The sequence below is a fragment of the Maribacter luteocoastalis genome, assembly GCF_048890225.1.
GTDB classification, from domain to species: Bacteria; Bacteroidota; Bacteroidia; order Flavobacteriales; family Flavobacteriaceae; genus Maribacter; species Maribacter luteocoastalis.
This window is the reverse complement of the sequence record NZ_JBMFZG010000007.1, coordinates 56,917-114,587: the sequence shown is the minus strand read 5'-3', so window position 1 is coordinate 114,587 and position 57,671 is coordinate 56,917. Positions and strand designations below refer to the sequence as shown.

General features: G+C 35.9%; 51 protein-coding genes (2 of these 51 only partly in view). 20 read left to right on the top strand and 31 right to left on the bottom strand.

The window, feature by feature from the left end; all coding sequences use genetic code 11:
* From pxpA to ACOCEA_RS14205, 11 genes are all read left to right on the top strand, one after another.
* A protein-coding gene (gene pxpA, locus ACOCEA_RS14255; RefSeq protein ID WP_420756935.1) for a 5-oxoprolinase subunit PxpA crosses the window boundary here: on the top strand, positions 1-22 show its end. The gene continues 722 nt to the left of window position 1, outside the view; the window shows 22 of its 744 coding nt (coding positions 723-744); the start codon falls outside the window, past its left edge; its stop codon occupies positions 20-22.
* Positions 19-756: a 5-oxoprolinase subunit PxpB gene (pxpB, locus tag ACOCEA_RS14250; protein ID WP_420756934.1), complete on the top strand. Its 738-nt coding sequence runs from the start codon at positions 19-21 to the stop codon at positions 754-756. The genes pxpA and pxpB overlap by 4 nt, the downstream gene beginning before the upstream one ends.
* Complete coding sequence (locus tag ACOCEA_RS14245) at positions 749-1,588, top strand: 5-oxoprolinase subunit C family protein (protein WP_420756933.1); 840 nt, start codon at positions 749-751, stop codon at positions 1,586-1,588. Before pxpB ends, ACOCEA_RS14245 begins: the two co-directional genes overlap by 8 nt.
* 372 nt (positions 1,589-1,960) lie before the next feature.
* The gene (gene ilvD, locus ACOCEA_RS14240; RefSeq protein ID WP_420756932.1) at positions 1,961-3,643 is read left to right on the top strand and encodes a dihydroxy-acid dehydratase; all 1,683 of its coding nucleotides are present in this window, start codon (positions 1,961-1,963) and stop codon (positions 3,641-3,643) included.
* Between the two features lie 45 nt (positions 3,644-3,688).
* Positions 3,689-5,422 (top strand): biosynthetic-type acetolactate synthase large subunit, encoded by a 1,734-nt coding sequence (gene ilvB / locus ACOCEA_RS14235; RefSeq protein ID WP_420756931.1) that lies wholly within the window; start codon positions 3,689-3,691, stop codon positions 5,420-5,422.
* 3 nt (positions 5,423-5,425) lie between these two features.
* Positions 5,426-6,007, top strand: coding sequence for an O-methyltransferase (locus ACOCEA_RS14230; protein WP_420756930.1), 582 nt, complete (start codon positions 5,426-5,428; stop codon positions 6,005-6,007).
* Positions 6,008-6,091: 84 nt separating this feature from the next.
* Positions 6,092-6,619 (top strand): acetolactate synthase small subunit, encoded by a 528-nt coding sequence (ilvN, locus tag ACOCEA_RS14225; protein WP_420756929.1) that lies wholly within the window; start codon positions 6,092-6,094, stop codon positions 6,617-6,619.
* Positions 6,620-6,678: 59 nt separating this feature from the next.
* Positions 6,679-8,154, top strand: coding sequence for a ketol-acid reductoisomerase (gene ilvC, locus ACOCEA_RS14220; protein WP_420756928.1), 1,476 nt, complete (start codon positions 6,679-6,681; stop codon positions 8,152-8,154).
* 42 nt (positions 8,155-8,196) lie between these two features.
* Positions 8,197-9,447, top strand: coding sequence for a threonine ammonia-lyase IlvA (gene ilvA / locus ACOCEA_RS14215; RefSeq protein WP_420756927.1), 1,251 nt, complete (start codon positions 8,197-8,199; stop codon positions 9,445-9,447).
* Positions 9,448-9,457: 10 nt separating this feature from the next.
* The gene (locus ACOCEA_RS14210; RefSeq protein WP_420756926.1) at positions 9,458-11,047 is read left to right on the top strand and encodes an NADP-dependent glyceraldehyde-3-phosphate dehydrogenase; all 1,590 of its coding nucleotides are present in this window, start codon (positions 9,458-9,460) and stop codon (positions 11,045-11,047) included.
* 228 nt (positions 11,048-11,275) lie between these two features.
* The gene (locus tag ACOCEA_RS14205) at positions 11,276-12,475 is read left to right on the top strand and encodes an MFS transporter (protein WP_420756925.1); all 1,200 of its coding nucleotides are present in this window, start codon (positions 11,276-11,278) and stop codon (positions 12,473-12,475) included.
* 59 nt (positions 12,476-12,534) lie between these two features.
* Here ACOCEA_RS14205 and leuB read toward each other — a convergent pair whose 3' ends face one another.
* The 5 genes from leuB to recG all read right to left on the bottom strand — a co-directional run bounded on the left by leuB (position 12,535) and on the right by recG (position 19,478).
* Positions 12,535-13,590, bottom strand: a complete 1,056-nt coding sequence (leuB, locus tag ACOCEA_RS14200) for a 3-isopropylmalate dehydrogenase (protein ID WP_420756924.1) — start codon at positions 13,588-13,590, stop codon at positions 12,535-12,537.
* A 25-nt stretch (positions 13,591-13,615) separates the two neighbouring features.
* Positions 13,616-15,130 carry an alpha-isopropylmalate synthase regulatory domain-containing protein gene (locus ACOCEA_RS14195; protein WP_420756923.1) on the bottom strand — a complete coding sequence of 505 codons (1,515 nt, stop codon included), beginning with the start codon at positions 15,128-15,130 and terminating at the stop codon, positions 13,616-13,618.
* 25 nt (positions 15,131-15,155) lie between these two features.
* Positions 15,156-15,752 (bottom strand): 3-isopropylmalate dehydratase small subunit, encoded by a 597-nt coding sequence (gene leuD, locus ACOCEA_RS14190; protein ID WP_420756922.1) that lies wholly within the window; start codon positions 15,750-15,752, stop codon positions 15,156-15,158.
* Between the two features lie 99 nt (positions 15,753-15,851).
* Positions 15,852-17,264 carry a 3-isopropylmalate dehydratase large subunit gene (gene leuC / locus ACOCEA_RS14185; protein WP_420756921.1) on the bottom strand — a complete coding sequence of 471 codons (1,413 nt, stop codon included), beginning with the start codon at positions 17,262-17,264 and terminating at the stop codon, positions 15,852-15,854.
* 108 nt (positions 17,265-17,372) lie between these two features.
* A complete protein-coding gene (gene recG / locus ACOCEA_RS14180) occupies positions 17,373-19,478 on the bottom strand; it encodes an ATP-dependent DNA helicase RecG (RefSeq protein ID WP_420756920.1) in 2,106 nt (701 codons plus the stop codon).
* 78 nt (positions 19,479-19,556) lie between these two features.
* Between recG and ACOCEA_RS14175 the strand changes: the two genes are divergently transcribed.
* Complete coding sequence (locus tag ACOCEA_RS14175; RefSeq protein WP_420756919.1) at positions 19,557-21,641, top strand: M1 family metallopeptidase; 2,085 nt, start codon at positions 19,557-19,559, stop codon at positions 21,639-21,641.
* The gene (locus ACOCEA_RS14170) at positions 21,638-22,552 is read left to right on the top strand and encodes a patatin-like phospholipase family protein (RefSeq protein WP_420756918.1); all 915 of its coding nucleotides are present in this window, start codon (positions 21,638-21,640) and stop codon (positions 22,550-22,552) included. Before ACOCEA_RS14175 ends, ACOCEA_RS14170 begins: the two co-directional genes overlap by 4 nt.
* A 60-nt stretch (positions 22,553-22,612) precedes the next feature.
* On the opposite strand, the gene ACOCEA_RS14165 is transcribed toward ACOCEA_RS14170, so the two are convergent.
* From ACOCEA_RS14165 to ACOCEA_RS14145, 5 genes are all read right to left on the bottom strand, one after another.
* Positions 22,613-23,131, bottom strand: coding sequence for a DUF7935 family protein (locus tag ACOCEA_RS14165; protein ID WP_420756917.1), 519 nt, complete (start codon positions 23,129-23,131; stop codon positions 22,613-22,615).
* Between the two features lie 96 nt (positions 23,132-23,227).
* Complete coding sequence (locus ACOCEA_RS14160) at positions 23,228-23,998, bottom strand: OmpA family protein (protein WP_420756916.1); 771 nt, start codon at positions 23,996-23,998, stop codon at positions 23,228-23,230.
* Between the two features lie 20 nt (positions 23,999-24,018).
* Positions 24,019-25,581, bottom strand: a complete 1,563-nt coding sequence (locus tag ACOCEA_RS14155) for an FMN-binding glutamate synthase family protein (RefSeq protein ID WP_420756915.1) — start codon at positions 25,579-25,581, stop codon at positions 24,019-24,021.
* 2 nt (positions 25,582-25,583) lie between these two features.
* Positions 25,584-26,894 (bottom strand): amidohydrolase, encoded by a 1,311-nt coding sequence (locus ACOCEA_RS14150; RefSeq protein ID WP_420756914.1) that lies wholly within the window; start codon positions 26,892-26,894, stop codon positions 25,584-25,586.
* Between the two features lie 9 nt (positions 26,895-26,903).
* On the bottom strand, positions 26,904-27,455 hold the full coding sequence (locus tag ACOCEA_RS14145) for a DsrE family protein (RefSeq protein ID WP_420756913.1): 552 nt from the start codon (positions 27,453-27,455) through the stop codon (positions 26,904-26,906).
* Positions 27,456-27,585: 130 nt separating this feature from the next.
* Between ACOCEA_RS14145 and ACOCEA_RS14140 the strand changes: the two genes are divergently transcribed.
* The 3 genes from ACOCEA_RS14140 to ACOCEA_RS14130 all read left to right on the top strand — a co-directional run bounded on the left by ACOCEA_RS14140 (position 27,586) and on the right by ACOCEA_RS14130 (position 31,521).
* Entirely contained in the window at positions 27,586-29,913 is a 2,328-nt protein-coding gene (locus tag ACOCEA_RS14140; RefSeq protein ID WP_420756912.1) for an ATP-dependent helicase, read from the top strand.
* A gap of 95 nt (positions 29,914-30,008) precedes the next feature.
* A complete protein-coding gene (locus tag ACOCEA_RS14135; protein ID WP_420756911.1) occupies positions 30,009-30,890 on the top strand; it encodes a glycoside hydrolase family 16 protein in 882 nt (293 codons plus the stop codon).
* Positions 30,891-30,900: 10 nt separating this feature from the next.
* A complete protein-coding gene (locus ACOCEA_RS14130; RefSeq protein WP_420756910.1) occupies positions 30,901-31,521 on the top strand; it encodes an L-threonylcarbamoyladenylate synthase in 621 nt (206 codons plus the stop codon).
* A 69-nt stretch (positions 31,522-31,590) separates the two neighbouring features.
* Here the strand turns inward: ACOCEA_RS14130 and ACOCEA_RS14125 are convergent, their stop codons facing one another.
* The 3 genes from ACOCEA_RS14125 to ACOCEA_RS14115 form a co-directional block, all read right to left on the bottom strand.
* A complete protein-coding gene (locus tag ACOCEA_RS14125; RefSeq protein WP_420756909.1) occupies positions 31,591-32,448 on the bottom strand; it encodes an OmpA/MotB family protein in 858 nt (285 codons plus the stop codon).
* 96 nt (positions 32,449-32,544) lie between these two features.
* A complete protein-coding gene (locus ACOCEA_RS14120) occupies positions 32,545-33,546 on the bottom strand; it encodes a glycosyltransferase family 2 protein (protein WP_420756908.1) in 1,002 nt (333 codons plus the stop codon).
* Between the two features lie 12 nt (positions 33,547-33,558).
* Positions 33,559-34,005 (bottom strand): type I restriction enzyme HsdR N-terminal domain-containing protein, encoded by a 447-nt coding sequence (locus tag ACOCEA_RS14115; protein WP_420756907.1) that lies wholly within the window; start codon positions 34,003-34,005, stop codon positions 33,559-33,561.
* Between the two features lie 26 nt (positions 34,006-34,031).
* Between ACOCEA_RS14115 and holA the strand changes: the two genes are divergently transcribed.
* Positions 34,032-35,033 carry a DNA polymerase III subunit delta gene (gene holA / locus ACOCEA_RS14110; RefSeq protein WP_420756906.1) on the top strand — a complete coding sequence of 334 codons (1,002 nt, stop codon included), beginning with the start codon at positions 34,032-34,034 and terminating at the stop codon, positions 35,031-35,033.
* A 2-nt stretch (positions 35,034-35,035) separates the two neighbouring features.
* Here the strand turns inward: holA and ACOCEA_RS14105 are convergent, their stop codons facing one another.
* The 5 genes from ACOCEA_RS14105 to uvrA all read right to left on the bottom strand — a co-directional run bounded on the left by ACOCEA_RS14105 (position 35,036) and on the right by uvrA (position 44,465).
* The gene (locus ACOCEA_RS14105; protein WP_420756905.1) at positions 35,036-35,413 is read right to left on the bottom strand and encodes a DoxX family protein; all 378 of its coding nucleotides are present in this window, start codon (positions 35,411-35,413) and stop codon (positions 35,036-35,038) included.
* A gap of 79 nt (positions 35,414-35,492) precedes the next feature.
* Positions 35,493-37,904 (bottom strand): alpha-ketoacid dehydrogenase subunit alpha/beta, encoded by a 2,412-nt coding sequence (locus tag ACOCEA_RS14100; protein WP_420756904.1) that lies wholly within the window; start codon positions 37,902-37,904, stop codon positions 35,493-35,495.
* 157 nt (positions 37,905-38,061) lie between these two features.
* Positions 38,062-40,911, bottom strand: coding sequence for a gluzincin family metallopeptidase (locus tag ACOCEA_RS14095; protein ID WP_420756903.1), 2,850 nt, complete (start codon positions 40,909-40,911; stop codon positions 38,062-38,064).
* Positions 40,912-40,919: 8 nt separating this feature from the next.
* Entirely contained in the window at positions 40,920-41,606 is a 687-nt protein-coding gene (locus ACOCEA_RS14090) for an LOG family protein (protein ID WP_420756902.1), read from the bottom strand.
* A gap of 24 nt (positions 41,607-41,630) precedes the next feature.
* Positions 41,631-44,465, bottom strand: coding sequence for an excinuclease ABC subunit UvrA (gene uvrA / locus ACOCEA_RS14085; RefSeq protein WP_420756901.1), 2,835 nt, complete (start codon positions 44,463-44,465; stop codon positions 41,631-41,633).
* A gap of 198 nt (positions 44,466-44,663) precedes the next feature.
* Between uvrA and ACOCEA_RS14080 the strand changes: the two genes are divergently transcribed.
* Positions 44,664-45,386, top strand: coding sequence for an energy transducer TonB (locus tag ACOCEA_RS14080; protein WP_420756900.1), 723 nt, complete (start codon positions 44,664-44,666; stop codon positions 45,384-45,386).
* A 49-nt stretch (positions 45,387-45,435) separates the two neighbouring features.
* A complete protein-coding gene (gene cls / locus ACOCEA_RS14075) occupies positions 45,436-46,839 on the top strand; it encodes a cardiolipin synthase (RefSeq protein ID WP_420756899.1) in 1,404 nt (467 codons plus the stop codon).
* Here the strand turns inward: cls and ACOCEA_RS14070 are convergent.
* From ACOCEA_RS14070 to ACOCEA_RS14015, 12 genes are all read right to left on the bottom strand, one after another.
* Positions 46,834-47,841, bottom strand: coding sequence for a 2-hydroxyacid dehydrogenase (locus ACOCEA_RS14070; protein ID WP_420756898.1), 1,008 nt, complete (start codon positions 47,839-47,841; stop codon positions 46,834-46,836). The two genes, cls and ACOCEA_RS14070, sit on opposite strands and share 6 nt — an antisense overlap.
* Complete coding sequence (locus tag ACOCEA_RS14065) at positions 47,822-48,481, bottom strand: hypothetical protein (protein ID WP_420756897.1); 660 nt, start codon at positions 48,479-48,481, stop codon at positions 47,822-47,824. Before ACOCEA_RS14065 ends, ACOCEA_RS14070 begins: the two co-directional genes overlap by 20 nt.
* Before the next feature lie 13 nt (positions 48,482-48,494).
* Positions 48,495-48,938, bottom strand: a complete 444-nt coding sequence (locus tag ACOCEA_RS14060; protein ID WP_420756896.1) for a hypothetical protein — start codon at positions 48,936-48,938, stop codon at positions 48,495-48,497.
* Between the two features lie 96 nt (positions 48,939-49,034).
* Positions 49,035-49,454 (bottom strand): hypothetical protein, encoded by a 420-nt coding sequence (locus ACOCEA_RS14055; RefSeq protein WP_420756895.1) that lies wholly within the window; start codon positions 49,452-49,454, stop codon positions 49,035-49,037.
* Positions 49,455-49,530: 76 nt separating this feature from the next.
* A complete protein-coding gene (locus ACOCEA_RS14050; RefSeq protein ID WP_420756894.1) occupies positions 49,531-50,901 on the bottom strand; it encodes an MBL fold metallo-hydrolase RNA specificity domain-containing protein in 1,371 nt (456 codons plus the stop codon).
* Positions 50,902-50,903: 2 nt separating this feature from the next.
* The gene (locus ACOCEA_RS14045) at positions 50,904-51,737 is read right to left on the bottom strand and encodes an ATP cone domain-containing protein (protein ID WP_420756893.1); all 834 of its coding nucleotides are present in this window, start codon (positions 51,735-51,737) and stop codon (positions 50,904-50,906) included.
* 13 nt (positions 51,738-51,750) lie between these two features.
* Complete coding sequence (locus ACOCEA_RS14040; protein ID WP_420756892.1) at positions 51,751-52,650, bottom strand: mechanosensitive ion channel family protein; 900 nt, start codon at positions 52,648-52,650, stop codon at positions 51,751-51,753.
* A gap of 71 nt (positions 52,651-52,721) precedes the next feature.
* Positions 52,722-53,126 carry a hypothetical protein gene (locus ACOCEA_RS14035; protein ID WP_420756891.1) on the bottom strand — a complete coding sequence of 135 codons (405 nt, stop codon included), beginning with the start codon at positions 53,124-53,126 and terminating at the stop codon, positions 52,722-52,724.
* A gap of 25 nt (positions 53,127-53,151) precedes the next feature.
* Positions 53,152-53,991, bottom strand: a complete 840-nt coding sequence (locus ACOCEA_RS14030) for a universal stress protein (RefSeq protein WP_420756890.1) — start codon at positions 53,989-53,991, stop codon at positions 53,152-53,154.
* 63 nt (positions 53,992-54,054) lie between these two features.
* Entirely contained in the window at positions 54,055-54,903 is an 849-nt protein-coding gene (locus tag ACOCEA_RS14025; protein ID WP_420756889.1) for a universal stress protein, read from the bottom strand.
* 11 nt (positions 54,904-54,914) lie between these two features.
* Complete coding sequence (locus ACOCEA_RS14020; RefSeq protein WP_420756888.1) at positions 54,915-55,751, bottom strand: universal stress protein; 837 nt, start codon at positions 55,749-55,751, stop codon at positions 54,915-54,917.
* Between the two features lie 158 nt (positions 55,752-55,909).
* Complete coding sequence (locus tag ACOCEA_RS14015) at positions 55,910-56,752, bottom strand: universal stress protein (RefSeq protein ID WP_420756887.1); 843 nt, start codon at positions 56,750-56,752, stop codon at positions 55,910-55,912.
* 110 nt (positions 56,753-56,862) lie between these two features.
* Between ACOCEA_RS14015 and ACOCEA_RS14010 the strand changes: the two genes are divergently transcribed.
* Complete coding sequence (locus ACOCEA_RS14010; RefSeq protein WP_420756886.1) at positions 56,863-57,339, top strand: hypothetical protein; 477 nt, start codon at positions 56,863-56,865, stop codon at positions 57,337-57,339.
* A 3-nt stretch (positions 57,340-57,342) separates the two neighbouring features.
* Here the strand turns inward: ACOCEA_RS14010 and ACOCEA_RS14005 are convergent, their stop codons facing one another.
* A protein-coding gene (locus ACOCEA_RS14005) for an ROK family protein (RefSeq protein ID WP_420756885.1) crosses the window boundary here: on the bottom strand, positions 57,343-57,671 show its 3' portion. It continues 634 nt past the right edge of the window; the window shows 329 of its 963 coding nt (coding positions 635-963); its start codon lies off the right edge, out of view — the gene reads right to left on this strand; it ends in the stop codon at positions 57,343-57,345.

The window sequence follows — 57,671 nt, the reverse complement described above, 5'->3', positions numbered from 1 at the left end:
TAATATTTTTCTCAATAAATGAACCCGCCATTGGTAAATATTAAATCTTTCGGTATTCATGCAGTATTAATAGAATGGCCTAATGAAGTGAATGAAGCGATACTGGATGATATTCTTCGTTTTGAAAATTTTCTAATAACAACTTGCCTCGAAGATGGTAATTGGGAAACTGTAATTGCCTATAATTCCCTTTTATTGGTAAACCCCAAAGAAATTATAGATTTTAATGAGTTTAGTCTTCTAATAAAAACTTGGTATGGACAGGTTAAATCAAGTATACCAAAACAGCGCTATTTGTGGAGGCTTCCCGTATCATACGACTTAGAGTTTGGAATAGATTTATTAGAGATTTCAGAACATTTGGGTAAGTCAAAAGAAGAAATAATCGCATTACATACAAGTACAACGTATACCGTATATGGTATTGGGTTTTTACCTGGATTTATGTATTTAGGGGGATTACCCAAGGCATTGGAAATACCCAGAAAAGCCACCCCACGTTTAAACGTACAAAAAGGTGCAGTAGGTTTGGCTGGTAAACAAACGGGCATTTATCCTCAGGAATCACCCGGGGGATGGAATATCATTGGGAACTGTTCCGTGCCCATTTTTGATATTAATAAAAAAGAGCCTTGTTTTGTTAGTGTTGGTGATAAAATCCAGTTTTATGCTGTAAGTAGGGCAGAGCATGATCTACACAAGATTGAAGCGGAGGTAGGTATTTATAAACCAGAAAAAACTAAAATTAATGCTTAAGGTTTTAAAATCTGGGTTTTATACTACTATTCAAGATTTGGGGCGCTTCCATTATAGAAATAAAGGCGTTCCAGTTTCCGGTGTTATGGACCATATATCGGTTCATAAAGCAAACTCTTTATTGGAGAATCAAGAATCTGCTTCTGTATTGGAAATTACAATGACAGGACCTACATTGATATTTGAAGAGGATACCTTTATCGTTCTTGCAGGCGCAAATATGTCGGCCACCTTAAACAATAAGCCTATACATAATTATAAGGTGTATTCAGTTGATATCGGTGATATACTCTCCTATGGTAAATTGGAAAATGGTTTCAGGAGTTACTTAGCTATAAAAGATGGTTTTCAAATTAAATCTGTTTTGGGAAGTATGTCTTTTTATAAGCCAATAACTAATGAGAATAGGATAAAGGATGGTGACATTATCCCGTATGGACCCAAGAAATTCTTTCAACCTAAAATTTCTGAGTACAAAACAGATTCCTTATTGGAAGAAACCATTCTAGAGGTGTTCCGTGCACCAGAATTTGATTTGCTTAATGACAAACAACTAGAGGCTTTGTTTGCCAATGATTTTACTATATCAAAAGAGAATAATCGGATGGCTTATCAAATAAATGAATCAATTGTTGGTCATGAAATAAGCATGTTAACATCCGGTACATTGCCAGGTACGGTGCAGCTTACGCCATCGGGAAAAATAATAATTTTAATGATGGACGGACAGACTACGGGTGGTTATCCAAGAATAACACAGTTATCAGATAAGGCTATATCTATCTTGGCACAAAAAAAAGAGGGAGATACAATATCCTTCAAGCTAATTTAACCTCAATTTATTTTTTAATATTTTGTTTGGGGCTAACTTTTATGTAGTATTGTATAATGAATTTAACAAAAGTCAACATAGAAAACGTCATTATTCTTTTGATTAAGAAATGATATAGATTTTTTGTTGATTTAAAAAACCTGTATCAGATACATCCGATACAGGTTTTTTTATAGTATAAAACTAATAATAGCTACTTATTGAATATGATATATAAATACTATTTATGTATTTGATTTTCAGTAATTTAAATTAAAATTATAGCTATTGAATTTGAAGAGGAATTAATTGTTAAAAAAACAAGGATTTATAAACTTTTATCTTTGATACAATAGCTTAAAGTAATCAAGATAAGCATTCGAGAAATATATTATGGAATTGAATAAATATAGTAAAACTGTTACCCAAGATCCTAGCTTACCAGCGGCTCAGGCAATGTTGCATGCAATTGGTTTAACGGATGAAGATTTAAAAAAACCACTTATAGGAATTGCAAGTACCGGCTATGAGGGAAACCCTTGTAATATGCATCTCAACGATTTAGCTACTTATGTTAAAAAAGGAACTGAAAATGCTGGTTTGGTTGGTTTGATTTTTAATACGATTGGGGTTAGTGATGGCATATCTAACGGTACGCCGGGTATGCGATTTTCATTACCATCAAGAGATATTATCGCAGATTCGATGGAAACTGTGGTACAAGCAATGAGTTATGATGGTTTAGTAACTGTAGTGGGTTGTGATAAGAATATGCCTGGCGCATTAATGGCAATGTTAAGATTGAACAGGCCTTCCATCTTAGTTTACGGGGGTACTATAGCTTCAGGTTGTCATAATGGTAAAAAATTAGATATTATTTCTGCCTTTGAAGCTTATGGCCAAAAAGTTGCAGGAACAATAGATGATACAGAATTTAAAGAAGTAGTTCACAAAGCTTGTCCAGGTGCTGGTGCTTGTGGAGGTATGTACACAGCAAATACAATGGCTTCGGCAATTGAGGCTTTGGGAATGTCATTGCCATTTAATTCTTCAAACCCGGCGGTTAGCACCGGTAATATAAAGGAAGAAGAATCTGTTAAGGCAGGAGAAGCCTTACGTTTATTATTGGAAAAAGATATCAAACCATCTGATATTGTTACCAGAGAGTCATTAGAAAATGCGTTTAGATTAGTAACCGTACTAGGAGGGTCTACTAATGCAGTTTTACACTTTTTGGCAATTGCAAAGGCTGCTCAGGTAGAATTTACCCTAGACGATTTTAAGAGTATAAGTGATAATACTCCATTATTGGCAAATTTAAAGCCAAGTGGTAAGTATTCCATGGAGGACCTTCATGGTGTTGGTGGTATTCCTGGTGTTTTAAAGTATATGCTTGACAATGGTATGCTTCATGGTAATTGTTTAACCGTAACCGGTAAGACTTTGGCTGAAAATTTAGAAAGCGTTCCAAATTTATTGGAAGATCAGGATATTATTAGAACCCTTTCTAACCCTATTAAGACTTCTGGCCATATTAGAATTTTATTCGGTAACCTGGCAACGGAGGGTGCGGTAGCAAAAATCACAGGTAAAGAAGGTTTGTCGTTTCGTGGAACCGCAAATGTGTTTAATAGCGAAACTGAAGTAAATGATGGTATTAAAAATGGTTTGATTAAGAAAGGAGATGTTGTAATCATCCGTTATGAAGGTCCGAAAGGAGCGCCTGGTATGCCAGAAATGCTTAAACCTACATCCTCCATAATGGGTGCCGGACTTGGAAAAGATGTTGCCTTGATAACAGATGGAAGATTTTCTGGCGGTTCACATGGTTTTGTAGTAGGCCATGTAGCTCCGGAAGCACAAGTAGGAGGTAATATTGCCTTAGTGGAGAATGGGGATATAATTGCTATTGATGCGGAAAAAAATACGATTAATATTGAAATTTCCGATGAAGAATTAGCAAGAAGAAGGGAAAATTGGGTAGCTCCCAAACTCAAATTTGATCGTGGGGTCCTTTACAAGTACGCCCGAACCGTGTCATCTGCTTCTAAAGGCTGTGTAACGGATGAGTTTTAATTCAAGGTTTTGAATATTTAAAAGATATTATTTAGACCATAGCATATGGAAACAGTAAAAGAAAAGAAAACACAAAAGAGCACGGCAAAGAGTATAAAAATATCTGGGGCAGAGGCTATTATCCATTGTCTTGTTGCTGAAGGTGTGGATTTGTTATATGGCTACCCTGGTGGTGCCATTATGCCAGTGTATGATGAATTATATAAGTTTCAGGATAGGCTCACCCATATACTAACCCGTCATGAGCAAGGTGCCACGCATGCTGCCCAAGGTTATGCCAGGGTTTCTGGTAGGGTTGGTGTGGCAATGGCAACCTCTGGTCCTGGTGCCACCAATTTGGTTACCGGTTTGGCAGATGCCCAGATCGATTCAACACCAATGGTTTGTATCACAGGTCAGGTTACAAGGCACTTACTAGGGTCTGATGCATTTCAAGAAACAGATATTATTGGTATTTCTACTCCAGTAACCAAATGGAATTATCAGATTACAAATGCTTCTGAGATTCCAGAGGTAATGGCAAAGGCTTTTTATATTGCCAAATCTGGAAGACCCGGTCCTGTACTGGTTGATATTACTAAAAATGCACAGATAGAGGAGTTTGAGTTTAGTTATACGCCATGTACGGCGGTGAGAAGTTATGTACCGGAGCCTAAACCAGATCCTAAAGCTATAGAGGATGCAGCCGCGTTGATCAATGCAGCTAAAAAACCATTTATAGTTTGGGGACAGGGAGTGATTCTTGGAAAAGCTGAAGAAGAATTAAAAGCTTTGGTGGAGAAGACGGGAATCCCTGCAGCATGGACTATAATGGGGGCTTCAGCTTTGGATTCTGACCATCCATTAAATGTTGGTATGGTTGGCATGCACGGTAATTATGGTCCAAATATGTTAACCAATGAATGTGACGTTCTTGTCGCCATAGGTATGCGTTTTGATGATCGGGTAACTGGTAGATTGGAAGATTATGCCAAACAGGCCAAAGTGATTCATTTTGAGATAGACCCAGCAGAAATTAATAAAAATGTATATGCTGATGTTGCTGTTTTGGGTAATTCCAAACAAACATTGGGCATGTTACTCCCTTTGGTAAATAGCAATGCCCATGAGTCATGGCATAATGCATTTAAAGAAAAGTATCAGATAGAGTTTGATACGGTTATAAAAAATGATATTCATCCTACTAAGGAAGGACTTACCATGGGTGAGGTGATAGAGGAAATAAACATAGCTTCTGGTCAAAAGGCTGTTATTGTGACAGATGTGGGTCAGCACCAAATGATTGGCTGTAGGTATGCTAAATTCAAGCAATCCAAAAGCAACATTACCTCTGGCGGTTTGGGCACTATGGGCTTTGCGCTTCCAGCTGCCATTGGCGCAAAAATGGGTGCTATGGATAGGGAAGTAGTGGCTATTATTGGTGATGGTGGTTATCAAATGACCATTCAGGAATTGGGTGTTATTTTTCAGCACAATGTTCCCGTAAAAATTGTAGTTCTTAATAACGACCATTTAGGTATGGTACGCCAATGGCAAGAATTGTTTTTTGACCGTCGTTATGCTTCAACGGTCATGACCAATCCAGATTTTGTAAAAATTGCTGAAGGCTATCACATTGAGGCAAAAAGGGTAAGTGAGAGAAAGGATTTGAAATCTAACATTAAAGAAATGATGGAATCTAAAAATCCATATTTCCTTGAAGTAAAGGTAGAAAAGGAGGATAATGTATTTCCAATGATTCCCTCCGGTTCATCGGTTTCAGAAATAAGGTTGAAATAAGCCATGCAAGACGCCAATTTTAAGGACATTCCTAAAATCCACAGTGAAATAGAGCGCAAATCCAGCGAAATTGGATTTACTATGCCATCAGATTTATATATTGGTTCACTATTAAAGACGTTGATAAGTTCCAAAAAAGAGGCACATGTTTTAGAATTGGGCACAGGCATTGGTTTAAGTCTTTCTTGGATGATAGATGGCTTGGATGCTAAATCAACCTTAATAACCGTAGACAATGACCCTGAGCTTATTGAAATTGCGGAAGCCTATTTTAATCATGACCAGAGAGTACAAATTGTTTGTGCAGATGGTGCCAAATGGATTAAAAACTACAAAGGTGATGCATTTGACTTGATTTTTGCCGATGCTTGGCCAGGTAAATACAGTCAAATTGATGAGGTTTTGAACTTGGTGAAAGTTGGTGGATATTATGTGATTGATGATATGGCCCATCAACCAAATTGGCCAGAAGGTCATGAGGATAATGTAAATCGGTTACTGGAATATCTTGAGCAAAGGGAAGATTTTTGTTTAACCAAAATGAATTGGTCAACAGGTATTGTAGTAGCGGTAAGGAAATATTAAAAATTGTTGCTCTAGCGCAGTAGGGCCTTTTAAAATGACATTGATATTATCTGCGAATGGATATTTTGAGAATAAAATTGAATTATGGAAAAAGAATGGTTCACTATTTCGGTCTATTCAGAAAATAACGTAGGGTTATTGAATAGGATATCTGGGATATTTTTAAAGAGACATATCAATATTGAGAGTTTAAACGTATCAAAATCTGAAATAGATAATGTTTCTAAGTTTACAATTGTTGTAAATACCACTGAGAAGTGGGTACATAATATTGTAGGCCAAATAGAAAAGCAAATTGAGGTTATCAAAGCATTTTATCATACCGATGATGAAACGATCTATCAAGAATCGGCTTTATTTAAAATAGCCTCTAATCTTTTATTTGATGAACGTCAAATTCAGAACATCATAAAAGAGAGCAATTCTCAAATAGTTACCGTTTCACGTGAGTTTTTCGTACTTGCGAAAAGTGGTAGAAGAAATGAAATAGATGAAATGCATGAGCAATTGAAACCTTATGGTATTATGCAATTTGTGCGATCTGGCCGTATTTCGGTTACCAAAGATGAAATGAAAATTTCATCCTTATTAAAAGAATTTCAACATATTTAATAGAATCAATAACTAATAACAAATTTCCTTAAAGGAAAGAACACTTAAAAAATTATCAAATGGCAAATTACTTTAATACACTATCATTACGTGACAAGTTGACGCAATTGGGCAAATGTAGATTTATGGAATCTTCTGAATTCGCTGATGGTGTAACTGCCTTAAAAGGAAAGAAAATTGTAATTGTTGGTTGTGGCGCACAAGGGTTGAACCAAGGATTAAATATGCGCGATTCAGGTTTGGATATCGCTTATACTTTACGTGATGCTGCTATTAAGGAGAAAAGACAATCTTATATCAATGCTACTGAAAATGGTTTTACTGTAGGAACCTATGAAGAATTAATTCCTAGTGCAGATTTAGTAATTAACCTTACTCCAGATAAGCAGCATACAGCTGTAGTTGGAGCTGTAATGCCATTGATGAAAAAGGGCGCGACCTTATCCTATTCACATGGTTTTAATATTGTAGAGGAAGGAACACAAGTTAGAGAAGACCTTACCGTAATCATGGTTGCTCCAAAGAGCCCAGGTTCTGAAGTTCGTGAAGAGTATAAAAGAGGTTTTGGTGTACCAACATTAATTGCGGTGCACCCAGAAAACGATCCAGAAGGTAAAGGGTTGGCACAGGCAAAGGCATACGCGGCAGCAACTGGTGGGCACAGAGCTGGTGTTTTGGAATCATCTTTCGTAGCAGAGGTAAAATCAGATTTAATGGGTGAGCAAACCATTTTATGTGGCTTGTTACAAACTGGTTCTATTTTATGTTTTGATAAAATGGTAGAAAAAGGAATTGAACCTGGCTATGCGTCTAAATTGATTCAATATGGTTGGGAAACCATCACCGAGGGTATGAAATATGGTGGTATTACCAATATGATGGACCGTTTATCAAATCCTGCCAAAATAAAGGCTTTTGAATTATCGGAAGAATTGAAGGATATTATGCGTCCATTGTTCCAAAAGCATATGGATGATATTATGACAGGTCATTTTTCTAAAACCATGATGGAGGATTGGGCCAATGATGATAAAAACTTGTTGACTTGGCGTGCAGCTACTGGTGAAACTAATTTTGAAAAAACACCAGCAGGCGATGTTGAGATTACTGAACAAGAATTTTATGATAATGGTGTATTAATGGTAGCTTTGGTACGTGCTGGTGTGGAATTGGCATTTGAGGCAATGACCGAATCTGGAATCATTGGCGAGTCTGCTTATTATGAATCATTACACGAAACACCATTGATTGCAAATACTATTGCAAGAAAGAAATTATTTGAAATGAACCGAGTGATTTCTGATACTGCAGAATATGGTTGTTATTTATTTGACCATGCCTGTAAGCCTTTGTTAACTGATTTTATGAACAAGGTAGATATTGATATTATTGGAAAACACTACGGGGAAGGTTCGGATAATGGTGTAGATAATGCAAAACTGATAGAAGTGAACAAAGCCCTTAGAAATCATCCGGTTGAAAGAGTAGGGGAGAGATTAAGAGAATCTATGACTGCAATGAAGCCTATTGTTTAAACTTGAATAGCTTTTCTGGGTAATTCTGGATTAGAGCATAAAATGAGCTATTTTCCAAATATAGAGGATATAAAAAAAGCGGCGTTGACCATCCGAGAAGTAGCGGATGTAACGCCGCTTTTGCATAGCATACGTTTATCGAAGGAATACCAAGCAAATATTTACTTAAAAAGGGAAGATTTGCATCGGGTACGCTCATATAAAATTAGAGGTGCCTATAATAAAATAAGTTCCCTTTCAAAAGATCAAAGAAAAAACGGAGTAGTTTGTGCCAGTGCTGGCAATCACGCTCAGGGAGTTGCTTTTGCATGTAATCATTTGGGAATAGAGGCCACTATTTTTATGCCAGCGGTTACCCCAAAACAAAAAGTGGAACAGACTAAAATGTTTGGTGAAGATTGGGTTGCCGTAGTTTTAGAAGGTGATACTTTTGATGATTCCTATAAAGCAGCAATTGATTATTGTGATAGGGAACAGAAGGTATTTATACATCCTTTTGATGATCCTAAGGTTATAGAAGGTCAAGCAACCGTTGGTTTGGAAATGCTTGAGCAAACCCAAGAACCATTGGATTATATTTTTGTGGCAGTTGGGGGAGGAGGATTAGCTTCTGGATTAATAAGTGTTTTCAACACCTTGTCCCCTTCAACTAAAATAATTGGTGTTGAACCAGATGGCGCCCCCTCAATGAAGATGTCCATGGACAACAACAAGAACACCACATTGGAGCATATAGACAAGTTTATAGATGGCGCGGCTGTTAAAAGGGTAGGAGATCTTACTTTTGCTATTTGTAAGGACAATCTTCACAAAATGATAACAGTACCAGAAGGTAAAGTTTGTCAAACCATATTAGATTTATACAATAGGGATGCCATTGTTGTAGAACCCGCTGGTGCTTTAAGCATTTCTGCATTGGATTTTTTTAAAGAAGAAATTAAGGGTAAAAATGTAGCCTGTATAATTGGAGGTGGCAATAATGATATTACACGTACTGCCGAAATTAAGGAACGTGCACTTTTATATGGCAACCTAAAACATTATTTTATTGTTCGATTTCCACAACGCGCTGGTGCACTAAAGCAATTTGTAGTTGAGATATTGGGACCTACAGATGATATTACCCATTTTGAGTACTCCAAGAAGTCTAGCAAAGAAAATGCACCCGCCGTTGTAGGTATAGAATTAAAAGATCCATCAGACCTCGAACCTTTAATTAACAGAATGAAAGCCAATAACTTTTTTGGCGACTATTTGAACAACAAACCAGATCTTTTCCAATATTTGGTATAAAGAAACATATATGAACAAGAACACTAAAATACCTGAAGCTTTTTTGATAAACGAGCAAATTCACCAAAAGGAATATTTGGTAAACGGTGAGTTGCGAACATGGGATGGCGATACTACGGATGTTTTTTCGACCATCTCATCTACAGAGGAGTATAACCTTACCAAGTTGGGTAGTATTCCTAATTTACAGGAAAAGGAAGCTTTGGAAGCATTGGATTCAGCCTTAAACGCATATGATAAGGGACAAGGTGTTTGGCCAACAATGCATGTAAAAGACCGAATTGAATGTATGGAGGTCTTTGTGCAGAAAATGAAAACAAAGCGAGAGCAAGTTGTAAAATTGCTTATGTGGGAAATTGGTAAATCCTTGCCTGATTCCCAAAAGGAATTTGATCGTACCGTAGAATATATTGAAGATACTATTGAAGATTACAAACAGTTGGATAGGGATGCTGCAAAATTCCAAAAGCACGATGGGGTTTATGCACATATTAAAAGGGGGCCTTTGGGTGTGGTGTTATGTTTAGGGCCATACAACTATCCTTTAAATGAGACTTTTGCCTTATTGATCCCCGCAATTATTATGGGAAATACTACCATTTTTAAACCCGCGAAACATGGCGTTTTGTTAATTACCCCCCTTTTAGAAGCTTTTCAAACTAGTTTCCCCAAAGGCGTAGTCAATGTAATTTTTGGTCGCGGTAGAACGGTGGCTGCGCCAATTATGCAGACAGGAAAGATTGATGTATTGGCATTGATAGGTAATAGTAAGTCTGCCAATGCCCTACAGGAACAGCATCCAAAAAGTAACCGCCTGCGCTTAGTTTTGGGATTAGAGGCTAAGAACCCTGCTATAATTTTACCTGATGCAGATATGGAATTGACCATTAATGAATGTCTAGCCGGTACCTTGGCATTCAACGGACAACGCTGTACGGCGTTAAAAGTTGTTTATGTGCATGAGGATATTCGTGAGAAATTCAATAATCGATTCTCTGAAGCTGTAGATGCCTTAAAATTTGGTAATCCTTGGGACGATGGTGTGAAATTGACACCATTGCCTGAACCGGATAAACCGGCATATATACAAGAGTTAATAGATGATGCGGTTGCTAAAGGTGCTAAAATTTTAAATAAAAAAGGGGGTAAACACTTTGATAATTATATATGGCCTGCCGTCCTATACCCTGTAACAAAGGACATGCGTGTATATAAAGAAGAGCAGTTCGGTCCTATTATCCCGATAGTACCTTTTACTGATATTGAAGAGCCTTTGGATGATATGGCAGAAAGTAATTATGGACAACAAGTTAGCCTGTTTGGTAAGGATGTTTACGCTTTATCACCGTTGATTGATACTTTGGTAAACTTAGTTTGTCGTGTTAATTTAAATAGTTCTTGTCAGCGTGGACCGGATGTGTATCCGTTTACAGGAAGAAAGGACTCCGCTCAGGCAACCTTAAGTGTACATGATGCTTTGCGTTCTTTTTCTATTAGGACATTTGTTGCATTTAAGGATAACGATTTAAATACAGAAATCATACAACAACTGTTAGAGGCTAAACTATCTAATTTTGTGAGTACAGATTATATATTGTAGCCTTACACCACCATAATAGAAAAAGCACCAAAACTATTGTTCTGGTGCTTTTTAATTACCAACTATATCATTTTACCGTACAACTATTAAATTAGTAAAAAATAAAGGTAAAATAACATATAAATTAGATAATTGTGTATCTAAAAAACGCAGGAGGGCATATTAACTTTGTCAAATAATCTTTAAGTATGGACTATAAAAGTAATACTTGATTTAAATTTGCAGGTAATGAAAATAAAATCATCAAATAAAAAAGCGTTGTTAGCCTTGGCCATTGGAGGTTTTGGAATAGGTTTAACAGAATTTGTTATAATGGGAATATTGACTGATGTATCCAATGCATTGCAGATAACCATTTCCCAAGCAGGACATTTTATAGCTGCTTATGCACTTGGTGTTGTAATTGGGGCGCCTTTACTTACTAGTTTTGGTTCAAAATTAGCACCTAAGAAAATGTTATTTTTATTAATGATCTGGTTTACCGTGTTCAACACTTTATCAGGTTTGGCAACAGGTTATTCAGGATTATTGTTGTTACGTTTTCTATCCGGGGTACCACACGGTGCATTCTTTGGCATTGGTGCTGTAGTTGCGATGAAATTGGCGAATGAAGGAAAGTCTGCCCAAGCAATTTCTATAATGTTCTCAGGTTTGACAATAGCTAACGTTATTGGGGTTCCGTTTGGAACCTATATTGGTCAGCAGTTTAGCTGGAGCGCTTCATTTTATATGGTTGGGGTTGTAGGATTGTTAACGCTAAGCGCTATACGTTTTTGGATGCCGGAAATAGAGACTACCGAAGCTAAAAAAGAGGTTACTATTCTAAAAGGACTGAAAAACGGGGAATTATGGGCGCTTATTGCGCTTACAACAATTGGTACAGGAGGTTTCTTTGCATGGTATAGTTATATTGCGCCTCTAATTACCGATGTTGCGGGTCTTAGTGATAGCTTTGTAGGCTATGCTATGATGCTTGCAGGTTTAGGAATGGTAGCGGGTAATTTTATTGGTGCTAAAATGGCAAACATATTCTCACCATTAAAAGCAGTTATAATAAGTTTATCAATTATGGCATTGATACTTGTTGTGAATATGTTTATTGCAACAAATCCATTTTCGTTAATGGTGTTGACCTTTGTAATAGGGGCAATTTCCTTTACTGTGGCTACCCCTATACAGATGGCCATTATAAATACCTCAAAAGGTTCAGAAATGTTGGGCTCTTCAATGAATCAAAGCGCCTTTAACATGGGCAATGCATCTGGGGCCTATTTGGCTGGTTTACCAATGGCTTTAGGTTACGGCGTTATTTATTCGAGTCTGGTTGGTGCAGCATTAGCCCTTGCAGGAGTTTTTATTGCAATTGCCATATATGTGGTAAGAAAAAGAAAAGCGGACCGGTTTAGAAAAATGGCTATGTCCTGCTAGATGACATAAAGTAAGAGGAAATAAAAAAGGGCCAGTTTTTGACTGGCCCTTTTTAGTATTTAAATATTTTTGGCCAACCAGTCGCCAACTTCACTTGTTTTATAAGATTTACCTCCTTCTGAAAGGTCTTCGGTTACAACACCTTCGGCTAGCGATTTGTTTACAACTCTTCTAATTTCTTCAGCTTCTTCATTCAAGTTAAAATCCTCAAATAACATAGCTGCAGATAATACCGTAGCTAACGGATTGGCAATATCCTTGCCAGCTGCTTGCGGATATGAACCATGAATTGGTTCGTATAAAGACACTTTACTACCTACTGAAGAGGATGGCATCAATCCCATAGAACCAGCAATTACAGAAGCTTCATCAGTTAAAATATCCCCGAACAAATTAGCGGTAATCATAACATCATAAGAACTTGGCCATTGTACCAGGCGCATTGCAACCGCATCAATAAATTCATAACTAACCTCAACCTCTGGATAATCTTTTTCCATCGCCTGTACTGTTTCTCTCCAAAGTCTAGAAGATTCCAATACATTAGCTTTATCTACACAACACAATTTTTTAGAACGTTTCATTGCCATTTCAAAACCTTTACGAGCTAATCGTTCTATTTCAAATCGTTGGTAAGTCATGGTATCAAAAGCAGTATTGCCGTCGTCCTTTCTACCTCTTTCACCAAAATAAATACCTCCGGTAAGTTCTCTTAGTATAATTAGGTCGGTACCTTCTATACGTTCTCTTTTTAATGGAGATTTATCAATTAGTGATGGGAAAGTGAATGTAGGTCTTACATTGGCAAACAAACCTAATTTTTGCCTCATTTTTAACAATCCTTGCTCAGGTCTTACTTTTGCAGAAGGATCGTTATCAAATCTAGGATGCCCAATAGCTCCAAATAAAACAGCATCTGCATTAGCACAAATTTCATGGGTTTCATCTGGATAAGGCTCTCCAACTGCATCAATTGCAGCAGCACCTGTCAAAGCAGGTTTCCATGTAATATCGTGATTATATTTTGCTGCAATGGCATCACATACCTTAACTGCTTGATCAATAACTTCTGGTCCTATACCGTCGCCGGCTAAGAGGGCAATATCTAATTTCATTTGTATATGGATTTCTCTTATTATATTAAATAATATTCAACATCTTTTCTGTTGCTTTAATTGCGGATACAGTTTGGTCAGAATCCAAACCACGAGATGTAAATTCCTTGCCGTCTATATCCCAAGTAATAATTGTTTCACATAAGGCATCTGAATTACTGCCAGGTGGTATTCTTACGGCGTAATCTACCAATTGGGGCAATATTATTTTTTGTGCATTATAAATTTTTCTAAGTGCATTCATGAAGGCATCATATTGCCCATCTCCTGAAGCATTCTCCTCAAACGATTTACCATTTATCTCCAAGGATAAAGTAGTAGAAGGTCTCAAACCTTTTGCATGTGTTAGTACATATGATTTTACAAACACTTTTTGCTGCACCATATCTGAATCCAGAACATCGGAAATAATATAGGGAAGGTCTTCTTTGGTAACACGCTCCTTTTTATCTCCCAATTCTATAATTCGTGTAGTAACTTTTTTAAGCTCTTCATCATTTAATGTCAACCCAAGTTCCTGTAAGTTTTTTTGGATATTGGCTTTACCCGACATTTTTCCCAGGGCATATTTACGTTTTCTACCAAAACGTTCTGGCATTAAGTCACTGAAATATAAATTCTTTTTGCTGTCACCATCTGCATGAATACCTGCGGTTTGTGTAAATACGTTTTCACCAACAATGGGTTTATTGGCAGGGATAGATACACCTGTAAATGCAGAAACAAGCTTACTAACTTTGTATAATGCCTTTTCCTTGACATTGATTTTTACTTCTGGTAAAAAATCGTTTATTACAGCTATGGCACTGGCCATTGGTGCATTGCCTGCACGTTCACCCATGCCGTTTACGGTTAAATGCAATCCATGGCATCCTGCTTTTACAGCTTCCATGATATTGGCAACCCCCAAATCATAGTCATTATGACCATGAAAATCTATGTGTAAATTTGGAAATTGGGTAATTATCTCTGATATAAAACCATAGGTTTCCTTATAGGTAAGAATGCCTAAGGTATCAGGTAGTAAGACACGATTTACGGGTTGTGTAGTTAGAAACTCTAGGAACTGAAAAACATATTCCTTAGAATTACGCATCCCATTGCTCCAGTCTTCCAAGTAAATATTGTTGATGATTCCTCTTTTTTTGCCTTCGGCAAAAATTATGGCAATTTCATTAAAATGCTGTTCTGGTGTCTTTTTTAATTGATAGGTTAAATGATTTAGCGAACCTTTTGTTAATAGGTTTTGCGATTTTGCACCAGCTTGGTCCATCCAATCCAAGGAAACTCCACCATCTACAAATGTTAATACCTCAACACTTTCTAAGTAGCCATTCTCGCTTGCCCATTGGGTAATTTGTTTTACAGCTTCCAACTCCCCTTCAGAGACACGTGCAGAAGCCACCTCAATACGATCTACATGAAGTTCTTCCAATAAAAGCTTGGCAAGTGTTAATTTTTCAGATGCAGAAAATGAGACCCCCGAGGTTTGTTCCCCATCACGTAGGGTGGTGTCCATGATTTCCAACTTTCTTTTCATGAGCATGCTATTAGGCTAGGAAATCTTAAAGAGGTGTGTTTTGGGCGAAGGTTTCAATATCTTGTTTAATGTTCAATAAATAATCAATATCATCAAAACCGTTCATCATATTGTTTTTCTTGTAATCGTTTATGTCAAAGCTTTCACTTTCGCCGGTGGAAAGTAAGGTAATTTTTTGCTCTGGCAAACTAACTACAAGCTCTGTATTTGGGTCCGCCTCTATGGCGTCAAATATTTTCTGAAGAAAATCTGCACTTACCTGTACCGGTAAAACGCCAATATTTAAACAATTCCCCCTAAAGATATCTGCAAAAAAACTAGATACAACACATCTAAATCCATAATCATAAACTGCCCAAGCAGCATGTTCACGAGAAGAACCTGAACCAAAGTTTTTACCGCCAACTAAGATTTTTCCTGTGTATTTGGAATTGTTAAGAACAAAATCTTCTTTTACGGTACTGTCTTGATTGTATCTCCAGTCCCTAAATAGATTATCTCCAAAACCTTTACGTTCCGTTGCTTTTAAGAAACGGGCGGGTATTATTTGGTCGGTATCCACATTTTCTATTGGTAATGGTACCGCAGTAGATGTTAATATGTTGAATTTATCGTATGCCATGTTTTATAGCTTTTAGCTAAGGACCTTTCGCCTTTAGCGTTTTGTATTAATATTTTTTTTTTGCTAATGGACAACTGCCAATAGCTTACGGCAAACTTGTTATACAAGTTCTACCATTAATTCCCTAGGATCTGTAACTTTTCCCGTTACAGCTGCTGCTGCCGCCACTAAAGGACTTGCTAACAAGGTTCTAGAGCCTGGGCCTTGTCTCCCCTCAAAATTTCTGTTGGATGTACTTACAGCGAGTTTCCCAGCTGGGATCTTGTCATCGTTCATTGCCAAACAAGCAGAACATCCTGGTTCTCTAAGTTCAAAACCTGCATCAGTCAAAATATCCAAAATGCCTTCTTCCTTAATAGCGCTTTCAACCTTATGGGATCCAGGGACTAACCAAGCCGTTACATTCTCAGCTTTTTTTCTTCCCTTTACAATGGAAGCAAATGCTCTAAAATCTTCAATACGACCGTTAGTGCAACTTCCCAAGAATACGAAGTCAATAGATTTTCCCATCATACTTTCGCCTTCATTGAAATCCATGTATTTTAAGGATTTTTGGTAGGTAGAAGCTCCACCTTGAACGGCACTAGCCATAGGTATGTCATTTGAAATTCCCATACCCATACCTGGATTGGTACCGTATGTAATCATTGGCTCTATTAAAGAGCCATCAAAGGTTAACTCTTTATCAAAAATGGCATCTTCATCAGTATATAAGGTCTCCCAATATGCCATTGCTTTGTCCCAGTCTGCACCTGAAGGTGTAAATTCACGACCTTTAATATATTCGAATGTCTTTTCGTCTGGCGCAATCATACCACCACGAGCACCCATTTCTATACTTAGGTTACAAACCGTCATACGGCCTTCCATACTCATGTTTCTAAAGATTTCACCAGCATATTCCACAAAATACCCTGTTGCCCCAGAAGTGGTTAATTGACTAATTATGAAAAGTGCCACATCTTTTGGTGTCACCCCTTTGCTAAGGCTACCGTTAATATTGATGCGCATTCTTTTGGGTTTTGGTTGCATAATACATTGACTAGCCAAAACCATTTCTACTTCTGATGTACCTATGCCAAAAGCAATAGCTCCAAAAGCACCATGTGTAGAGGTATGTGAATCTCCACATACTATGGTTGCGCCTGGCTGTGTAATGCCGTATTCAGGACCTACAACGTGAACGATACCATTTTTTTCATGGCCTAAACCCCAATAAGAAATACCATGTTCATTAGCATTTTCTTCCAACATTTTTAATTGATTGGCAGATAATGGATCCGCTACTGGTAAATGCTGATTTATAGTAGGCGTATTGTGATCAGCTGTTGCAAAGGTTCTTTGGTTATATAAAACGCCAATTCCCCTGTTTTTTAATCCTAAAAAGGCAACTGGGCTAGTTACCTCATGAACCATGTGTCTGTCAATAAATAAGACATCTGGTCCATCTTGTATTTTATGAACTACGTGGGAATCCCACACTTTGTCAAATAATGTTTTTGTTGCACTCATAATTCTTTCTAGTCTAAGAATGTAAAATTATTAAAAACAAGGGTTGTTTGGAAATTAAGGGCTATCTAAATTACGATGTTCAACAACATAATGCGCAATTGTGAAGATTTAACTTATATAATTCCAGATATTCTTATACTTCACCAATTGGGCATACGTATGCCTAATAGTAAGATTTTCAGGATTTTCTAATCGAGGGTCACTTCTAAGGAGTAGACTGGCATAATATCGTGCTGTTTTTAAAATAGCATTGTCTTTTACGATATCCGCTATTTTTAAATTCAACATACCACTTTGTTGTGTACCCATAATATCACCTGGTCCTCTCAGTTTTAGGTCTACCTCTGCAATTTCAAACCCATCATTGGTGCGAACCATGGTCTCCAGTCTGGTCTTGGCCTCCGTAGACAATTTATGGCTAGTCATTAAGATACAGAAACTTTGGTCTGCCCCTCTTCCTACGCGGCCGCGCAATTGGTGCAATTGTGAAAGCCCAAAACGTTCCGCACTTTCAATAATCATGACAGAGGCATTGGGGACATTTACACCAACCTCTATAACGGTAGTGGCTACCATAATCTGTGTTTCCCCTTTTACAAAACGTTCCATTTCATAGTCCTTATCTGCCGGTTTCATTTGCCCATGAACAATAGAAATTTGAAATTCAGGTACCGGAAAATCACGGGCTATACTTTCATAGCCATCCATTAAATCTTTATAATCCAACGCTTCGGATTCCTGAATCAATGGATACACAATATACACTTGTCGTCCTTTTTTTATTTCATCCCTAATAAATTGAAACACCTTTAATCGGTTGGTATCATATCTATGAACTGTTTTTATGGGTTTGCGGCCAGGTGGTAATTCATCAATTACGGAAATGTCTAAATCACCATATAGGCTCATGGCCAAAGTACGCGGAATAGGAGTTGCTGTCATGACAAGAATGTGTGGTGGAATTTCATTTTTATGCCATATTTTAGAGCGTTGGGCTACACCAAACCTGTGCTGCTCGTCAATGATTCCCAACCCTAGGTTTTTAAATTTCACCTTATCTTCAAGTACTGCATGGGTGCCTATTAATATATGGAGTTCCCCATTTTCCAACTGTTCATGAATAGGCTTTCTTTCTGATTTTTTCACAGAACCGGTTAAAAGTTTACTAGTAACTCCAGTTCCTTCTAGTAGTTCAGATATTCCGTTAAAATGTTGATTGGCCAGTATTTCGGTTGGGGCTATCAAGCAGGCTTGGTAACCATTATCAATAGCCAATAGCATGGTCATAACGGCAACAATGGTTTTGCCTGATCCAACATCACCTTGTAACAAACGGTTCATTTGGGCGTTACTGCCTAAATCTGAACGTATTTCCTTTAGTACCCGTTTCTGTGCATTCGTTAGTTCAAATGGAATTTTGTTCGAATAAAAATCATTAAAATGCTCGCCGACTTGGTCAAAATTGAAACCCTTTATGCGTTGTTTATGCAGCATGTTCTTGGCAATAAGCTGCATCTGTAAATAAAATAATTCCTCAAATTTTAAGCGAAATTGGGCTTTTGCCAATGCTTCTTGGTTTTTTGGAAAATGAATATTCAAGAATGCTTCTAATCTGCTAACTAACTTTAAGTCATTTCTAATGCCATCTGAAAGTGTTTCTAAAAAGTTTCCTTTGATTTCTTCGAAAAGTTGTTGTAATAATTTGCTAATGACCCGGTTAGTAATGCCTTTGTTAATTAGTTTTTCGGTGGAAGGATAAATAGGCTGCATGGCAATACGTAAGCCCTGCTCATGATCTTTTAGTAACTCCATTTCTGGGTGCGGCATTGAGAATACCCCATTAAACCAATTACATTTCCCGAAAATTACATACGGCATATTTAATTGTAAATTATCCCGTATCCACTTTTGACCTCTAAACCACACCAGTTCCATTTCACCAGTGTCATCAATAAACTTAGCCACCAGTCTTTTGCCCCGTTTCTGCTCAACTGTTTTAATATGTACAATTTTACCAATTACTTGAACATCAGCACTACTTTTTTGCAACTGATTTACTTTGTAATACTGCGTTTTATCTATATACCTATTCGGGAAAAGATTTAGTAAATCCTGATAGACCAGTATTCCTAGTTCAGATTGAAGGGTTTCTGCCCTATTAGGACCAACACCTTTTAAATATGCAATGGGAGTCTGCAGAAAATTAGGATTCATAGGACTAAAATAGGGGTTAACTATAATTGAGACAAACTAAAATATTAAATTTGGTCTGCTATTTGTTTTATAGATTTCATGAAGAAATTATTTCTTACCCTTATCCTTTGTGCTTCATCTTTTTTATTTGGGCAACATCAAGATAAAGTAGACTTTGTCTATGCGGATGTTTTTCTAAAACCAGAACCTTTAAAAAAGCAAATAATAGGAACTGTGGTTTATCAATTTAACGTGAAACAAAAGGTAGATTCTATTTTCCTCGATGCCAAGAACATGAATTTTACTAAAGTGGATTTGGATGGAAAAAAAGTAGATTATATAAGTTCCCAAAAGACCATAACTATTTACAAAAAGTTCAAGAAAGGAAATTCACATAAACTTATTATTGAGTTCATGGCCCAACCGGAACAGACCGTTTATTTTTTTGGATGGAATGATGAAATAGCGGGTAATGAACAAATTTGGACACAAGGTCAAGGTAAATATACTAGCCACTGGCTTCCTAGTTTTGATGCTATGGAAGAAAAAGTAGAATTTGATTTGGAAATTGTAGCGAAAAATAAGTTTACGGTAATCGCAAATGGTAAATTGGTTGATTTTTCAAACAAAACTGAAGATGACACGAGTTGGCGATTTAATATGAATAAACCTATGAGCAGCTACTTGCTTGCTTTTGCCATTGGTAATTACGAAAAACAAGAGCTGACTTCATCAAGTGGAGTACCCATAGAAAATTATTACTATCCTGAGGATAGTCTTAACGTTGAACCAACTTATAGGTATACAAAAAAGATTTTCGATTTTTTAGAGAAAGAAATTGGCGTTTCTTATCCTTGGCAGAATTATAAACAAATTCCAGTTCATGATTTTTTGTATGCAGGAATGGAAAATACCACAGCAACCATTTTCTCTGATGGATATCTCATCGATTCCACCGCTTTTTTAGACAAAAACTATGTGAATGTCAATGCCCATGAAATGGCACACCAATGGTTTGGGAACCTCGTTACAGAAAAAGACGGTAACCATCATTGGCTGCATGAAGGATTTGCGACTTACTTTGCCTATTTGGCGGAAAAGGAAATTTTTGGGGATGATTATTTTTATTGGAATTTATATAGGAAATTACAAATCCTAAAGCATGAAAGTGATCAAGGAAATGGACAGCGATTGTTGGACCCTAAAGCCAGTAGTCTAACTTTTTATGAAAAGGGTGCCTTAGCACTATATATGCTTAGGAATGACATAGGGGATACCACCTTTACAAAAGGAGTTGCCAATTACTTGAAAAAGTATCAATTTAAAAATGTCACAGTTGAAGATTTTCTTACTGAAATACAGTTTAGTAGTGAAAGTGATTTGACGGATTTTAAAGACATTTGGTTGGCAAGTACCGAATTGCCGTACAGTGCTGTTTTAGAAAAATTACAAGCAGAAAATGTTTCTTTAGCGGAATGGATTTTAATTCAGGGAAAAGTCAATTCCGGTATTCATGGGAATGATCTTTCTTCAATTTTTGATGAAACAAATTCAAAATTCCTTAAAACGGAAATAGTAAAAAAATATCATAAACATTTTAACGAAGAACAATTACAATCGATTTTTGATTCAAATATAATTGAGGTTAGGCAACAATTGGCCCTTCAATTTGATAGCATTCCCTTATCGCAGAAACAAAATTTTGAATCCTTGTTGGACGATGATAGCTATGTCACCATAGAGAATGCCTTGTTTAAATTATGGATGGGGTTTCCTGATTCCAGATTAGATTATTTAGAAAAGACCAGTGATATCATTGGCCTGCCCAACAGGAATGTACGCTTGTTGTGGTTGGCTTTGGCACTGGTGACACCTGAATATAAAATTCATAAAAAAAGTAGTTATTTAAAGGAACTTACAGACTATACTTTTTCAAGTTATAATTGGGAAATTAGACAAAATGCATTTCAATATTTATCTGAAATTAAGGCTTTTCAAGATGAATCATTATTGAGTTTAATTATAGCCACAAACCACTATTCGTGGCAATTCCGGAATTTCTCAAGACGTTTATTGGATCAGTTATTGGAGGAAGATGCACTTAAGTCTAAAATTCTAGGTCTTGTAAATCAACTAAAATCTTCTGATTTACGTTATCTTAAAACCAAAATAGAATTACCATGAAAGCGTTGGTTATTTCAGGCGGTGGAAGTAAAGGGGCATTTGCAGGTGGAGTGGCCCAATTTCTAATACAGGAAGAAGGTAAAAAGTATGATCTTTTTGTAGGTACATCTACAGGTAGTCTGTTGATTTCCCATTTGGCGTTGGGTAAGTTAGATAAGATTAAAGAAATTTATTCCAATGTAAATCAACATAGTATTTTTAATAGCTGTCCTTTTCTTATTAAAAAGAAACATGGTATAGATGAGATTACCATAAACCATTGGAATGTCCTAAGAAATCTGATTTCAGGAAAAAAGACCTTTGGAGAGAGTGAAAACCTAAGAAAATTAATAAGGGATAGTGTTACGGAAGAAGAATTTGAAACTTTGAAAAAGGGTGCCTCAGATGTGGTAGTTACCGTAGCAAACCTTTCTCTTAACCAGGTGGAATATAAGTCAATCAACGATTGTACTTATGATGAGTATTGTGATTGGATTTGGATTTCCTCAAACTATACCCCATTTATGAGTTTAGTGAGAAAAAATGGTTGTGAATATGCAGATGGGGGATTAGGAAGTATTGTGCCTATTGAAGAAGCCATTAGAAGAGGGGCAACTGAAGTTGATGTTATCGTATTGCATACCGAGGTAAATTACATGAATCGTATGCCATCAAGAAACCCATTTGAATTAATTACGACCATGATGAGCTTTATTTTGGACCGTATTGAAAATCAAAATATTAGAATTGGAAAATTGGTGGCCAATCAAAACAACGCTATAATAAATCTATATTATACACCAACCATCCTTACTACTAATTCACTAATATTTGATAAGGCCAAAATGACCTTATGGTGGAAAAGAGGGTACTTGTACGCCAAAAACAAAAATGAGGAGACTAATCCAATTCAACCTAACGAATTGGAATAGTTCATTGTAATTTAGTTCTTGTTAAGGGTTTAATATTAGTTTGTTGCTATTTTAAGTAGTCTACCATAAGTCCCCAATTTCTCTTTTAACAAAGGATAGGGCAGTGGCAGAAGGCGAAGTTTTCTCCATAGTATCATTTAAAATATCTTCCCTTAATTTATCTGCAGTATCTGTATTGCTCATTGCCGCTTTACGTATCATTTGAATGGTAGCACTTTTTGCAGCCTTAATAATATTCCAGCACTCGTCCGTCATATAAATCTGCTGCGAAAGATTATGATCAAATTCAGTTTCTATACTTTTTATCAATAGGTTTTCATAAGCCGCCTTATCATTGGAATTTGGTGCAACACGTACTACCAAACTTGGTATAGAAATACGTTCTAAGAATAAGGCCATACGCTCATATGCCTGTAACCTAACTGGTAAAGTATCCTTTTGGGAATCTTTATGTAAAAGATACCTTCTCCTACCTTCCTCATTATTGGTGTGCATTCTAAAGAAGTAAAAAGCAATTGCTCCTGTAACAATAGAAGGTAATAAATAAGCAAAAAGTTGAAAAATTTGGTCTGAGGTCATTCGTGATGATTTAACTTAGTTTGTGATGTTTTAATGACACTAAAACGACCAATTTTATCAATTAGTATACTATCTTATCGATGAACTACAACTTTTTTAATTTTTCATGTCATTCTTGGATTTTTCATAAAATCCTTCGTAGTTGGGGTGAATCCGTATTTGGAGTGATTCTTTAAGTCCACCATCCATTCCCTTGGCATTTATTCTTTCTCCATTTATTCCATAATCCTTAATCAATAGGGCGGCTACAGTTGCTGCTTGGTCTAAAGCTACATCTAACTCTCCTGTTATGCTCATCCCTGTTATGGTAATAATGGTCTTAGGATTGGCATTGGCAATTTTGGCAATATTTTCCAATAATGGTTTTGCAGATTCTAAAAGTTTGGTCCCTAATCCATCAGCAAAATAATAGTCCAGCTTTTCTGATATAATAACCGTACCATTACTAACTTGCACCTTGGCATTTTCTCCAAGGGTTTGTTTTGCATTGGTCAATACTACAAGTGCGGTTGAATCATTACCGGCAACTTCATTTACAATACCCTTTAGTTGCGCCTCTTTAATTTCTAAAGTGGCTAAGGTCTTATTAATATTTTCTGAGTTTTGACTCGATAACGCGGCAAAACTATTCAAGTTTTTAAGTAGGGTTGCATTGGCATCCTGAAGCTCTGAAACTTGACTTTGGATTTCCGATGCCTTTAATTCAGCTAATTTCTCCTTCTGTTTTGCATCAGAAATAATTCTTTTTATAGAATCTAATTGGAATTTAAGTTCTTGGTTTTGCTCTATTAATTCGCTCTTACGCTGTGCATTTATGTTGAAGCTACCAATCAAAAGAAGAAGTGTAATAGGTATAATTCTCATCATATCAATATGTAATAAAAGTCTTAGTCTAATTTTCCGCCAAGATACGAACAGTCTTTTAAATTTTGGACTCCAGTGAAATGTACTTTTGTTTTATGATACCCATAGGTAGATGCTAAACTTTTATTTAGTTCATTGCCATCAACGTTTACCTGAACGTCATCCATGGTAAATTGACATGGGTGTTCATAACCTGCAGCGTGCGTTATTTCTAGGAGTTCTTTTCGGAAAGTTTTAAAATACTGTGCCAAACGGTCTGATTTTAGTGGAACGTTAATTCCATTTTGCAACCACTTTTTCTGTGTTGCAATACCTGTAGGACATCTATTGGTGTGGCAAACTTGAGCTTGAATACAACCGATGCTCATCATTGCCTCACGCGCTACATTGATACAATCTACTCCCATGGCAAAGGCCATGGCAGCTTTTGCAGGGAAACCTAATTTGCCACTTCCTACAAATACAATTCGTTCTGTTAATTTTCGGTCTAAAAAAACCTTATACAAATTTGAAAATCCATATACCCATAAGAGAGATACGTGGTCTGCAAATGAAGGTGGTGCTGCACCTGTACCTCCTTCCCCGCCATCAACGGTAATAAAATCTGGTCCCTTTCCTGTTTTAAGCATGATATCCGCAAGTTCTTCCCACTGATCTAATTTTCCAATAGCTCCTTTAATACCAACGGGTAACCCGGTCTCATTAGCAATAGACTCTATAAGCGCCATTAGCTCGGGAACATTGGAAAAGGCTTTATGGGTAGCTGGGGACAATACATCCTTGCCAACCTCAACACCTCTAATCTCTGCTAACTCTGGAGTAATTTTGGCTCCTGGAAGTACACCTCCCTTACCAGGTTTAGCACCTTGGGAAAGCTTAATTTCAATGGCTTTGATACAAGGGTTGTCATGAACCAATTTTTTAAGCTTCTCCATAGAAAAATTGCCATCTTCTGTACGTACGCCAAAGTAACCCGTACCAAAATGGAAAATGACATCACCTCCTTGTTTATGATATGGTGAGAGACCACCTTCACCAGTATTGTGATAGGCACCAGCTTTTAAAACCCCTTTGTTTAAGGCTTGTACAGCTGCTGCAGATAAAGACCCAAAGCTCATCGCGGATACATTTATGATACTTGCCGGTCTAAATGGCTTTTTACGCATATTGTACGCACCCATTATTTTTGCACAGGGTACGAAGTTATTATCAATTACGTTTGGGTGGCCTTGAGGAACACTATAGGCCATCATTCTGTTTTTTATGAATACATGTTGGTGGGCAAGGAGATCACGGTCAGAGCCAAAGCCTTCATAATTATTTTCCCTTTTGGCAGAAGCATAAATCCAACCACGTTCAATACGGTTAAATGGAAGTTCCTCCCTATTGTTGGCTACAAAATATTGGCGCATTTCAGGACCGATACTTTCTAGCCAATAACGTAAATGGCCAACAATTGGATAGTTATGTTTTATAGTATGCTTTTTCTGAATAAAAATATCCCAGATGGCAACTAAAATTAAAAATAGAAGTACCCAACCCCACCATGGGAGATTTGAAAGAAAATTCACTGAAGTTGTTGGCATTATCAACCCTTTAACTTAGTTTCCAAACGCGGAGTTTTATCACTGTTTAAATAATCAAGACTCATTTCCGTTAAGGTTTTTACACCTAATAAGAGTCCACTATCATCAATTTTAAAATCAGGAGTGTGATGTGGGTAAGACTCTGCACTACCTAGTGCCATTCCTCCTAAAAAGAAGAAAAACCCTGGAACTTCCCTCTGAAAATAAGAAAAATCCTCCGCGCCGGTGATTGCTTTTTGGGTTTGAATGTTGGCATCACCTGCAATTCTCTTCATTGTAGGTAGCATTTGTTCTACTAACGCTGGATTATTATAAGTGATATCTGTTGCATCTTTTATAACACATGTTGCCTCGCCACCGTAGGCTCTTGCAATGGTGCTTACCATTTCAATCATGCGTTTGTTCAATTTATCCTTCATGTCATAGTCTAAAGTGCGGATGGTTCCAATCATTTCGGCACTTTCTGGGATGATATTAAAGCGAACACCACTTTTAATTTTACCAACGGTAATTACTGCCGCTTCATTTGTTAGTTCCGTTTCCCTACTAATTATTGTTTGAAGACCATCAATAATTTTTGCACTAATTAAGATAGGGTCTATAGCAGACCAAGGTTGGGAACCATGACTCTGTTTGCCTTTTACGTTTATAGTAAAACTTTGAGCGGCTGCCATTGTACCGCCAGATTTATATCGTATTACACCTACAGGTGTTCGGGAATTAATATGAAGACCAAAAATAGCATCTACTTTAGGGTTTTCTAAAACACCTTCTTTTACCATTAACAAAGCACCACCTTCCTCCCCAGGTGGTGGACCTTCTTCCGCTGGTTGAAAAATAAATTTAACGGTACCTCTAATTTTATCTTTATTGTTTGCCAATACTTCTGCAACACCCATTAGAATGGCGGTATGCGTGTCATGTCCACAAGCATGCATAACACCTACCTTTTCACCTAAAAATTCAGAGGTTACAGTAGATTTAAATGGGAGGTCGTTCCTTTCCATAACTGGCAAGGCATCTATATCGGCACGTAGGGCTACAACCTTACCTGGTTTATTGCCTTTAAGAATTCCAACAACCCCTGTATGCGCAACACCAGTCTGGACTTCTATTCCTAAACTTTTTAAATGGGCTGCTATCTTTTCGGCAGTTTTAAACTCTCTATTGGACAATTCTGGATTTTGATGAATATCCCTGCGCCACTCAATAACCTTATTTTCTATTGCCGTGTAATCTTTTTCTAGATTTTGTGCCTGTGCAAGGGATGCATATCCAAATAGCACTAAGCTAAATAGCGTAATTCTCTTCATAGTGTGTATTTAAAATTTGATAAGTCGATAATTTTCGTCTTGTAATTGTATTAATGCGGTCATCGCTGAAAGTGAAAGCTGAACGCCCTGTATTAAAACCTCTTTTGGAAAACCCCTTGATGCAGATGATTGTCCACAGAAGATAATTTCGGCACCATTGGCCATTAGTTCCTTCAATAATTTTTCGTTGGGATTATCAACCCCATATATTTTTTTATAGGTGGAGGAGTTTATTACATCCTTAGAGGCTTTGTTATGCACAACCAAAGCTACTTTTAATTGTTCTATGGGAATACCATTTTGCGCATGCATATTAAAAAACCGTGCAGCAGTCTCTAAGCTGGCATTTAGCTGAGAAGAATCTTCTGGGGAGTTCATGATGTCAAAAACTGCCTTATACGTTTTTGAGGTATCAACTTTAAAATCTGGATTTTTAACTCGCCAAACCTTTCCATAGGATTCTATAACAGGACCACTTTCCTTACTTTGTCCATGGACCGTATTCAAAAATGGAATATAGAATAGGATAAGTAAACAAACTTTCTTTGGGTCTATTCTCATGTAAATAAGCATTGAAGGTTAAAGATATTCAAATTGAACTGAAATTTGAGCCATTGTTTATAAATCTAAAAAACAAGACTTTCCCTATCCCTTAATTATAGCTAAATTCACGGTTTAAAATGTATAGCTATTGAGTTCTTTTATAGATGAATTAAACGAGGCCCAAAAAGCGCCGGTTTTACATAAGGATGGACCTCTTATGGTCATTGCTGGAGCGGGTTCCGGTAAAACACGTGTACTTACGTATAGGATAGCACATCTTATGGCGCAAGGGGTAGATTCGTTTAATATTTTAGCATTGACCTTTACCAACAAAGCGGCACGTGAAATGAAAAAGCGTATTTCCGATATTGTTGGTTCCTCTGAGGCAAAAAATCTTTGGATGGGAACATTTCATTCTGTTTTTGCCAAATTATTACGATACGATGGTAGTAATTTAGGATACCCTAGTAATTTTACAATTTATGATACACAAGATTCCCAGCGTTTAATTGCCTCTATAATTAAGGAGATGGGCCTGGACAAGGATATCTATAAATACAAGCAAGTTCAAAACCGTATATCATCCTTTAAGAATAGTTTAATAACCGTAAAGGCTTACTTCAACAACCCTGAGTTAATGGAGGCCGATGCCATGGCCAAACGTCCTAGAATTGGGGATATCTATCAAAACTATGTTGATCGTTGCTTTAAGGCGGGGGCAATGGATTTTGATGACCTTTTATTGCGCACCAATGAGTTGTTGACCCGTTTTCCAGATGTCTTGATGAAATATCAAGATCGTTTTAGGTACATATTGGTAGATGAGTACCAGGATACCAACCACTCCCAGTATTTAATTGTAAAAGCACTGGCAGACCGATTTCAAAATATTTGTGTAGTTGGGGATGATGCCCAGAGTATTTACTCCTTTAGAGGTGCCAATATTAGTAATATACTGAACTTTCAAAGGGATTACGATAACGTAGGTATGTATAGGTTAGAGCAGAATTATCGTTCTACCAAGAATATTGTTAATGCCGCCAATTCTATTATTGAGAAAAATAAGAATCAGTTAGAAAAGGTAGTTTGGACTTCTAATGATGAAGGAGGGCTCATAAAAATTCATAGAAGTATTACCGATGCTGAGGAAGGACGTTTTGTAGCAGGATCTATTTGGGACAATAAAATGCAAAACCAAATGGGTAATGGCGAGTTCGCCGTGCTTTACAGGACTAATTCACAGTCCAGGGCCATAGAAGATGCCTTAAGAAAGCGCGATATCCCATATCGTATTTATGGCGGACTTTCATTCTACCAACGTAAAGAGATTAAAGATGTTCTTTCATATTTGCGCCTGATCATAAATCCAAAGGATGAAGAGGCACTAAAACGAGTCATTAATTTTCCGGCTAGGGGCATTGGTCAGACCACGGTAGATAAATTGGTGGTGGCGGCAAACCATTACAACAGATCTATGTTTGAAGTAATGGAAAATATCTCTAAGATAGATTTAAAGATAAATACGGGTACTAAAAGAAAATTGGAAGATTTTGTAACGATGATCAAAAGCTTCCAAATAATGAATGAAGGTTCTGATGCCTTTACTTTATCAGAGCATGTAGCAAAGAAAACGGGAGTACTTTTAGAATTTAAGAAAGACGGTACGCCCGAGGGTATCGCCCGTATGGAAAATATTGAGGAATTGCTCAATGGTATCAAGGATTTTGTTGAAGGACAAAAGGAATTGGCAGAGGCGACAGGTGGTTTAAATGAATTTTTAGAAGATGTGGCGCTAGCTACTGACTTGGATAATGACACTGGCGATGATGATCGGGTTGCCCTTATGACCATACATTTGGCAAAAGGTTTGGAATTTCCATATGTATATATAGTTGGTATGGAAGAAGATTTGTTCCCATCTGGAATGAGTATGAACACTAGAAGTGAATTAGAGGAGGAACGAAGGTTGTTTTATGTGGCACTTACAAGAGCTGAAAAACAAGCATTTCTAACGTATACCCAAAACAGATATCGATGGGGTAAACTAATAGATGCAGAACCTAGCAGGTTTTTAGAGGAGATTGATGAGAAGTATGTAGAAAATTTAACACCGTTAGATGGTGGTTATAGATACAAGTCCTTAATTGATGCTGATATTTTTGGTGAAGTTGATAAAAGTAAATTAAGACAGTCCAAGCCTAAGGGTGGAACACCGCCTAGTATTGGCCAGCCTAATCTCAATCAGCTCAAAAAGCTACGAAAAATTAAACCAGAATTAGCTCAACCCGTGGGGAACACAAATACTATTGATCCTAATCTAGTCGAAGGTGTTCTAGTAAGCCATACGCGATTTGGTAGGGGTAAAGTAATTAGGATTGAAGGTGTGGGCAACGACCGAAAGGCAGAAATAAAGTTTGACCATGGTGATGTAAAAAAGTTATTGCTTCGTTTTGCTAAATTAGAAGTATTGGCATAAACGTATTTATTATTATCTGGTTTATAATCAGCAGCTTTTAACAATTGCTGTACTTTATTTCTTTTGTATATTTAACTTCATAAACACTTTAAAAGATGTCAACCAAAAACAATTATTTTACTTTGTTATTTTTATTTTTTATGATTTTGGGTTCTTGTCAAAAATCAAATGATAATATATCCGGTATGGAACAGGTTGATAAAGAAGAAGTAACAACACCGTTAGAAGATGTTTTTGCTACTAATTATTGGGATGATGTAGAGTTGGTGTGGAGTGATGAATTTGATGGGTCAGAACTTTCTGGAGACAATTGGTCTTTTGAAACTGGTAATCATGGTTGGGGAAATAATGAGTTACAAAATTATGTTGCTGATACTAATGTGGAAGTTAGTAATGGCACTTTAAAGATCACTGCCAAAAGAGAAGATATTGGCGGTAGTAGATATTCATCAGCTAGACTTAATAGTAAGGAGCAATTCAGGTATGGTAAAATTGAAATAAGGGCTAAAATCCCTGAACACAAGGGAAATGGAATATGGCCTGCATTATGGATGTTGGGAAATGATATTGATGCAGTAGGATGGCCAGCTTGTGGCGAAATTGACATTATGGAATATGTAAGTTATAGCCCTAATGAAACACACTTTACAATTCATAGCACTGCAAATAACCACGTAAACGGGACACAGGTTACATCGGGTCCCATCACATTGGAAACCATTGAAGAAGAATTTCATGTTTATGGGTTTTTATGGACCGATCAATATTTGAAATTCTATATTGATGATGTAGAAAATATTAAGCTCAATTTTATGAGACCAACAATTTCAAATGTTGAAAATTGGCCATTTTCTAAACACTACTATTTTTTAATGAATATAGCAGTAGGCGGAAATTGGGGTGGTTTAGAAGGCGTAGATGATTCTATTTTCCCCGCCACGATGGAGGTTGATTATGTGAGGGTATATCAAAAATAAGTAGGAGTAATTGGCAGAGTTTATAAAAATATATGAAGAAAATCCTAACCCTAAAGAAATAAATAGGGTAGTGCAGGTTCTAAGAAAAGGAGGCTTGGTTATCTATCCTACGGATACTGTATACGGTTTAGGCTGTGATATTACCAATACTAAGGCTTTAGAGAAAATTGCGCGAATAAAAGGCATTAAATTGGCAAAGGCAAACTGGTCATTTATCTGTGCTGATTTAAGTAATCTTTCTGATTATGTGCGTCAAATAGATTCCGCTACCTTTAAATTATTAAAACGGGCATTACCTGGTCCTTATACCTTTATTTTACCTGGGAATACTAATTTGCCTAAGGAATTTAAAAAGAAAAAAACGGTAGGTATTCGTGTGCCAGATAACAACATCGCAAGGGCCTTGGTTAAGGAACTGGGCAACCCAATTGTATCTACATCTATTAGGGATGATGATGATATTTTAGAATATACAACAGACCCAGAATTAATACATGAAAAATGGGATAATCTGGTAGATGTTGTTATAGATGGAGGTTATGGTGGTAACGTGGCCTCTACAATAATAGATGTTTCTTCAGGTGAACCTGAATTGGTCAGGGAGGGCAAAGGAAGTATAGAAATCCTTTAAAATTTATAACTAGCAGATAAAAAAAGCGGCCTTTTAGGGCCGCTTTTAATTTAGTATTCTTTTTGAGAATTACTTTCCACCAATAGCTGGATCTTTCATTCCTTCTTCAATCATGCTATAGAACTGATCAATTTTAGGAAGAACAACAATACGGGTTCTTCTATTTTTTGATTTTTCAGTTTGTGATACAGGTACATATTCTGATCTACCCGCAGCTGTCATACGTTTAGGATCAACTTTGAAATCATTTTGTAAAATTCTTACAACCGCTGTTGCACGTTTCACACTCAAATCCCAGTTGTCTAAAATAGCGCCATTGCTTCTGTAGGGTACATCATCCGTATGGCCTTCTACCATAAATTCAAAATCAGGTTTGTTGTTAACCACTTTGGCAACTTTACCTAATACTTCTTTAGCTCTACTAGTTACATTGTAGCTTCCGCTGCTAAACAATAATTTGTCAGAGATAGAAACAAATACAACACCTTTTTCTACACTGATTTCAATATCTTCATCATCCAAGTTGCCTAACACCCCTTTTAAGCTTTGTACTAGTGAAAGGTTAACAGAATCCCTTCTTGTAATGGCATCGTTTAACTTACGAATTGTTAAATCTTTCTCTTGTAGACTCTCTAGGGATTTCTCTAAATTCTCAGCGCCTTTTGTGGTAAGAGTCGTTAAATTACCCATGTTGTTGATCAATTCTTGATTATTGGCCTTTAAGAAAGCATTTTGATCTTCCAATGTTTGTAATCTAGAAGTTGCCGTAGCCTTATCTTCTAAACAATCGTTTAATTTAACTGTTGCAGAATTTAATAAATCTTGTGTTTCTTTTTGTTTAGCTTCAAGATCTGCATATTTCTTTTGTGAAACACAAGATGATAATAAAAGGGTTACTCCAAGACATCCTAAAATGATTTTTTTCATAATTGATAACTATATTAATGTTTGTTATTTACTTGTTTTTCGCTGTTAGCGCGGTCTAAATTATATATTTTGCAATTCGCTAATCACGATACTTAGTTAATCTTTTACTAAAATGTTAAAATTTCTTACTTGATTTACGAAATAAGACCATACTATGGACTTCGTAACATAGTACTTTAATATAAATTTAGTCTTTTCCCGCTTTTTGTACATTTTATTAAATTGACTATAAAAGCTAAGATGGGCATGTAAAATCGCCCAGCAATGCTTAAATCTTAACTGGAAAACAAAACGCAGTGCAGCAATACCATCTAGAAGCAACCTAACAAATATAATTATAAAAGCTTTGTGTCTGGGTAAATTCTTGGTGATGGAGAATAGCGAGTTCCTGAAATTTAAAAAGGTTTTCTTTGGATTCATATTGCTTAAGGTAGAGCCTCCTAAATGATATACCTCAGATGCCCCTACATAATAAACCTTATATCCATGGTTCTTGGCACGCCAACAAAAATCTACTTCTTCTTGATGTGCAAAATAATCTGCATCAAACCCTTTTAATTCATAAAAAACTTCCCTTTTAACAAACATGCAAGCACCAGTAGCCCAAAATATCTCTTTTATGTCGTTATACTGACCTTTATCTTTTTCAAGACTTTGAAAAATTCTACCCCTACAAAATGGATAGCCCAATTGATCAATAAATCCACCTGCAGCTCCGGCATATTCAAAATGGTCTTTTTTTAATAAGTCCAAAATTTTTGGTTGTATGATAGCGGCCTCTGGGAGCTCTTTAAAGGCTTCTTCTATAGGTTTTAACCAGTTTTGTGTAACTTCCACATCGGAGTTCAACAAGCAAAACACATCTGCATCAACTTGGGATAAGGCATCATTATAGCCTTTAGCAAAACCTCCGTTATTCTTATTTTGAATAATGCCAATTTCAGGATAGTGTTCCTTAACAAAAGATACAGAACCATCTGTAGATGCATTATCGGCAACAAAGATATCCGCACTCTTTGAATATTTTGTAACGGACGGAAGAAAGCGCTCCAATAGCACTTCTCCGTTCCAGTTTAATATGACAATTGCAATTTTCAAAACAGTGGCAAATTAACGGCTAAATTCAGGAATCTCACGCAAAAACAAATATTTTTCCTCTTCCATCAACATTTGACAGTAGAAATGTGACATACCATTGGTTACCATTAAATAGGTTGCGTTCAGGTTAAAATTGTATCTGGCAATTTGGTCAAAGGTATCCTGTTTTATCTTTATTTCCGGGGCTTTGCATTCCACTAGAATATGAATGGTTCCATCTGGATTATAAACTATGATATCATATCTTTTTAACAGTTTATTAATTGTAATCTGTTTTTCAACGTTGATTAAGGATTTTGGGAATTTTTTATCCAATATTAAAAATTGTAAAACATGTTGGCGTACCCACTCTTCGGGAGTCAATACCACAAATTTTTTCCTGATTACGTCAAATATCAGGTCTTTATTTTGACTATTTTTGACTCTGAAGGTGTAACTGGGAAAATTAAGCGGTTGCATGCTACAAATTTGATGATTTTTTCTGAATGGACGAAGCAGTACAGATTGTAAATGATATTAGAAAGGGGACTATAAAACCTATTTATTTTCTTTTTGGGGAGGAAGGGTATTTTATTGATAAAATCTCTGATTTTATTGGGGATAAAGTGCTTACCGAAGAGGAAAAGGGTTTCAATCAAATGGTTTTGTATGGTAAGGATGTCACCATCGATGATATTGTTGGTAATGCCAAGCGATATCCCATGATGGCAGAAAAACAGGTAGTCATCGTAAAAGAGGCACAGCACTTATCAAGAAACATAGAAAAATTAGCCAATTATGCTAATAATCCACAAATGACCACTGTTTTGGTTATGTGTTATAAATATAAAAAGCTTGACAAAAGGAAAGGTCTCTATAAGATTATTAAGAAAACAGGTGTTGTTTTTGAAAGTAAAAAACTATATGAAAATCAAGTTTCTGATTGGTTACGAAAGAACTTGGTATCTAGTGGTTATTCTATTTCCCATAAAGCAGCCATTTTATTAGTGGAATATTTAGGAACTGACCTTAGTAGAATCAACAATGAAATGGAAAAATTAAAACTTGCCTTACCTACAAATTCTGAGATTACCCCTAAAGATATTGAGGAACATATTGGTATAAGTAAGGATTATAATAATTTTGAATTGAAAAAAGCAATTGGGGAACGTAATGTAGTAAAGGCTACAAAAATTGTAACTTATTTTGCCCAAAACCCTAAAGACAATCCTTTTGTTCTTACGGTAACGTTATTACATTCTTTTTTCACACAGCTGTTACAATATCACGGTCTTAAAGACCATTCTCCCAAAAATGTGGCTAGTGCCCTAAGAATAAACCCTTATTTTGTTGGAGAATTTCAAACAGCTGCCAAAAATTATCCTATGAAAAAGGTAAGCGCCATTATCTCTGATTTACGGGAAATGGATTTAAAGGGTAAAGGTGTTGGCGCCACAAATATGCTGCCATCAGACTTACTAAAAGAATTATTGGTTAAGATTATTTAAGCTTACTTTTTATCGATACTAAATTTTCCTGGCCCTACTAAAGCAATTGTAATAAAAGTTACCAAATACATTAGCGCCATTTCTTTCTTGCCAAAAGGGTCTGCCCCGTGTGCTATAAAAGCAGCAACTGCCATAGTTATTGCTGTGGGAATAGCGGCCCAACGTGTTTTAAAGCCAATGATTATTAATATAGGGCAAACAAATTCGCCTATAACGGCCAAAAAAAGTGAAGGTGCCTCACCAATCCCAATAGGATTTCCAAACTTAATATCACCACTAATTAAATTTTGAAATTTGCCAAAACCATGTGTGATCATCATTCCTGACATACAGATTCTGAAAAAAGCTAAACCAATATTACTTAAGAGGGAATTTTTCATTTTAATTATAATTAGACTCTTTAAAAGTATCAATTATTAATCTTTTATTAAAATTAATTTTGATGCCAGAAAAATAATCTTAAAATAAATGAGGAAAATCCTGCGGGTTTACCTCATATAGTATGGCATAGACTTTCTCAAAAATATCCTCAACATTTGGTTTGGAGAAATAATCACCGTCACTACCATATGCTGGCCTATGGGCTTTAGCACTTAAGGTTTGTGGTGCACTATCTAAATATTGATATGCGCCTTGTTTTTCTAAAATTTCATTTAACAAGTATGCAGAACAACCTCCTGGCACATCTTCATCAATTACTAATAGCCTATTCGTTTTCTGAACACTCTTAACTACATCATGTCCAATATCGAATGGTAACAAAGTTTGGGCATCTATTATTTCTGCATCTATACCTACTTCCAACAAGTCTTTTGCGGCTTGTTCTACCAATCTTAGGGTTGAACCATAAGAAACTAAAGTAATATCAGAACCTTCTTTTACGGTTTCCACTTTACCAATTGGTGTACAAAATTCACCAAGGTTGGTTGGCTTATTTTCTTTTAAGCGATATCCATTCAGGCTTTCTATGATTAAGGCAGGTTCATCGCTTTTCATTAAAGTATTATAAAAACCTGCTGCTTGAGTCATATTTCTAGGAGCTAAAATATACATCCCCCTTAATAGGTGAATTAGTCCGCCCATTTCTGATCCAGAGTGCCAAATGCCTTCTAATCGATGACCTCTGGTTCTTACTATTAAAGGAGCCTTTTGCTTTCCAAAAGTTCGATATAATAGACTTGCCAAGTCATCGGTCAAGGTTGCCATTGCGTAAAATATATAATCTAAATATTGTATCTCTGCAATAGGTCTTAAACCTCTAAGTGCCATTCCTATACCTTGACCAATAATGGTAGTTTCCCTTATTCCGGTATCTGCAATTCTTAAGCTACCATATTTTGCCTGTAAGCCTTCCAAACCTTGATTTACATCTCCGATTGCTCCTGTATCTTCACCAAAAATGAGTGCATTAGGATATTTTTTAAAGAGTTTATCAAAATTATCCCTTAGAATTATACGACCGTCTACCTTCTCCCCATTTTCTTCATATGTTGGACTGATGGCCTTTATTTTTGATGCTTTATTCTCCTGTTCACTGTAAAGGTGAGAACTGAATTTTGGTTGTGTCTCTTTAAGGAATTTGGTAATCCAGTTGATGAGATCAGTTCTTTCATTGGAAGATTCACCCAACAAATATCTCAAAGACTTTCTTGCTGCAATGGCCATATCCTTTTTTACGGGTTCCTCAATAGCAATAAGGTCATTCTTAATTTTGGTTAAAAAGTTTTTGTTTGGACTTTTCTTGGAAGCAGCATCAATTAATTGTACCAATTCTTTTTTAGGTCCTTGGTGTTGTGCTAAAAATTCTGACCAAGCCTCTTTCTTTGCTTCCCTAACGGTTCTTTTTATTTGTTTTTCAATTTCATTTAATTCTTCGTCCGTCGCAATCCCAGATTCCAGTATCCAATCTTTGAACTTTTTATTACAGTCATTATCACGTTCCCATTCTAAACGTTTGTCATTTTTATAGCGTTCGTGTGAACCAGATGTAGAATGTCCTTGTGGTTGGGTCAGTTCTACCACATGAATAATCACAGGTACATGTTCTTGCCTGGCAATATCCGATGCATTTTCATAAGCATGCATCAATGCCGTGTAGTCCCAACCTTTAACCTTTAAAATTTCAAAGCCATTATTTTCCTTGTCTCTTTGAAAACCAGACAATACCTTTGAAATATCTTCTTTGGTTGTATGGTGTTTTGCGGGTACAGAAATGCCATACTCGTCATCCCAAATACTTATTACCATAGGCACTTGAAGTACTCCTGCGGCATTTATTGTTTCCAAAAACATACCTTCGCTAGTACTGGCGTTGCCTATTGTTCCCCAAGCCACTTCATTTCCGTTCACAGAAAATTTTGAGCTATCGATGCCGTCTAGGTGCCTGTACATTTTGGAGGCTTGCGCAAGGCCCAGTAATCTAGGCATTTGTCCTGCGGTACATGAAATATCGGAACTACTGTTTTTTTGTTTCGTAAGATCTTTCCAGCTGCCATCCTCATTTAGGCTATAGGTAACAAAATGCCCTCCCATTTGCCTTCCAGCGCTCATGGGTTCTTTTTCAATATCGGTAGTAGCATACAACCCATGAAAAAAGTCTTTTGGTTTTAAGAGGCCTAAAGCCATCATAAACGTTTGATCACGATAATAGCCACTTCTAAAATCACCATCCCTGAAAGATTTGGCCATGGCTAATTGTGGTAATTCCTTTCCATCACCAAAAATTCCAAATTTGGCTTTACCGGTAAGTACTTCTTTTCTTCCTAAAAGGCTACAGGTTCTACTTAAAAAAGCAACCTCATAATCGCTAATTATCTGTGCTTTAAAATCTTCGAAAGAAATATCATTACTGGTCTTGGAAGAAACGTCCATGGGTTATCTACTGTTTGCACAAAAATACCGAATAGAAATGGTTTTAGCAACGCCCATTTTTTATAATAAATTATGATATTAGGAGTAAACGGCAGCAATCGTTGATATATGTTTAATAAACAAGAGGATGGCTAAGACCAAGCTGAGAATATCTAAATTAGAACCATTTTCTGGTAAAAAGCCCAGTTAAAGTCTTCGGACTTACCGTTATAATAAAACGTATTTTCTCACCATAATTTGGCTGTGATACTTCCCAGCCATTATTTGAATAGAGCGGAAAATATAGTTCAAAATAGTCAGTTACCAAGTTTAGCCTAACACCGGAATCATAAACAAACTTTTCCTTAAAACCATTATTTTTAACCAATCCTGCATCGCCATATAATTCTATCCATCGCCATAAGTTAAAACTTGTATTCACAGTGGCCAACCAATTATCTGAAAACCTATAACGCTCATCCAAAAACGATTTAAAACCACCCTCTGCAATAATAATTTGCTGACTATAGATACCAGAATCTTCTGATCTACCCAAATAACCATAATCAAAAAGATAATCTGTTGGACGGTCTAAAGCAAAGCTAAAAAAGTCGGAATTTGTTTTATTACTTAAGAATTTACCAGCGAAGAAACGTAAGTTGAACTGCCTGTTATTTTGAAATAATTTTCGGTACTCGTATTCAAATGAAAGTTTACTAAAATTACCCGCCAGTTGAAAATCTAAAAACCATGAATTGTAATCCAATATACCATTGTCACGATTTATATATCGAGCATTAAAAATACTATAATCTGGATTTTCCGAATCATTGGCCGTGTCCTGAAGGCTTTCATCAAAATTTCTAAAGATGTTCACATACCTAAAAGAAAGAAATTCTCTTTTATTGGATATTAAATCATCTGGTCTCCAACCAAAACTTAACGATGGTGTTACAGAAGAATATCTTGAATTAACATTGAAGTGGGATGTAGAGCCATTTAATGCATAATTGGCTACATAGAGTCCACTTTTACTTAAATATTTACGATAACTAACTTTACCGTAGCCAACAAAAGCTTTTTCCCTAAAAGAGTAGGAGGGAGCAAAGTCGTAAACAAATGGTCGCTCTAATAAGGTTTTATTATATAACCGCATTCCTGGTGCCCAACCATCATAAATATTAAAATTGAGTACGGGCACATAAAAAACCTGATTATAATAAGGGTTTTCTGAATCTTTGAAAAAAGTAAAGTGCAATTTTTTGTTACTTGATAAAAATCCTTTCAAAGATTTCCAATTATCACGCTGGTTAAATTCAGGAATTTTTTGATCGTAATTAAGCACCAATTTATCCTCTTCATGATTTGGAATGGTAAATGTTTCCAATGTTTTAATATCCTTAAACCAATATTTAGAAATGACAGAATCTTTCTTTAAACCAAACATTGAAATAGGAACATTGGTACCTTCCTTATTTTTTATGGTAACACGTAAAGAGTCTTCAGATTTATTTACTTTTTTTATTTTAAAATCTATTTTTCTATCGGTAGATACATAATCCCTGAAAAACCAGTTGATATCCTTATCGGTGGATCTTTTTAAAATAGATTCAAAATCTAATATTTTTACCTGGTTTAGCTTGTAATACTTAAAAAACGTCTTAATACTTTCATCTACCTTGTCTTTGCCAATATAATCCGCTAAGTATGCCAAGCCTAGTCCTGCCTTATACTTATTCGCAATTTTTTGGTTGAATTTGATCAATGAATCGTTTGGAGTACTTAAGGCCTGATCTAAATTTTTTCTGGCGGTTAGGTTGTATAAAAAGGGATACTGCTCATTAAATCCCATTTTTGCCAAATTAAAACTTCTTATACCCCATATTTTGGATAGATTTCCTAAAAGTTTTTGATCAGGATAATTTTCCTCAACAAATTCAATCATTAAATAGTTCGCAATAGCGCTATTTAGCCATTGTTCCTTTCTTGGGTCTAAATACATGGTCTCCCTTAAGATACTACTAAGTGCAGTCTTTAGAAATTTCATCTCAAATTGAAATTGCTGGTCGTACGGACGAATAAAGGATGGTAATTGGTTTAGCCCGTAAAGCGGGTCCTTGTTATAATCCATTTGACTTACCAAAAGTTTGTCATGCGGATATTCACCAAGATTACGATAAATAAAATCTGTGATCTTACTTATTGAAATACCTTGTTGTATGGGATCATATCTAGGGGCAGAAATATCTGTAACCACTTTCATATTAGGTGTAATATGTGTTGTGAAGGTGCTGTATGACTGTAGAATTATCTCCGCACTTTTTTGATTTTCACCAATAAGTCGAACACTTTGCCCAATAGCGTATTTTTTTAATATTTCTTTTTTAAGGTTCGATTCTATAAACAGGCTATCTGAGTAGTTGAACTCAATTACCGTTTTAGTACTATTGGTATAGAGGTCTTCAAGGTTTTTATTGGAATATAAGTGCCATTTGCCGTCATATACCGCTGGGGTTAGATACCAATCCTTTAAATAATAATTACCCCGGTTGTCATAGCCATATGACGTAAACTTATTTGGGGGTAATTTTACAGTGTACGTTATAAAAAGTTTGGTTGATGCCTTGGGCGCTAGTGGCTTATTTAACCGAACCCTAATAAGATCATCACTACTAGTCCGTTCCCATTGTAAGCCTTGGTAATCACTATCAACAGCACTAATTATAGTAGTTGTACCCCTTTCACTTTCTTTTGCCAAATGAAGACTTTTTCTAAATTCTTGTGCAAAACGTTTCGCCAAGCCTGTATTTTTGTTGGAATAGGCATGGGCCCAATCATTAAAGTATAGCTGTCCCAGTGAATAGTTGGAGTTGTTGTAATAAACAAATTCTTGCTTAATATCCAATTCCTTTTTTACATGGTTTAAATTAACGGTTAGCTTTGTTTCATATTGGGCATACGTTAATAAGACCCCGCTGATAAATAGGAGGATGCTTAAAGTAAAATTATTTGTTTTAAGGAAGTTCAAATTGGAATTTAAAAATTAGGACTAAGTGTGTGGCCTTTGTAAAAAGCATCTATCACCTCTACCACTTCATCTTCGGTGTCAACAATTTTTATAAGGTTTAAATCTTCTGGACTAATATTTCCTTGTGATAACATGGTGCCTTTTATCCACTCAAACAAGCCTGTCCAAAAATCACTACCTACAAGGATTATTGGAAACTTGCCTATTTTATGTGTTTGTATGAGCGTAATTGCCTCAAATAACTCATCTAAGGTGCCAAAGCCACCAGGCATTACCACAAATCCTTGGGAGTATTTTACGAACATCACCTTTCTCACAAAGAAGTAATCAAAATCCAAACTTTTATCAGGATCGATATAAGGATTGTCATGTTGTTCAAAAGGCAAATCAATATTTAATCCTACTGATGTGCCACCTGCCATATTCGCGCCTTTATTGCCAGCTTCCATAATACCTGGTCCACCCCCAGTGATAACCCCGTATCCTGCTTCGGCAATCTTTTTTGAGATGCTGACCGCTAGTTGATAGTACTTCCCATCCTCTTTGGTTCTTGCAGAACCAAAAACGGAAACACAGGGTCCAATTTTGCTCATTTTTTCAAAACCGTTCACAAATTCACCCATAATTTTAAATATGGCCCATGAATCATTGGTCTTTATCTCATTCCATCCTTTATGATGTTTTTCTCTTCTCATATATTTTTGAGCTGTATTTTAATTTTATAATTTTAATTCTTTCCTCAAAAACTCTGCCGTATAGCTTTTTTTGTCTTTGCTTACTTCTTCAGGAGTGCCGCTGGCAACTAATTGTCCGCCAGAACGCCCTCCCTCATAACCGATATCAATTACATGGTCTACCATTTTAATTACATCTAAGTTATGCTCTATTACCAAAACGGTGTTTCCTTTATTGGCCAATTTATTCAAAACTTCCATTAACACTCGTATATCCTCAAAATGAAGTCCAGTTGTAGGTTCGTCTAAGATATAAAATGTATTACCGGTATCCCTTTTTGATAGTTCGGTAGCTAATTTAATTCGTTGGGCTTCCCCTCCAGATAAGGTTGTGGATTGTTGCCCAAGTGAAATATAACCCAAACCAACATCTTGAATGGTCTTTAACTTACGATGAATTTTAGGAATAAGTTCAAAAAACGCTACTGCGTCATTAATGGTCATTTCCAAAACATCGGAAATAGATTTTCCTTTATATCTTATTTCAAGGGTTTCCCTATTAAATCTTTTTCCATTACACGTTTCACATTCTACATAAACATCTGGGAGAAAATTCATTTCAATCACCCTAAGTCCGCCACCTTGGCACGTTTCACAACGTCCACCCTTTACATTAAAACTAAATCTACCAGGCTTATAGCCACGAATGGCCGCTTCTGGTGTTTTGGTAAAAAGGGAACGGATCTCACTAAAAACACCTGTATAAGTAGCTGGATTGCTTCGAGGTGTTCGGCCAATAGGTGATTGGTTTATATCTATAACCTTATCTATGTGCTCCAAGCCGGTAATCTTTTTATATGGCATTGGTTTTTTGACACCATTGAAATAATGTGCGTTCATTATTGGGTAAAGGGTCTCATTGATCAGGGTTGATTTTCCACTGCCAGAAACACCCGTAACCCCAATCATTTTACCCAATGGGAATTCAACTGTTAAGTTCTTTAAATTGTTACCGGTACAACCTGATAATACAATTTTTTTGCCGTTACCTTCCCTTCTTGTTTTTGGAACTTCAATATTTTTAACTCCTGTAATATAATCCGCTGTTAGGGTGTGATGGTTTTTAAGCTCATCTGGTGTGCCCTGTGAAATAATTTCACCACCATGTTTACCGGCTTTGGGTCCAATATCTATCACATGGTCTGCGCGCTCTATCATATCACGGTCATGCTCCACTACAATAACAGAATTACCTATATCCCTTAAGGCTTCCAAGGATTTTATAAGCCTAGAGTTATCACGTTGGTGCAAACCAATGCTTGGCTCATCTAGAATATAAAGTACGCCAACAAGTTGTGAGCCGATCTGGGTGGCCAGCCTAATTCTTTGTGCCTCTCCTCCAGAAAGTGTTTTAGAGCTTCTGTTAAGTGAGAGATAATCTAGCCCTACATCTAACAGGAAACGTACCCTTGTCCTAATCTCTTTAATGATCTCTTCGGCAATTTTTAATTGATTTCCAGATAATCTTTTTTCGAGATCGGCAAAGAAATGTGCGAGTTCCGCAATATCTAGATTTGCCAGTTCTGCAATGTTCTTGTCTTCTATTTTAAAGTAGAGAGATTCTTTTCTTAAACGGCTGCCTGCACAGGAAGGACAACTCACTTTGTCCATATATTCCTTGGCCCATCGTTTAATAGAAGTGGACTCTGCTTGCTCAAATTGGTTTTTTATGAAGTTGGAAATTCCTTCATAGTCTATTTTATAGTTACGTTTTACGCCAAGTGATTTAGAATCTACCTCAAAACTTTCGTTCCCACCATGTAATAAAATATCCATTGCATCTGATGGAATTTTATTTATTGGGTCCGTAAGTTCAAACTCAAAACGTTGTGCAATGGTTTCAATCTGTTTAAAAGCCCAAGATTTCTTGTATTCCCCTAAGGGAGCTATGCCACCGCTTTTAATGGATAGCTTTTTATTTGGGAATATTTTAGTTTCGTTTACTTCATATACATGACCCAGACCACTGCAATTGGGACACATGCCTTTTGGTGAGTTAAACGAAAAGGTATTAGGTTCTGGAGTAGGATAAGAAATACCTGTGGTTGGGCACATTAAATCCCTACTAAAATATCTAGGAACTGAGGTGCCTTCTTCTAAGACCATTAGTACATTGTTGCCACTGTACATTGCCGTATTTATGGTTTCTGATAAACGTTTATGAAAATCCTCGCTTTCTATAACTTTTAAACGGTCTATAACTATTTCAATGTCATGGGTTTTGTAGCGATCTACTTTCATCCCTTTGACAATATCCTTTATTTCACCATCTACCCTTACTTTAACAAAACCTTGCTTGCCAATTTGCTCAAATAATTCTCTATAATGCCCCTTTCTACTCTTTATTATAGGGGCAAGTACATTAATTTTTTTATCTCGGTAGGTATCTATGATGAGCATTTTTATTTGTTCATCACTATAGCTTACCATTTTTTCTCCTGTAGTATAACTATGTGCATCTCCCGCACGGGCAAAAAGCAATCTTAAAAAGTCATAAACCTCTGTTATAGTACCTACGGTAGATCTTGGTGATTTAGAAGTGGTTTTTTGTTCTATGGCAATTACAGGGGAAAGTCCATCAATCTTATCAACATCCGGACGTTCCAAACCACCTAAAAATTGTCTGGCATAGGCAGAAAAAGTTTCAATATACCTACGTTGGCCTTCAGCATAAATAGTATCAAAGGCCAAAGAAGATTTACCACTACCAGAAAGTCCAGTAATAACTACAAGTTTCTCCCTTGGTATGGTAACATCTATATTTTTAAGGTTATGGACACGAGCGCCTTTAACCTCAATATTCTCTTCGTAATTAATCATGAATTCATAGCAAAGTTGCAAAAGTACAACATTGACTATAATTATAGCCGCAACACTATGAAATAGAACTTGGTATACGTTACTTAAAGTTATCCTGTTAAGTGCTATGCATACGTTAGAAAAAGAGCTGTGAAACTGACTAATGTCATATTAAATCAACCAAAGTTGAAGTAACTTGATTACTATAATATTTTGATTATGGAACTAAAAAAGAATCCAAAAGCAGATTTGAACAAAGACAGGGGACTATACTTTGTCATTGGTCTCTTTGTTGTGCTTTTTTTGGTTTGGAGAGCGTTTGAATATAAGCGTTATGATCCCATACGGGAAGTGGTAATTTCTTATTCTATAGAACCAGAACTTAAGGAAGAGGTACCAGTTACTGAAATTTTAAATTTGCCACCACCTCCGGCACCACCAGCAGCACCAGTTGTTATAGAAGTAATAGAAGATACAGAGGAAATTGAAGAGACCATAATCCAGAGTACGGAAATTAGTCAAGAAACAGAGGTTGCAGAGCGAATCATATCAGTTGATGAGATTGTGGTTGAAGAAATAGAGGAAGAAGTCACTATTCCGTTTGCAGTGATTGAAGATATACCTGTATTTCCAGGGTGTGAAGAAGGTTCTAAGGAAGAAAAAAGAATGTGTTTTCAAAAGAAGGTTCAGGAGCATGTACAAAAGAATTTTAAATACCCACCAATAGCTGTTGAAATGGGTATTCAAGGCAAGGTTTATGTACAGTTTATAATAGATCAAAACGGATATATTACTAGTATACAAACTAGGGGACCAGATGAATTGTTAGAAAAAGAGGCAGAACGTATTATAGCCTCCTTGCCAAGAATGACCCCTGGTATGCAGCGAGGAAGGGCAGTTAGGGTTCCGTATAGTATTCCTGTTAATTTTAAATTGATGTAATTATATAATTCCATATACCTAAATTGAACTTGTATTTATAAAATAAAGTATGTGGACAATCCTTATTCTTGTTCTTTACATTGTTATTGCCATATCCATTGTAATTAGCATATTGCTTCATGGCGCCAAACCTTCTAAAAGCCTTAGTTGGCTTTTGGCGATATTTACAATTCCCGTGGGTGGTATTATCCTATACCTTTTGCTGGGAAGAAATAGACGTAAGAACAAACTACTGAAATTAAAGAGAAAAGCCTTCTTAGATCTGCCAGCACCAACTACGGAACATACAGCCGCTATGAGTGGTAAATATAAAAAACTCATGAAGCTTGTGTACAGTAATTCTCACTTCTCCCCAACTAATGATAATCAAATTAAACTTTTAAAAGATGGCAAAACCACTTTTGAATCTATTTTTGAAGCGCTCGAAAATGCCAACATCAGAATACATCTACAATATTACATTTTTGAAGAAGGGGAATTGGCCAACAAACTTATAGAACTTTTTGAAAGGAAAATAGCGGAAGGCGTCCAAATAAGGATGATTTATGATGTTATAGGAAGTCTGTCCCTAAGTAAAAAATATTTAAAAAAACTAACATCGATGGGGGTAGAGGTATATCCTTTTCTCCCATTTAAATTTGGAAGATTTCTTTCTTCTCTTAATTATAGAAACCATAGAAAAATTATTGCTGTAGATGGTAAAGTTGCGTTTACAGGGGGCATCAATATTTCTGATAAATATTTAAAAGGAGACCCTGCTCTCGGCAATTGGCATGATATGCATATGCGAATAGAAGGTAGTGCTGCAATGCATCTAGATTATATTTTTGCCATGGATTGGTATTTGGTAAGTCAGAAATACATCAATTCTATAACTGTAATGACTGATGGTGATTCCAATGCAGGTAAGTTGGTGCAGATTGTGTCCGGTGGGCCAGATGATGATTTTCCTTCATTAGAACAGGCCTATTTAAATATGATGTATAGTGCTAAACATTACCTATACATTACCAATCCCTATGTTATTCCTGGGCAGGCAATTATACAGGCGTTACAATCAGCTTCACTAAGTGGTGTCGATGTTCGGTTGTTGATATCGGCAAATGCGGATAATAAAATTGTCAACTGGAGCGTAAGGTCTTATTTTGAAACGCTACTAAAGGCAGGCGTTAAAATTTATCTTTTCCCTGATGGATTTTTACATAGTAAGATAATTGTTTGCGATGATGCTGTTTCTAGCATAGGCACCGCAAATCTTGATGATCGCAGTTTTGAACAGAATTATGAGGTAAATGCTATAGTTTATGATGAGGAATTCGCAAACCTTTTGAAAGCGGATTTTTTAGCCGATGCCAATGTAAGCAGTATTCTTTCTTACCACGAATATATTAAACGGCCTTGGACGGATAAATTAAAAGAAGGTTTTGGAAAAGTCTTTAGTCCATTATTATGAACTAATCAAATCAAGCCCCAATTCATTTTTAGCTGTTTTACCTTCTTCCCAACTGTTAATGTTGTCAAAGGTGATTTGGGCAATATTGGACAATGCTTCTTTGGTGACAAAGGCTTGGTGCGGTGTAAGCAGTACATTTGGGAAGGACAATAGTTTTTTTAATTGTTCGTCCTTTATTCCTTCCTTAGAATGATCCATAAAAAATAAGCCTTTTTCTTTTTCATAGACATCGGTGCAATAACCACCTATTTTTTTGTTTTCCAACGCATTGATCAATGATTTGGTTTCCACAATGCTTCCTCTTGCAGTATTAATTAGGATAACATCATTTTTCATCAAATCCAAATTTTTGCTATTGATAAGGTCATAATTATCATAGGTCAATGGAACATGGATGCTGATGATATCTGAATGAATACAAATCTCCTCCAAGGTAGTATAGTTTACATCACATAATTCTATTAAATCACTGTCTGGCATAAGATCAGTAGCAAGAATTTTACAGCCAAATCCATGCATGATCTTTACCATTATACTGCCAATTTTTCCTGTACCTAAAATACCTACCGTTTTGCCGTGAAGATTAAACCCAATTAGGTTATCCTGCAAAAAGTTAAATTGGTGTACTTGCTCATTGGCTACAATTATTTTTCTGTTTAATGCCAATAAGAGGGCCACCGCATGTTCTGCAATGGCATGTGGCGAATAGTCCGGCGCATTGGCAATCTTAAATCCCAGTTTTTTAGCCGTTTTAAGGTTTATGTTGTTATGACCGGAGGACCTTAGGGTAATAAAACGAACACCTAAATCCCATAATTTATCCAACACTATAGACGAGGCATCGTCTCCTGAAAATATACTTATCGCATCAAAACCAACGGCCTTAATAGCTGTTTCAGAACTTAATGCTTCCGCTTCATAGGTTACTTTATGGGCATTATTGTTCGACTTCTTTAAAAATGGAATTTCAAACTTTTTAGCACTATAGACCAGTAATTTCATTCTTTTCTTCTTTTCTAAAAATAAGATCTTGCTCTTCCATGGCCTTCACCACCAATTTTATGTAATCTTTTACCGTTTTGTCTATGTCCTTCGGATCTGTAATATCTATACTGCCACGCCAAATCATAGAACGATCCTTTCCTTCACATATGCAGTATAAGGTGGTCTGTGCATGATACACAGTAAAGGTTTCATAATAATCGTCAACATAATATATATCTTGATGACTTAGGTAGTCATTGTAGAAATCACCTCTGTAATTATCCCATTTAGACGTTGTGGTCAAAAAACTTTCCCTATTTTCTGATCCTACAATTTTTGTAAGTAGAATAGCATCAAAATCTTTATCCAATAAACTTTGCTCCATGGCGTCAAGTTCTTTTTCTGTTCTTCTGACATCTGTGAAATTTACATCAAAAACATCTAGACTGCGCATGGCTTCAACACCTCGTTTATCAAATTCTTTCTGTAATTGACTTTCAAAATTGTCCCTAGCTTCTTTACTTTGGGCCATGCCCACTAATAAAACCTTGTTGGCGTCAAATAGAACAATTTCAGGGTTTTTCCAGTTTTCAACCAAACTTGTAGAGGAACACCCTGTCATTATAAGTACTAAGAAAATTTGTATTAGTTTTTTCATTTTAGAGGTGGTTTTAACGTAGTAATCGGTTTTGTTTTTCTTTTTTCATAATGGTAGATATAAAAATGAATAGCTTTTTCTTAGCTTTTCTATATTCTTTTGTATACGTGTTCATAGCATTAAGTAGTTCTTTATGGGTTTCTATGTAAGCCTTTTCCATTTTTAACTCATCTACTTGGTCTACCATAATTTCTAATTCATTTTCGTGTGCTTTTACCTTCTTAATCAATATACCAACCTCTTTTTCTGTTTTTTGTATTTGTGAAATTATTTTTTTGCTTTGATCAAATATTTCTGGCTCTGCAAGTTGCAGGGAATAGGATTTAACAAGGTCATTTAAAAACAACTGTTCATCTATAATGAAACTTAGTTCTGAAAGCCATAACTTGGATGTGGCATGCATTTCTTCTGCACTTAACCATTCCACATAGGTATATTTAGTTGTATTTGATTTCATGGCCTAGATATTAAATTACTTCTAAAATAGCCGAAGTGCAAATCAATAAAAATGATAATTATCAGTAATAAGAAGTTGTTCAATGAAGGAATTGCTTTATGGTTTATGCTTTTTTAGTATACCACCGGTATAGTTATAAAATTCCGTTTTTAACTTTTGATAGTCGTTCATATAATTTTTAATGGAATTTTTTAATTTTTCATGTTTTAGAAAATCAATTGGATCTAAAGGTATTTCATTACGCTCCAGTAAGCCACCAAGGTTATTTTCATGCTTGGATATTTGATTTTGAACTTCTTGTTTTTTCTCGGTGCATTTTTTGAGATGTGCCTTGTATTCTTGTAAACGTTCAAATAGATTCGGTGTATCCGGTTCAAAAATATAAGAATCCAGCATATTGTTCATAAAGGCAATCTCATCATTTATAAATTGCAGGTTAGATTTGAAATCTTGAATTTCCCAATGCAATTCTTCAATGTTTTTTTTGATTTCTGAATTTGGTTCATTTTTTTTCATGGTCATAAACTTTGCCAACCAACAAACCTATTTTTATACGATGGCAACCGCAATGACATGCGTCATTTCTACGAATTTAAATCAGAAACTCCCTTACTTCATTCAATTTTGGAATATGTATATGCCAGCCATGTACATCTTTAATTTTAGACCTAAAAGCATCTAAAGCCAAAGGTTCACCATGAATTAGAAACACAGTTTCAGGAATATTCTTAATAGCATTTATCCAATGTAGCAATTCATTTTGGTCTGCATGTGCAGATAAACTTTCTATATGTTTAATAGTGGCCTTAATAGGATGGTATTTGCCAAAAAGTTTAAGCTCATGTGCGCCTTCCAATAATTGTCTGCCCCTTGTGCCTTCAGCTTGGTAGCCCACTAATAATACGGTTGTAGAAACTTCATCAATCAATTGTTTTAAATAGGTAAGTACCCTACCACCAGTTACCATGCCACTACCTGCAATTACTATCTTAGGTCTAGGGTCATCAATAGTTTTCCATGTGTCCGCATAGGAACTAATGATATTGAAGTGGTGGCACATAGCGTGGTATTCTTTTATTGGTAGCTTGTGCCAATCGGGAAATCTTTCAAAAACGGATAATACATTGTTGCCCATGGGACTATCTATGAAAATAGGAATATTGGGAATCTTGTTTTTCTTGAACAAACTCCATAAAGTATACATTAAGGACTGTAAGCGTTCCACCGCAAAAGAAGGAATAATGAGGTTGCCCTTTTCTCTAATTGTCTTGTTAATTAGCTCTATTAACAGGTCATCAACATTTTCTTGTGGATGTAATTTATTGCCATAGGTACTTTCTATAAACAAATAATCTGCCCATTTGGGACATTCAGGGGAAGATAATAACAAGTCCTCTGTTCTTCCAATATCACCTGAGAATACAAATAGTTTTCCAAATATTTCCAGTTCAATAAAAGTGGCTCCTATGATGTGACCGTTATACTTAAATTTGAACCTAATGTTTTCTGATATCGTAATCCATTTATCCTTTGGTTCTGATTGGAAGAAATCAATTGTGTTTTCTGCTTCTTTAACCGTGTAAAATGGTAATGCAGGATGATGCTTAGAGTACCCTTCGGCATTCGCTTGTTCTGCTTCTTCCTCATGGATCTTGGCGCTGTCCATCAAGATTATTTTGGTTATGGCCAGGGTAGGGGCGGTACCAATTATTTTTCCACCGAACCCTTCTTTTACCAACCTAGGTAAATAGCCGGTATGGTCTAAATGTCCGTGGGTAAGAAGAACAACATTAATTTTAGAGGTATTTATGGGTAAAGGTTTCCAATTTAATTGTCTTAATTCCTTTAAACCTTGAAACATACCACAGTCCACCATTATATTGGATTCTGGTGTTTCAATATAAAATTTTGATCCTGTTACCGTACCAGAAGCACCTAAAAAATGTATTTTAATTTTATCCATTACTATGAATGACAAAGTTGTTTAATTTCATCAAGTATTTTTTCCTTTCTAATTTTGGCTACCCCAAGATGGTCTAAAAAGAACTTGTCTTTCCATAGTTGTCTGCAAAGCACCACATCCCTTCCTAATAAGAACTGCTTTTCCCGTTTGCTTAATAGCGTAGATACCGTTATTGGATAAAGGCCTAAACGGTCTATGCGATCCTTGAGCCCATCACCAAATGGATAGTCCCAACTTAAAAGATATAGTCCTGCGCACTTGCCATATTGTATGGCATCTTGGGTAAATCTGGTATTGGTTACCACCCAACCAATATCCATTGCTTTGTTTTTGCTTTTTTTACTGTCCCAATGGGCCTTTACATCTTTATACCTAGAATGAATATATAAGGGTATTTTTACATTGCAATTACGGCCTTCCTCTCCATGAAATTTACATTCTATAATTATGATATTGCCATTTTTTTCTGCAACAACATCGATCTCATGGGTAACACAGATACCGTTCATTATCTCACCAGTTTTTGTAAAATAACCAGAATACTGTAATATAGCGGCGACAAAACGTTCAAATGGAAAACCCGTTGGACCTAATTCATAAATAGCTTTTTTTAGTTTGTATTTAGAGGCAAAAACCGATTTATGTTTTTTAAGTAGTGCAAAAGCCCTGTTATATATTTCTTTGGTAGATATACCCTCATAAACCTCGTCTTGCACCTTATCCACAATTTGTTCTATTACATCATGGCCAGCACCACTGTGTTTCAATGAATTTCGCAATTTATCCATAGAAAATTTAGCCTTTTCCCCAGAAGATTTTACAATAGCTACGTCCATTATACTTTCTTTTTTATTTCTGCAGGTTGATTTCCATTTTTGGAATTTTTAGCAATTGTAGTGTCTGGGATGCTAGTTGTACTTTGCCGTTTGTCTCTAATATTGCTTTTTGTATTTCTTGAAACAACTCATGCTTTGTGCCTCTTCTAAGCTTATAGTCTGTAATATAGCGAAGATTAAGCTCAATCCAATTATCCGTAAGACCTAAGGCTAAGGTAGGTTCTAATTTTGCATCTTCTATATAGTAATGAGCGACCATCTCTTTCCATTTTGCCATGGAGTTCTTGGTATATTCCAATAATAGCGAATTCGCTTTGTCTAAAACTAATTTCTTTGCCAATTCTATGTCTGATCCATAGGTGATTAATATGTTTAACTCATCCCATACAAAGGGAAAATCCATAGAGTAGTTTTTAATGGGCCCTTTGAAAACAAATGAATTACTGATTTTCACGATTCTACCGGAATAGTTATCACTGCTTACCCATTCTCCCATTTCCATTATAGTGGTGTAAATACTATCAATATCAATAACATCACCTTTGATATTATGAATCTCTATACGATCACCTGGTTTATAAACGCGAACAAAAAAAATATAAAAGGAGCCTGCAATACTTAAGATGAGCTCTTGTAAGGTAAAGGTTATACCCGCCGTAAAAAGACCTATTATTATTGTGTAATCCTTAATGCTCTCTGCGGTAAATGAAATAAGCACTAAGAGCAATATCAAAACATAACCTACTATTTCTACCCCTTTTTGTGCCCTATATCTAATGGTTATGTTCTCTATTCGTTTTTTTAAAATTTTACGTAGGAAACCTATTGAAATTAAAATAACGAACAACCATAATAAAAGTTTAATGAGTTTAGAAATGAATGGTTTTTCTAATAAGTCTAAAATTGCGTCCATACACCTTTAGTGTAAATTATGCCTATTACAACTGTGTAATACGTCTTTTTTAGTGAAAACACACCACCAGATTATCCAAAATAGTCCTTTACCAAAGCAATTGTCTGATTTTGTGTCATGCTATCCGATGTGATTATGGCTTTTACCTTATTGGCCAATAATTGATGATTGTCTTTTAATTCACCTATAAACTTATCCTTTGTTTCAGCTGGGCCAAATAGTGCTATTTCATCTGTTTCATCAAGCATATCCACTAACTTGTTAAAATATTTTTTGAGTTGATGTTTTTCCCTTTCCAAATATTTACTGTCCTGTACCACATCCTGTGGTCCCCATTTTGCAGATCTTGTCCTTGAACCTCCTGAGGGATTAAAAAAATCTACTTCGGACATTATAGTTTCTAGTGTATGACCATCTTTGGTCAAATGAACAACATGTGCTTTTTCTTTGTCTAGCCAAATTCCTGTTTGCTTCATTCCTATTTAATTTTATGTATGTAGATCAATGTAAAGCTAGTATAGGTATCGTTGCTTCATAACCAATATCTTTTACTAAAGGTTTAGAAAATACGCTGCCAAAGAAAAAATGCTTTCTGTTTATAAAGGCAATCATATCACTGTCCCTACTTTCAACAAACGAGATAATGCCATCAGAAATATCCTTGTTGGTTATAACATGAAAACTGTGCTTTATATCCTCGAAAATATCATCCAACAATTGTTTATTTACTTCTTGTTTTTCATTTAACTCTTGATTTTTGCTAACATATAAAACCCTAATAGACGCATCATGAAGTTTGGCAACCTCGGTAAGATAATGTAGTTCTTTACGTTTAAAACTAGCTTTATAATTAGTTGGAAATACGATTTCTTTTGGTGGTGAAAATCGGATATCCTCAGGTATTGCCAACACAGGGCATTCCCTAATTTTTTCCATCGCATTTACCGTATTGCTACCAAAGATGACTCCTTTTGCACCTGTTGCTCCTTTAGTGCCCATAACCAAAAGGTCTATATCCTTTTTGGCAATAAGGTCTTTTATGGCTTCAGATAAAAAATTGTACTTAATATTTGTATAAAACGTGTGATTAGGATTTTCTGGGTGCAATTTTAACATGTCCATCAATTTTGCAAATCCTTCCTCAGCTTCCTTTTTGGCACTTTCGTACAAAGTATTACCGGGTTCCGGTATGATTAAACTATCGGTTGAATACCCATCTACTTGAAAAACATTCAATAAATAGAATTCGCAACGTTGTTTTTTATATAAATCCATGGCATAGCGAATGGCATTCAATGCATTTTTTGAAAAATCGGTAGGAATTAAGATTCTTTTGTCCATTGCAGTATTCTTTTGTTACCTTATAAATTTAACTGCTGTCACATAGATTAACTATGATAATTATCAGTCCCTCTCTGGTAAGATTAGAAATGGGATTTCAGCATAAATACTTAAATCCTTTATTACCGGTTCACGTATTAAACGTTCTAAAAAACTACGCTGATGATACACCATGGCAAACATATCTATGGTCAGTTTTTCCAAGAACGTATCAATCACTTTTGCTTTTTCCGTAAATTCTTGCATCCAATGGAAGCTATGTTCTATATGTTCCAAACATGCATCCAATTGTATTCTATGTGTTTCTTGTTCTGAATTTAATATTTGCTCTTCATGAATATGCATTATTCGTATAGATGCTTTTGACAAATTTGCTAAATACAATAATGGGGCAATGGTTTCTTTGGAACAGCCAGTTTTGTAATCTGTTATAAAGGCAATTTCTTTAGGTTCTTTATAATCAATTTGTTTGGGTATGGCCAAAATTGGGCACTGGGTAATGGACTTTGCTACTTTTACTGTGTTACTGCCTAGAAATATTTCTTTGGCACCTGTTTCCCCTTTACTTCCCATTACTACCAAATCTATCTGTTTCTCATTTACTATATTTTTTAAAACGCTGGTAAGCTTTCCCTTTTTGGATATTGTTTTAAAAGTATGGCGCGCATTATTGTTGTCTAGCACAATTTTATGAAAGGTATGGGTCAACTTTTCATTAGATTGTATTTTGAGCTCTTCCAATAGTTTTTTACTTGGTAAAATTTGTTCTTTTTTGCTTTCTAAAACGGTAGTTTCATTGTAAACGTTCAGAATATAAAAAGTACATGGGTGCCACTTCATTAATTGCGTACAATAAAACAAGGCATTATAGGCATCGTGGGAAAAATCTGTGGCAACCAAAAAATTCTTCATAATCTAGTTTATTACAATTGTGGAATCACCATGAACGGTACAGTAAGGTGAAAGCCTATTTTTTTTATGATTGGCTCTATGAAAAGTTTTTCTAAGAAGGTATGTTTATTTTGTACCATAACCAAAAGGTTAATGTTGGTCTTTAGTTGAAAGTCATTGACTGCAGCAATAATTCCATTATCTGGCATTTCATGAAAAAGGCCTATGTTGCCCAGTAATTCCTCTAGCTGCTTTTTATGTTTTTCTTGTTGTTCACTTAAATCATATCCCGCACGAACATGCATAACGTTAATACGGGACTTGTGTACTTTTGCAAGGGTTAATAATTCCTGGAAATTTTCCTCTTGATAATCTATTTCAAAATCTGTAGGGAAAAGGATTTCTTTAGGTGCTTCATACTTAAAATTGGGTGGAACCGCTAGTACAGGACAGTTTACTTTTTTAATTACATGTACTGTATTGGTGCCCAGCAATATTTCTTTGGCCCCTGTAGCTCCCTTAGTCCCCATTACAATCAAGTCTATATGTTCAGAGGCAACAGTTTCTGTTATTTCGCCTAATAAAGTATTAAAGGCAGTGTGTACCATTATTGTATGCTTGTCGTTTTTGAATTTCTTTTCCAACGTCACTTTTAGTTTTTCCAATTGGGTAAGTGAGGTTTCCTGCATTACATCGCCCAAACCAATTTGGCCAGGACTTCCAATAAGATATTCTGTATGGTAAATAGGAGGTGTGTACGTATGCATCAAGTAAAAAGTACATTTAACCTCCTTGAAAAGATTTAAGGCATAGGTAATCGCTCTATATGCATTATCAGAAAAATCTGTAGGCACTAAAATCCGTTTCATAATGGTACAATTAAAATTCATGTATAAATCTAGAAGACAAGTACGCTAAAAACCATGATATCGGTCAGTTTTGAAGGGCAATAATTTTAATGGGTTTTAATTTTCCGAACTAAAAATTATTTTTACTTGTCCTATTCCCCAAACCGAAAGCAGTAAATTTATTTCTCATGTAGCACCAAAAATGGCACCTTGGTGTGGTAACTAATTTTTTCCACTGTAGGCCTAAACAATATTCGTTCTAAAAAATTGAGGTTTTTGGCTACCATAGCTATCAGATCTATATCCCTACTTTCAGTAAAACATTGTACAACACTTTCTAATTTGTTTCCGGTAACCGTATGAAAACTATGTTCAACATCCTTAAAATAGTTATCTAGGAATTTTTTATTTTTAAGTTGTTCATTGGTTAATTCTGCTCCTATTTTAGCGGCGTATAAAATCCTTACGGCAGAATTGTTTATTAGGGAAAGATCTTTTACATCTTCCAAGACTTTTATATCATAGCCCATTTGATAATCTGTTGGCAAGGCTATTTCCTTAGGCCTTCGATATTCAGCATCCTCTGGGATGGCAAGCACTGCACATTTAACTTTGGTAATTACATTGCCAGTATTACTGCCCATACTAACAGCTTGTAGACCAGAAGCACCTTTGGTGCCCATAATGATAAGGTCTATATTATTATCCTCTACCTGCTGTTTTATATGATCGGTAAAAAAGCCGTAAAAAACGGATGTATGAAAAGTGTGTTTGGTATTGAAAGGGAGATGCTCTATATCTATTAGTATTTTTTCAAGTTTCTTACTACTTTCCTTTAATAGGTTACGTTCCATTAACTCTTGTGAGGCATACATGGCGGCTTCACCGCCAGCAAAAGCAACAATAGGATGAACATGTATCAAATGAAAGTTGCAGTGTATTTTTTTATATAATGCCAAACCATACTTTATGGCATTCCAGGCATTTTCAGAGAAATCTGTTGGTATTAATATATTTTTCATTTGGCCATTATTTTTCAAAAAGAAAAGTAGGTTTCATTTTGCCAAAGGCAAATGATAAATATCATATTCAAAGCTGTGGTATTGATTTAATTTTGAGAAAATTGAAAGCGATGGACAAAGACAGCGATAAAGAAGAGAAAATATACGGCTCTGAAAAAGCTGCGGAATATTACGAAAGGGTGAAAAGTTTTATTTCGGAATTCGAGTTTTATAAGGATGATATTCGATTTATAGATATACTTATTAGCAGGTTTCTTGATGACATGTTGAAACATGAAAATTTAGATGAATTACGTGAGAGTATGATTCGTCTTCACCGATTAAAGAGCCTATGCAATACTTTACTTAAAAATCTGAAACAGCACTTACAAAATTTAGGTAAGATATCTGAATCAACCTATAAGGACAAAATTGATAAATTAGAAGAATCACAAAACAAATTGGAGGAAACCGTGAAATCATTTAAAAATGAATTCCAGAATATTAAGCATGAAATTTATAGTTTCGCGGATGATTATCTTGAGATAAAAAAAGCAGAGAAACAGGCAATTGAAGAGGAAAAAATTAGGAATTCACGGGATTTTTAAGAACTACTTCCCATCAATAGCCAACCAAGCTAGAGCGGCAGGGCCTAGTACGGCGTCAGACCTTGTAGCTTTTGAGAGTAAAACATTTATCCTTCCCTTATAAGCATTGAAAAGGTTGTTTTCCATACTACTTTTAATGGGATCTAAAAGAATTGCACCCGCTTTGCTCAAGCCCCCAGACAGTATAAATGCTTCAGGGTCTAAATGAGCCACGGTATCTGCCATTTTTCTACCAAGTATTTCACCGGTTTTTTCAAATGCCTTTAAAGCAATTTTGTCGCCTTCCAATGCCGCGTCAGAAATGTTCTCCCCGTTTAGATCGTCAAAACTAT

What these genes read in the sequence shown, in the direction of transcription:
- pxpB (WP_420756934.1), top strand. Translation starts at nt 19, where the DNA reads ATGAACCCGCCATTGGTAAATATTAAATCTTTCGGTATTCATGCAGTA.
- ACOCEA_RS14245 (WP_420756933.1), top strand. Translation starts at nt 749, where the DNA reads ATGCTTAAGGTTTTAAAATCTGGGTTTTATACTACTATTCAAGATTTG.
- ilvD (WP_420756932.1), top strand. Translation starts at nt 1,961, where the DNA reads ATGGAATTGAATAAATATAGTAAAACTGTTACCCAAGATCCTAGCTTA.
- ilvB (WP_420756931.1), top strand. Translation starts at nt 3,689, where the DNA reads ATGGAAACAGTAAAAGAAAAGAAAACACAAAAGAGCACGGCAAAGAGT.
- ACOCEA_RS14230 (WP_420756930.1), top strand. Translation starts at nt 5,426, where the DNA reads ATGCAAGACGCCAATTTTAAGGACATTCCTAAAATCCACAGTGAAATA.
- ilvN (WP_420756929.1), top strand. Translation starts at nt 6,092, where the DNA reads ATGGAAAAAGAATGGTTCACTATTTCGGTCTATTCAGAAAATAACGTA.
- ilvC (WP_420756928.1), top strand. Translation starts at nt 6,679, where the DNA reads ATGGCAAATTACTTTAATACACTATCATTACGTGACAAGTTGACGCAA.
- ilvA (WP_420756927.1), top strand. Translation starts at nt 8,197, where the DNA reads ATGAGCTATTTTCCAAATATAGAGGATATAAAAAAAGCGGCGTTGACC.
- ACOCEA_RS14210 (WP_420756926.1), top strand. Translation starts at nt 9,458, where the DNA reads ATGAACAAGAACACTAAAATACCTGAAGCTTTTTTGATAAACGAGCAA.
- ACOCEA_RS14205 (WP_420756925.1), top strand. Translation starts at nt 11,276, where the DNA reads ATGAAAATAAAATCATCAAATAAAAAAGCGTTGTTAGCCTTGGCCATT.
- leuB (WP_420756924.1), bottom strand. Translation starts at nt 13,590, where the DNA reads ATGAAATTAGATATTGCCCTCTTAGCCGGCGACGGTATAGGACCAGAA.
- ACOCEA_RS14195 (WP_420756923.1), bottom strand. Translation starts at nt 15,130, where the DNA reads ATGAAAAGAAAGTTGGAAATCATGGACACCACCCTACGTGATGGGGAA.
- leuD (WP_420756922.1), bottom strand. Translation starts at nt 15,752, where the DNA reads ATGGCATACGATAAATTCAACATATTAACATCTACTGCGGTACCATTA.
- leuC (WP_420756921.1), bottom strand. Translation starts at nt 17,264, where the DNA reads ATGAGTGCAACAAAAACATTATTTGACAAAGTGTGGGATTCCCACGTA.
- recG (WP_420756920.1), bottom strand. Translation starts at nt 19,478, where the DNA reads ATGAATCCTAATTTTCTGCAGACTCCCATTGCATATTTAAAAGGTGTT.
- ACOCEA_RS14175 (WP_420756919.1), top strand. Translation starts at nt 19,557, where the DNA reads ATGAAGAAATTATTTCTTACCCTTATCCTTTGTGCTTCATCTTTTTTA.
- ACOCEA_RS14170 (WP_420756918.1), top strand. Translation starts at nt 21,638, where the DNA reads ATGAAAGCGTTGGTTATTTCAGGCGGTGGAAGTAAAGGGGCATTTGCA.
- ACOCEA_RS14165 (WP_420756917.1), bottom strand. Translation starts at nt 23,131, where the DNA reads ATGACCTCAGACCAAATTTTTCAACTTTTTGCTTATTTATTACCTTCT.
- ACOCEA_RS14160 (WP_420756916.1), bottom strand. Translation starts at nt 23,998, where the DNA reads ATGATGAGAATTATACCTATTACACTTCTTCTTTTGATTGGTAGCTTC.
- ACOCEA_RS14155 (WP_420756915.1), bottom strand. Translation starts at nt 25,581, where the DNA reads ATGCCAACAACTTCAGTGAATTTTCTTTCAAATCTCCCATGGTGGGGT.
- ACOCEA_RS14150 (WP_420756914.1), bottom strand. Translation starts at nt 26,894, where the DNA reads ATGAAGAGAATTACGCTATTTAGCTTAGTGCTATTTGGATATGCATCC.
- ACOCEA_RS14145 (WP_420756913.1), bottom strand. Translation starts at nt 27,455, where the DNA reads ATGAGAATAGACCCAAAGAAAGTTTGTTTACTTATCCTATTCTATATT.
- ACOCEA_RS14135 (WP_420756911.1), top strand. Translation starts at nt 30,009, where the DNA reads ATGTCAACCAAAAACAATTATTTTACTTTGTTATTTTTATTTTTTATG.
- ACOCEA_RS14125 (WP_420756909.1), bottom strand. Translation starts at nt 32,448, where the DNA reads ATGAAAAAAATCATTTTAGGATGTCTTGGAGTAACCCTTTTATTATCA.
- ACOCEA_RS14115 (WP_420756907.1), bottom strand. Translation starts at nt 34,005, where the DNA reads ATGCAACCGCTTAATTTTCCCAGTTACACCTTCAGAGTCAAAAATAGT.
- holA (WP_420756906.1), top strand. Translation starts at nt 34,032, where the DNA reads ATGGACGAAGCAGTACAGATTGTAAATGATATTAGAAAGGGGACTATA.
- ACOCEA_RS14105 (WP_420756905.1), bottom strand. Translation starts at nt 35,413, where the DNA reads ATGAAAAATTCCCTCTTAAGTAATATTGGTTTAGCTTTTTTCAGAATC.
- ACOCEA_RS14100 (WP_420756904.1), bottom strand. Translation starts at nt 37,904, where the DNA reads ATGGACGTTTCTTCCAAGACCAGTAATGATATTTCTTTCGAAGATTTT.
- ACOCEA_RS14090 (WP_420756902.1), bottom strand. Translation starts at nt 41,606, where the DNA reads ATGAGAAGAGAAAAACATCATAAAGGATGGAATGAGATAAAGACCAAT.
- uvrA (WP_420756901.1), bottom strand. Translation starts at nt 44,465, where the DNA reads ATGATTAATTACGAAGAGAATATTGAGGTTAAAGGCGCTCGTGTCCAT.
- ACOCEA_RS14080 (WP_420756900.1), top strand. Translation starts at nt 44,664, where the DNA reads ATGGAACTAAAAAAGAATCCAAAAGCAGATTTGAACAAAGACAGGGGA.
- cls (WP_420756899.1), top strand. Translation starts at nt 45,436, where the DNA reads ATGTGGACAATCCTTATTCTTGTTCTTTACATTGTTATTGCCATATCC.
- ACOCEA_RS14070 (WP_420756898.1), bottom strand. Translation starts at nt 47,841, where the DNA reads ATGAAATTACTGGTCTATAGTGCTAAAAAGTTTGAAATTCCATTTTTA.
- ACOCEA_RS14065 (WP_420756897.1), bottom strand. Translation starts at nt 48,481, where the DNA reads ATGAAAAAACTAATACAAATTTTCTTAGTACTTATAATGACAGGGTGT.
- ACOCEA_RS14060 (WP_420756896.1), bottom strand. Translation starts at nt 48,938, where the DNA reads ATGAAATCAAATACAACTAAATATACCTATGTGGAATGGTTAAGTGCA.
- ACOCEA_RS14055 (WP_420756895.1), bottom strand. Translation starts at nt 49,454, where the DNA reads ATGAAAAAAAATGAACCAAATTCAGAAATCAAAAAAAACATTGAAGAA.
- ACOCEA_RS14050 (WP_420756894.1), bottom strand. Translation starts at nt 50,901, where the DNA reads ATGGATAAAATTAAAATACATTTTTTAGGTGCTTCTGGTACGGTAACA.
- ACOCEA_RS14045 (WP_420756893.1), bottom strand. Translation starts at nt 51,737, where the DNA reads ATGGACGTAGCTATTGTAAAATCTTCTGGGGAAAAGGCTAAATTTTCT.
- ACOCEA_RS14040 (WP_420756892.1), bottom strand. Translation starts at nt 52,650, where the DNA reads ATGGACGCAATTTTAGACTTATTAGAAAAACCATTCATTTCTAAACTC.
- ACOCEA_RS14035 (WP_420756891.1), bottom strand. Translation starts at nt 53,126, where the DNA reads ATGAAGCAAACAGGAATTTGGCTAGACAAAGAAAAAGCACATGTTGTT.
- ACOCEA_RS14030 (WP_420756890.1), bottom strand. Translation starts at nt 53,991, where the DNA reads ATGGACAAAAGAATCTTAATTCCTACCGATTTTTCAAAAAATGCATTG.
- ACOCEA_RS14025 (WP_420756889.1), bottom strand. Translation starts at nt 54,903, where the DNA reads ATGAAGAATTTTTTGGTTGCCACAGATTTTTCCCACGATGCCTATAAT.
- ACOCEA_RS14020 (WP_420756888.1), bottom strand. Translation starts at nt 55,751, where the DNA reads ATGAAACGGATTTTAGTGCCTACAGATTTTTCTGATAATGCATATAGA.
- ACOCEA_RS14015 (WP_420756887.1), bottom strand. Translation starts at nt 56,752, where the DNA reads ATGAAAAATATATTAATACCAACAGATTTCTCTGAAAATGCCTGGAAT.
- ACOCEA_RS14010 (WP_420756886.1), top strand. Translation starts at nt 56,863, where the DNA reads ATGGACAAAGACAGCGATAAAGAAGAGAAAATATACGGCTCTGAAAAA.